The sequence below is a fragment of the Cryobacterium sp. BB736 genome, assembly GCF_014980265.1.
In the GTDB taxonomy this organism is placed as follows: domain Bacteria; phylum Actinomycetota; class Actinomycetes; order Actinomycetales; family Microbacteriaceae; genus Terrimesophilobacter.
Genome location: NZ_JABXWQ010000004.1, coordinates 1 through 57,671 on the forward strand (window position 1 = coordinate 1; position 57,671 = coordinate 57,671).

General features: G+C 67.7%; 52 protein-coding genes and 1 tRNA gene (1 of these 53 running past the window's edge). 13 read left to right on the forward strand and 40 right to left on the reverse strand.

What is annotated here, in order from left to right:
* Nucleotides 1-210, forward strand: a 210-nt coding sequence (locus tag IRG63_RS09525) for a hypothetical protein (RefSeq protein WP_227412038.1), incomplete at its 5' end; no start/stop codon positions are given.
* Between the two features lie 76 nt (nt 211-286).
* On the opposite strand, the gene IRG63_RS09530 is transcribed toward IRG63_RS09525, so the two are convergent.
* Both IRG63_RS09530 and IRG63_RS09535 read right to left on the reverse strand, forming a co-directional pair.
* Nucleotides 287-832: a hypothetical protein gene (locus IRG63_RS09530; RefSeq protein WP_370566225.1), complete on the reverse strand. Its 546-nt coding sequence runs from the start codon at nt 830-832 to the stop codon at nt 287-289.
* 45 nt (nt 833-877) lie between these two features.
* Nucleotides 878-2,476: an ABC-F family ATP-binding cassette domain-containing protein gene (locus IRG63_RS09535; protein ID WP_168627737.1), complete on the reverse strand. Its 1,599-nt coding sequence runs from the start codon at nt 2,474-2,476 to the stop codon at nt 878-880.
* Nucleotides 2,477-2,584: 108 nt separating this feature from the next.
* Between IRG63_RS09535 and IRG63_RS09540 the strand changes: the two genes are divergently transcribed.
* Complete coding sequence (locus IRG63_RS09540) at nt 2,585-3,202, forward strand: biotin transporter BioY (protein ID WP_193509979.1); 618 nt, start codon at nt 2,585-2,587, stop codon at nt 3,200-3,202.
* Here the strand turns inward: IRG63_RS09540 and IRG63_RS09545 are convergent, their stop codons facing one another.
* Genes IRG63_RS09545 through sufB form a run of 5 tightly spaced genes read right to left on the reverse strand, consistent with a single transcriptional unit; the run spans nt 3,203 to nt 7,255 of the window.
* The gene (locus tag IRG63_RS09545; RefSeq protein WP_168627257.1) at nt 3,203-3,532 is read right to left on the reverse strand and encodes a metal-sulfur cluster assembly factor; all 330 of its coding nucleotides are present in this window, start codon (nt 3,530-3,532) and stop codon (nt 3,203-3,205) included.
* 4 nt (nt 3,533-3,536) lie between these two features.
* Nucleotides 3,537-4,301: a Fe-S cluster assembly ATPase SufC gene (gene sufC, locus IRG63_RS09550; RefSeq protein ID WP_193509980.1), complete on the reverse strand. Its 765-nt coding sequence runs from the start codon at nt 4,299-4,301 to the stop codon at nt 3,537-3,539.
* 4 nt (nt 4,302-4,305) lie between these two features.
* Nucleotides 4,306-4,644 (reverse strand): non-heme iron oxygenase ferredoxin subunit, encoded by a 339-nt coding sequence (locus tag IRG63_RS09555; RefSeq protein ID WP_168627259.1) that lies wholly within the window; start codon nt 4,642-4,644, stop codon nt 4,306-4,308.
* On the reverse strand, nt 4,641-5,834 hold the full coding sequence (gene sufD, locus IRG63_RS09560; RefSeq protein WP_193509981.1) for a Fe-S cluster assembly protein SufD: 1,194 nt from the start codon (nt 5,832-5,834) through the stop codon (nt 4,641-4,643). Before sufD ends, IRG63_RS09555 begins: the two co-directional genes overlap by 4 nt.
* Nucleotides 5,835-5,836: 2 nt before the next feature.
* On the reverse strand, nt 5,837-7,255 hold the full coding sequence (gene sufB, locus IRG63_RS09565; RefSeq protein ID WP_168627261.1) for a Fe-S cluster assembly protein SufB: 1,419 nt from the start codon (nt 7,253-7,255) through the stop codon (nt 5,837-5,839).
* Between the two features lie 330 nt (nt 7,256-7,585).
* Here sufB and IRG63_RS09570 point away from each other — a divergent pair, with 330 nt between their 5' ends.
* Nucleotides 7,586-8,509, forward strand: coding sequence for a heme A synthase (locus tag IRG63_RS09570; protein WP_193510259.1), 924 nt, complete (start codon nt 7,586-7,588; stop codon nt 8,507-8,509).
* Here IRG63_RS09570 and IRG63_RS09575 read toward each other — a convergent pair.
* Nucleotides 8,455-9,372, reverse strand: a complete 918-nt coding sequence (locus IRG63_RS09575; protein WP_168627262.1) for a heme o synthase — start codon at nt 9,370-9,372, stop codon at nt 8,455-8,457. The two genes, IRG63_RS09570 and IRG63_RS09575, sit on opposite strands and share 55 nt — an antisense overlap.
* 227 nt (nt 9,373-9,599) lie before the next feature.
* Here IRG63_RS09575 and tkt point away from each other — a divergent pair, with 227 nt between their 5' ends.
* The 6 genes from tkt to pgl are packed head-to-tail and all read left to right on the forward strand — an operon-like array spanning nt 9,600 to nt 17,751.
* Nucleotides 9,600-11,690, forward strand: a complete 2,091-nt coding sequence (gene tkt, locus IRG63_RS09580; RefSeq protein ID WP_193509982.1) for a transketolase — start codon at nt 9,600-9,602, stop codon at nt 11,688-11,690.
* Between the two features lie 24 nt (nt 11,691-11,714).
* Entirely contained in the window at nt 11,715-12,839 is a 1,125-nt protein-coding gene (gene tal / locus IRG63_RS09585) for a transaldolase (protein ID WP_193509983.1), read from the forward strand.
* Nucleotides 12,836-14,434 carry a glucose-6-phosphate isomerase gene (locus IRG63_RS09590; RefSeq protein ID WP_193509984.1) on the forward strand — a complete coding sequence of 533 codons (1,599 nt, stop codon included), beginning with the start codon at nt 12,836-12,838 and terminating at the stop codon, nt 14,432-14,434. The genes tal and IRG63_RS09590 overlap by 4 nt, the downstream gene beginning before the upstream one ends.
* A 25-nt stretch (nt 14,435-14,459) precedes the next feature.
* Complete coding sequence (gene zwf, locus IRG63_RS09595; protein WP_168627266.1) at nt 14,460-16,001, forward strand: glucose-6-phosphate dehydrogenase; 1,542 nt, start codon at nt 14,460-14,462, stop codon at nt 15,999-16,001.
* Nucleotides 15,998-16,963, forward strand: a complete 966-nt coding sequence (locus tag IRG63_RS09600; RefSeq protein WP_193509985.1) for a glucose-6-phosphate dehydrogenase assembly protein OpcA — start codon at nt 15,998-16,000, stop codon at nt 16,961-16,963. Before zwf ends, IRG63_RS09600 begins: the two co-directional genes overlap by 4 nt.
* 23 nt (nt 16,964-16,986) lie before the next feature.
* Nucleotides 16,987-17,751: a 6-phosphogluconolactonase gene (gene pgl / locus IRG63_RS09605; protein ID WP_193509986.1), complete on the forward strand. Its 765-nt coding sequence runs from the start codon at nt 16,987-16,989 to the stop codon at nt 17,749-17,751.
* A 13-nt stretch (nt 17,752-17,764) separates the two neighbouring features.
* Here the strand turns inward: pgl and IRG63_RS09610 are convergent, their stop codons facing one another.
* From IRG63_RS09610 to IRG63_RS09680, 15 genes are all read right to left on the reverse strand, one after another.
* On the reverse strand, nt 17,765-18,115 hold the full coding sequence (locus IRG63_RS09610) for an RNA polymerase-binding protein RbpA (protein WP_168627269.1): 351 nt from the start codon (nt 18,113-18,115) through the stop codon (nt 17,765-17,767).
* A gap of 13 nt (nt 18,116-18,128) precedes the next feature.
* Complete coding sequence (gene secG / locus IRG63_RS09615) at nt 18,129-18,380, reverse strand: preprotein translocase subunit SecG (RefSeq protein WP_168627270.1); 252 nt, start codon at nt 18,378-18,380, stop codon at nt 18,129-18,131.
* An 84-nt stretch (nt 18,381-18,464) separates the two neighbouring features.
* Nucleotides 18,465-19,265, reverse strand: coding sequence for a triose-phosphate isomerase (gene tpiA, locus IRG63_RS09620; RefSeq protein WP_193509987.1), 801 nt, complete (start codon nt 19,263-19,265; stop codon nt 18,465-18,467).
* Nucleotides 19,256-20,467 carry a phosphoglycerate kinase gene (gene pgk, locus IRG63_RS09625; RefSeq protein WP_193509988.1) on the reverse strand — a complete coding sequence of 404 codons (1,212 nt, stop codon included), beginning with the start codon at nt 20,465-20,467 and terminating at the stop codon, nt 19,256-19,258. Before pgk ends, tpiA begins: the two co-directional genes overlap by 10 nt.
* Nucleotides 20,468-20,483: 16 nt before the next feature.
* On the reverse strand, nt 20,484-21,488 hold the full coding sequence (gene gap, locus IRG63_RS09630; RefSeq protein WP_168627273.1) for a type I glyceraldehyde-3-phosphate dehydrogenase: 1,005 nt from the start codon (nt 21,486-21,488) through the stop codon (nt 20,484-20,486).
* Complete coding sequence (locus IRG63_RS09635) at nt 21,485-22,102, reverse strand: superoxide dismutase (RefSeq protein WP_168627274.1); 618 nt, start codon at nt 22,100-22,102, stop codon at nt 21,485-21,487. The genes gap and IRG63_RS09635 overlap by 4 nt, the downstream gene beginning before the upstream one ends.
* 118 nt (nt 22,103-22,220) lie before the next feature.
* Nucleotides 22,221-23,201, reverse strand: a complete 981-nt coding sequence (gene whiA / locus IRG63_RS09640) for a DNA-binding protein WhiA (protein WP_168627275.1) — start codon at nt 23,199-23,201, stop codon at nt 22,221-22,223.
* A 31-nt stretch (nt 23,202-23,232) separates the two neighbouring features.
* Nucleotides 23,233-24,111, reverse strand: a complete 879-nt coding sequence (gene rapZ, locus IRG63_RS09645) for an RNase adapter RapZ (RefSeq protein ID WP_193509989.1) — start codon at nt 24,109-24,111, stop codon at nt 23,233-23,235.
* 53 nt (nt 24,112-24,164) lie between these two features.
* Complete coding sequence (uvrC, locus tag IRG63_RS09650) at nt 24,165-26,069, reverse strand: excinuclease ABC subunit UvrC (protein ID WP_193509990.1); 1,905 nt, start codon at nt 26,067-26,069, stop codon at nt 24,165-24,167.
* A 4-nt stretch (nt 26,070-26,073) separates the two neighbouring features.
* Nucleotides 26,074-28,935 (reverse strand): excinuclease ABC subunit UvrA, encoded by a 2,862-nt coding sequence (uvrA, locus tag IRG63_RS09655; RefSeq protein ID WP_193509991.1) that lies wholly within the window; start codon nt 28,933-28,935, stop codon nt 26,074-26,076.
* 116 nt (nt 28,936-29,051) lie between these two features.
* Nucleotides 29,052-29,744, reverse strand: a complete 693-nt coding sequence (locus IRG63_RS09660) for a hemerythrin domain-containing protein (protein ID WP_193509992.1) — start codon at nt 29,742-29,744, stop codon at nt 29,052-29,054.
* Between the two features lie 70 nt (nt 29,745-29,814).
* Nucleotides 29,815-31,878: an excinuclease ABC subunit UvrB gene (gene uvrB / locus IRG63_RS09665; RefSeq protein ID WP_193509993.1), complete on the reverse strand. Its 2,064-nt coding sequence runs from the start codon at nt 31,876-31,878 to the stop codon at nt 29,815-29,817.
* Nucleotides 31,878-35,156: a thiol reductant ABC exporter subunit CydC gene (gene cydC / locus IRG63_RS09670; RefSeq protein ID WP_370566226.1), complete on the reverse strand. Its 3,279-nt coding sequence runs from the start codon at nt 35,154-35,156 to the stop codon at nt 31,878-31,880. The genes uvrB and cydC overlap by 1 nt, the downstream gene beginning before the upstream one ends.
* On the reverse strand, nt 35,153-36,184 hold the full coding sequence (gene cydB / locus IRG63_RS09675; RefSeq protein ID WP_193509994.1) for a cytochrome d ubiquinol oxidase subunit II: 1,032 nt from the start codon (nt 36,182-36,184) through the stop codon (nt 35,153-35,155). The genes cydC and cydB overlap by 4 nt, the downstream gene beginning before the upstream one ends.
* A 29-nt stretch (nt 36,185-36,213) precedes the next feature.
* Nucleotides 36,214-37,794: a cytochrome ubiquinol oxidase subunit I gene (locus IRG63_RS09680; protein ID WP_370566227.1), complete on the reverse strand. Its 1,581-nt coding sequence runs from the start codon at nt 37,792-37,794 to the stop codon at nt 36,214-36,216.
* A 118-nt stretch (nt 37,795-37,912) separates the two neighbouring features.
* Between IRG63_RS09680 and IRG63_RS09685 the strand changes: the two genes are divergently transcribed.
* Both IRG63_RS09685 and IRG63_RS09690 read left to right on the forward strand, forming a co-directional pair.
* Nucleotides 37,913-38,272 (forward strand): BlaI/MecI/CopY family transcriptional regulator, encoded by a 360-nt coding sequence (locus IRG63_RS09685; RefSeq protein ID WP_168627282.1) that lies wholly within the window; start codon nt 37,913-37,915, stop codon nt 38,270-38,272.
* Nucleotides 38,273-38,279: 7 nt separating this feature from the next.
* Complete coding sequence (locus tag IRG63_RS09690) at nt 38,280-39,215, forward strand: M56 family metallopeptidase (protein ID WP_193509995.1); 936 nt, start codon at nt 38,280-38,282, stop codon at nt 39,213-39,215.
* A 19-nt stretch (nt 39,216-39,234) separates the two neighbouring features.
* Here the strand turns inward: IRG63_RS09690 and coaE are convergent, their stop codons facing one another.
* The 5 genes from coaE to polA form a co-directional block, all read right to left on the reverse strand.
* Nucleotides 39,235-39,852, reverse strand: coding sequence for a dephospho-CoA kinase (coaE, locus tag IRG63_RS09695; protein WP_168627284.1), 618 nt, complete (start codon nt 39,850-39,852; stop codon nt 39,235-39,237).
* A gap of 225 nt (nt 39,853-40,077) precedes the next feature.
* Entirely contained in the window at nt 40,078-41,520 is a 1,443-nt protein-coding gene (gene rpsA, locus IRG63_RS09700; RefSeq protein WP_168627285.1) for a 30S ribosomal protein S1, read from the reverse strand.
* A 107-nt stretch (nt 41,521-41,627) separates the two neighbouring features.
* Complete coding sequence (locus IRG63_RS09705) at nt 41,628-42,623, reverse strand: DUF1731 domain-containing protein (protein ID WP_193509996.1); 996 nt, start codon at nt 42,621-42,623, stop codon at nt 41,628-41,630.
* Between the two features lie 17 nt (nt 42,624-42,640).
* A complete protein-coding gene (locus tag IRG63_RS09710) occupies nt 42,641-44,329 on the reverse strand; it encodes a DUF885 domain-containing protein (protein ID WP_193509997.1) in 1,689 nt (562 codons plus the stop codon).
* 10 nt (nt 44,330-44,339) lie between these two features.
* Nucleotides 44,340-47,009 (reverse strand): DNA polymerase I, encoded by a 2,670-nt coding sequence (gene polA / locus IRG63_RS09715; protein WP_349236188.1) that lies wholly within the window; start codon nt 47,007-47,009, stop codon nt 44,340-44,342.
* 55 nt (nt 47,010-47,064) lie between these two features.
* On the opposite strand from polA, the gene IRG63_RS09720 reads away from it, so the two are divergent.
* The gene (locus tag IRG63_RS09720; protein WP_168627288.1) at nt 47,065-47,478 is read left to right on the forward strand and encodes a PaaI family thioesterase; all 414 of its coding nucleotides are present in this window, start codon (nt 47,065-47,067) and stop codon (nt 47,476-47,478) included.
* A gap of 3 nt (nt 47,479-47,481) precedes the next feature.
* Here the strand turns inward: IRG63_RS09720 and IRG63_RS09725 are convergent, their stop codons facing one another.
* Nucleotides 47,482-48,096: a response regulator gene (locus IRG63_RS09725; protein WP_168627289.1), complete on the reverse strand. Its 615-nt coding sequence runs from the start codon at nt 48,094-48,096 to the stop codon at nt 47,482-47,484.
* A 52-nt stretch (nt 48,097-48,148) separates the two neighbouring features.
* On the opposite strand from IRG63_RS09725, the gene IRG63_RS09730 reads away from it, so the two are divergent.
* Nucleotides 48,149-48,231: transfer RNA gene (locus IRG63_RS09730), tRNA-Leu, on the forward strand.
* 124 nt (nt 48,232-48,355) lie between these two features.
* Here the strand turns inward: IRG63_RS09730 and pyk are convergent.
* The 11 genes in view from pyk to hisG are tightly spaced (at most 49 nt apart) and all read right to left on the reverse strand, a layout consistent with a single transcriptional unit that may run on beyond the window.
* Nucleotides 48,356-49,831 carry a pyruvate kinase gene (pyk, locus tag IRG63_RS09735; RefSeq protein WP_168627290.1) on the reverse strand — a complete coding sequence of 492 codons (1,476 nt, stop codon included), beginning with the start codon at nt 49,829-49,831 and terminating at the stop codon, nt 48,356-48,358.
* Nucleotides 49,832-49,838: 7 nt separating this feature from the next.
* Nucleotides 49,839-50,873, reverse strand: a complete 1,035-nt coding sequence (gene lgt / locus IRG63_RS09740; RefSeq protein WP_349236189.1) for a prolipoprotein diacylglyceryl transferase — start codon at nt 50,871-50,873, stop codon at nt 49,839-49,841.
* 49 nt (nt 50,874-50,922) lie between these two features.
* Nucleotides 50,923-51,711 carry a tryptophan synthase subunit alpha gene (trpA, locus tag IRG63_RS09745; RefSeq protein WP_168627292.1) on the reverse strand — a complete coding sequence of 263 codons (789 nt, stop codon included), beginning with the start codon at nt 51,709-51,711 and terminating at the stop codon, nt 50,923-50,925.
* A 2-nt stretch (nt 51,712-51,713) separates the two neighbouring features.
* On the reverse strand, nt 51,714-52,916 hold the full coding sequence (gene trpB / locus IRG63_RS09750) for a tryptophan synthase subunit beta (RefSeq protein ID WP_193509998.1): 1,203 nt from the start codon (nt 52,914-52,916) through the stop codon (nt 51,714-51,716).
* Nucleotides 52,913-53,686, reverse strand: a complete 774-nt coding sequence (trpC, locus tag IRG63_RS09755) for an indole-3-glycerol phosphate synthase TrpC (protein WP_168627294.1) — start codon at nt 53,684-53,686, stop codon at nt 52,913-52,915. The genes trpB and trpC overlap by 4 nt, the downstream gene beginning before the upstream one ends.
* A gap of 5 nt (nt 53,687-53,691) precedes the next feature.
* The gene (locus IRG63_RS09760; RefSeq protein WP_227412039.1) at nt 53,692-53,928 is read right to left on the reverse strand and encodes a DUF6704 family protein; all 237 of its coding nucleotides are present in this window, start codon (nt 53,926-53,928) and stop codon (nt 53,692-53,694) included.
* Between the two features lie 39 nt (nt 53,929-53,967).
* Complete coding sequence (locus IRG63_RS09765) at nt 53,968-54,567, reverse strand: Trp biosynthesis-associated membrane protein (RefSeq protein ID WP_193509999.1); 600 nt, start codon at nt 54,565-54,567, stop codon at nt 53,968-53,970.
* A complete protein-coding gene (locus IRG63_RS09770) occupies nt 54,564-56,078 on the reverse strand; it encodes an anthranilate synthase component I (RefSeq protein WP_370566228.1) in 1,515 nt (504 codons plus the stop codon). The genes IRG63_RS09765 and IRG63_RS09770 overlap by 4 nt, the downstream gene beginning before the upstream one ends.
* Nucleotides 56,075-56,437, reverse strand: coding sequence for a phosphoribosyl-AMP cyclohydrolase (hisI, locus tag IRG63_RS09775; protein WP_168627298.1), 363 nt, complete (start codon nt 56,435-56,437; stop codon nt 56,075-56,077). The genes IRG63_RS09770 and hisI overlap by 4 nt, the downstream gene beginning before the upstream one ends.
* 1 nt (nt 56,438) lies before the next feature.
* Nucleotides 56,439-57,197 (reverse strand): imidazole glycerol phosphate synthase subunit HisF, encoded by a 759-nt coding sequence (gene hisF, locus IRG63_RS09780; RefSeq protein WP_193510001.1) that lies wholly within the window; start codon nt 57,195-57,197, stop codon nt 56,439-56,441.
* A 1-nt stretch (nt 57,198) separates the two neighbouring features.
* Nucleotides 57,199-57,671: the 3' portion of an ATP phosphoribosyltransferase gene (gene hisG / locus IRG63_RS09785; protein ID WP_168627300.1), read on the reverse strand. Its footprint extends 370 nt past the window's final position; 473 of the gene's 843 nt are visible here — the last part of the coding sequence; the start codon falls outside the window, past its right edge — the gene reads right to left on this strand; the stop codon is at nt 57,199-57,201.

Below are 57,671 nucleotides of genomic sequence, written 5' to 3' on the forward strand. Positions count from 1 at the left end.
GACAATGGCATCCTGCTCTGCCGCCACCACCACCTGCTCCTGCACGACGAGGGCTGGGAGATCGAAACCCGCGACCACGACCCGCTAGCCCGGTTCTGGCTCATCCCACCCCGCGACATCGACCCCACCCAGACACCCAGGCCGATGCCATCCAAATCCCCGGCACTCAACGACGCCCTCCGAACCGCGGAGCGACATCGGGCCACCTGAAGGCACTCGGGGAGAACTCTGCCCAGCAACGGGGTCTCGACAGGCTCGACCACCGGAGGCTCACCACCGAAGCCGGTCAGAGCGCGTCGGCCGGCCGTTTCTTGGGCGAGAAGGTGTAGCTGATCGCCCAGATCAAGTCCACCGCGAACCAGAGGCCCAGCAGCGGATAGATGGCTGTCAGAGCATCAGCCCGGCTCCGGTCGTCAACCAGCACGGTGAGAAGCCAGAGGATGCCCGCACCGATTCCCACGGCGATGGCGGTGCGGACGACATCAGACCAGCAGTCCTTCGCGTAGTCCCAGCCCCAGAGCTTCAGTGGCTTGGGTCCGCCGGCGAATCGATAGGCGAAGCGAACGTCAGCCCACTTGACCATCTTGTGACCGTAGGCAATGGAGACTCCGAGGTAGATCGCTGCCAGTCCATGGATGAAACTGGCGGTTCCTCCACTCTGCAGATTGATGATCACAGCGGCCAGCAGTACCAGATCCACCACTGGCGTCATGGCCAGCAGGATCGCGCCGGTGCGACGCCAGCGCAGGAGGTAACGGGCAAGCAGACCCAGGACAACGAAGACCCAGAAGCCGATCTCGCACGCGACGATGATCCCCAGAATCAAGTCCATCTACCCCCCCATTTCCTGCTCTCGGCGCTCGCTCGCCGAAGCGCATCACGCCAGCGAGATCAGCTCCGCGTAGTCCGGGTTCCAGTGATCCTCGACACCATCCGGGAGGATGAGCACCCGCTCCGGGTTGAGCGCCTGCACCGCACCCTCGTCGTGACTCACCAGCACCACCGCACCGGAGTAGTTCGCCAGCGCATCCAAAATCTCCGCGCGACTAGCCGGATCCAGGTTGTTAGTCGGCTCATCGAGCAGCAACACGTTCGCCCCCGACACGACGATCATCGCCAACGCCAGCCTGGTCTTCTCGCCACCGGAGAGCACCCCGGCCAGCTTGTGCGAGTCATCGCCCGTGAACAGGAACGACCCCAGCACCCGCCGGGCCTCAGTCTCGGTCAGGTTCGGCGACGCCGACACCATGTTCTGCAGCACCGACCGCTTGACGTCGATCGTCTCGTGCTCCTGCGCGTAGTAGCCGATCTTCAACCCATGCCCTGGTTCGATCTGCCCTGTGTCCGGCTTGTCCACCCCAGCCAGCATCCGGAGCAGCGTCGTCTTGCCGGCACCATTCAGCCCCAGCACGACTACCTTTGAGCCCCGATCGATCGCGAGGTCGACAGCGGTGAAGATTTCCAGCGATCCGTAGCTCTTGCTGAGGTTGCTCGCCTGCAGCGGCGTACGCCCACACGGAGCCGGCTCCGGGAAGCGCAGTTTCGCCACCCGATCGGCACTCCGCTCATCCTCGAGCCCAGCAAGCAGCTTCTCCGCTCGGCGCACCATCTGCTGAGCGGCCGCCGCCTTCGTCGCCTTCGCCCCGAACCGGGCAGCCTGCAGCTGCAGCGCTGTCGCCTTCTTCTCGGCGTTGGCGCGTTCCTTCTTGCGCCGTTCCTCGTCCGCTTCGCGCTGGCGCAGGTAGTGCTTCCAGCCCATGTTGTAGATGTCGATGACCTGACGGTTCGCGTCGAGGTAGAACACCCGATTCACCGTCTCGCCAACGAGCTCGATGTCGTGGCTGATGACGATCAAGCCGCCCTGGTACGCCTTCAGGTACTCACGCAACCAGACCACAGAGTCGGCGTCGAGGTGGTTGGTCGGCTCATCCAGCAGCATCGTCTCTGCGCCGGAGAACAGGATGCGCGCCAGCTCGATGCGCCGACGCTGACCACCGGACAGCGTCTTCAACGGCTGATCGAGGATGCGATCGGGCAGGTTCAGGTTGCTCGCGATGGATGCTGCCTCCGCCTCCGCCGCATACCCGCCGAGTGCGAGAAAGCGGTCCTCAAGCTTGCTGTAGCGCTTCATCGCCGCCGCGCTGACCGTCGAATCGCCATCGCCCATCTCAACCGTGGCCGTGCGCATGCCGATGACCAGGGTTCCCAGGCCGCGCGCGTCGAGGATGCGGGTGCGCGCCAGGTCGTCCGGGTTCCCGGACCGCGGATCCTGCGGCAGGTAGCCGACTTCACCGTGACGTTCGATCTTCCCGTCGGTGGGCGAACCCTCCCCCGCAAGAATCTTGGTCAGCGTCGTCTTTCCTGCGCCGTTGCGCCCGACCAGTCCCACCTTGTCGCCCCGGTCGACCCGGAAGTTCACCTCCGCCATGAGAGTGCGTGCGCCCACGCGAACCTCGAGGTCGTGCACGGCGAGCACAGGCATACTCCAATTCGTTGGTCGTCATCCGACAACCGAAGGTGAGGGGGAAGCCTCTAGTCTATTTGCTAGTGCGCGCACGAGGGTGCGCGCGAGAAGGAGCAGCAGATGACCACGGTGAGCCTCGCATTCGGACGCCCGACCCTCGCAGACCGGCTCTACAGCCGCGGCCTCGTCATGGACTTGGTACTGATCAGCGCCGGCGCCGCACTCACCTCGATCTTCGCCCAGCTGTCGGTGCCGCTGTGGCCCGTCCCGATCACCGGGCAGACACTCGCGGTACTGCTCGTCGGCAGCGCCCTCGGCGCGGTGCGCGGCGCACTCTCGATGGTGCTCTACATGGCACTCGGCATCGCGGGCCTTCCCGTGTTCTCGGACTCGACATCCGGATTCGCCGCGGTCGCCGGCCCGACCGGAGGCTATATCGTCGGCTTCATCTTCGCCGCCGCCCTGACCGGATGGATCGCACAGCGCTCCTGGGATCGCAAGGTGCTGCGCGCCCTGCTCTCGTTCCTCGCGGGCACGGTCGTCACGTTCGTCTTCGGACTCCCCTGGCTGGCATTCGCCCTCGGTCTCGACCTGCAGACGACCCTTGAGGCCGGCCTCTACCCGTTCATCCTGAGCGGTGTCATCAAGGCAGCCATCGCCGCTGGCGTGATCACGCTCGGCTGGCGGTTCATCGAGCGCAAGGACCGGCGCCGCGCGGAGAGCGAACTCAGCGCCTGATCAGATCGCGAAGCCGAGGGCCCGCATCTGGTCGCGACCGTCGTCGGTGATCTTCTCAGGACCCCACGGCGGCATCCAGACCCAGTTGATCCGGAACCGCTCCACGATGCCATCGAGTGACTGAGCGGTCTCGTCTTCGATCACGTCGGTGAGCGGGCATCCGGCGGAGGTCAACGTCATGCTGATGATGAGCGCGTCGTTCTCTTCGTCCCAGCTGAGGTCGTAGATCAGGCCGAGGTCGACGATGTTGACGCCCAGTTCGGGGTCGACGACGTCCTTCAGCGCTTCCTCGACCTGGTCGAAGAGCTTCGGCTCCAGTGCGACAGCCATGATGTCAGCTTACTTTCGCGGCCGTGACAAAGCGATCGTAACCTTCATCCTCGAGCCGGTCGGCGAGCTCAGGGCCGCCCTCCTCGGCGATGCGGCCGTCGACGAAGACGTGCACGAAGTCGGGACGGATGTAGCGCAGGATGCGCGTGTAGTGGGTGATGAGCATTACACCAAGGCCGGTGTTCTCCTTGACCCGGTTCACACCATCGGCCACAACGCGCAGCGCATCGACGTCCAGACCGGAGTCGGTCTCGTCGAGGATCGCGAACTGCGGCTTCAGCAGTTCGAGCTGCAGGATCTCGTGACGCTTCTTCTCTCCACCGGAGAAGCCCTCGTTCACGTTGCGCTGCGCGAACGAGGAGTCCATCCGCAGCTTCTCCATCGACTCGCGGACTTCCTTGGTCCAGCCGCGGATGGCTGGCGCCTCACCGTCGATGGCGGTCTTGGCGGTGCGCAGGAAGTTCGTGACGGTGACGCCGGGGATCTCCACCGGGTACTGCATCGCCAGGAAGAGCCCCGCGCGAGCGCGCTCGTCGGTGGTCATCGCGAGCACGTCCTGGCCGTCCAGGGTGATCGAGCCGGATTCGACGTGGTACTTCGGATGCCCGGCGATCGTGTACGCGAGGGTCGACTTGCCGGAGCCGTTGGGGCCCATGATCGCGTGGGTCTCACCCGATGCGACTCGGAGGTCGACGCCGCGCAGGATCGGCAGTGCCCCCTGGTCGGTCTGGACGGATACGTGCAGGTCCTTGATCTCGAGAACTGCCATGTCTTTACGCTTCTTCCTTCTGGTAGTCAAAGTGCGGGGTGGGGTCGATGTAGACCTCCCCGTCAACGATCTCGACGGTGAACACCGGAACCGGCTCGTACGCCGGCAGGGTCAACGCCTTGCCCGTCACAATCGAGAATTTGGAGCCGTGCGCCCAGCACTCCAGGGTGTCGTCCTCGACGAAACCCTCGGAGAGCGAGATGTCGCCGTGCGTGCAGGTGTCACCGATGGCGTAGATGTCCCCGGCGGAGTCCTTGACCAGCGCGATCGGGGTGTCGTCGATGACGACACGCACCGCGCTGTTCACCTCGACGTCGTCCACCGAGCAGACCTTCACGTTCACTTCGATGCTCCCTCACCGCGCAGCTCGAGCTCGATGGCGTCCTCGAGGCGCTGCTCCAGCTCGGGCGAGCCGATCTTCTGGATGATGTCGGACAGGAAGCCGCGCACGACGAGCCGACGCGCTTCCTCCTCGGGGATGCCCCTGGACTCCAGGTAGAACAGCTGCTCGTCGTCGAACCGGCCGCTGGCGCTCGCGTGCCCAGCACCGGCGATGTCGCCGGTCTCGATCTCGAGGTTGGGCACGGAATCGGATCGGGTGCCGTCGGTCAGCAGCAGGTTGCGGTTCTCCTCGTAGCTGTCGGTGCCGGTCGCGGTCTGCTGGATGAGCACGTCGCCGATCCATACGGAGCGCGCATCCGTTCCCTGCAGCGCACCCTTGTAGGTGACGCGGGAACGCGTGTGCGGTGCGTCGTGGTTGATGAAGACCTGATGCTCAAGGTGCTGCCCGGCGTCGGCGAAGTAGACACCGAACGCTTCGATCTCGCTGCCTTCGCTCGCGAGGTGCACGGACGGGTTGACCCGCACGAGCGACCCGCCGAGCGAAACCGCGACGTGCTTGAGGCTCGCGCCATGCCCGAGCCGGGCGAAGTGGCTGGCAACGTGCAGCGCGTCATCGTCCCACTCGTGAACGGTGACGACCGTGAGCTGAGCGCCGGGGTCGAGGATGATCTCGACGTTCTCGTTCAGCTGCGCCGGGCCGCTGTTCTCGAGCAGCACGATTCCCCGGCTGTTCTCCTCAGCGTGGATCACGGTGTGCGCGGCACGCGGGGTGTCCCCGAGCTGGTTGCGGTCCAGGTGCAGGCGCACTGCCTCACCGGTGACGGTCACCAGCAGCGCCTCCTGGAAGCTGGCCCACGCGTTCGCGGACGCCGGCTCCTCCGGGATGCCGGCGCGACCGATCCGGCTGTCGTCGCGGTCGATCCATTCGATCACCGCGGCGCCGTCGATCTGCTGCTCGAACGGGTAGCGCGAGCCGTCCAGCTCACCGGTGAAGAAGTGACGGATGCGGTCGACGGGGGTGAACTTCCACTCAACCTCGCGTCCGGTCACCGCCGGGAACGCTTCAGGATCGTACGACTTGAACCGCTCGGAGCGGGTTTGCACGGGGACCGTGCCGTGGTCGTGTTTCAGGGTGGGGGTTGCTGACGTGTCGATGACTGCCGGAGCGGTCTGGGATGAGGCTGCTGACATTACTAACCGACAGATCCTTCCATGCCCATCTCGATGAGCTTGTTCAACTCCATTGCGTACTCCATGGGGAGTTCGCGGGCGATCGGCTCGATGAAGCCGCGCACGATCATCGCCATCGCCTCGTCCTCCGGCATCCCGCGGGACTGCAGGTAGAACAGCTGCTCGGCGCTCACTCGGGAGACGGTCGCCTCGTGACCCAGCTCGACGTCATCCTCACGTATGTCGACGGTCGGGTAGGTGTCCGACCGGGAGATGGTGTCGACCAGCAGCGCGTCACAGCGCACCGTGTTCTTCGAGTGGTGCGCGCCCTCCCCGATGCGGACCTCGCCCCGGTAGCCGGAGCGACCGCCGCCGCGCGCGATCGACTTGGACACGATCGACGACTGGGTGTGCGGCGCGAGGTGCACCATCTTGGCGCCCGCGTCTTGGTGCTGGCCGGGGCCGGCGAACGCCACCGACAGGGTCTCGCCCTTGGCGTGCTCCCCGACGAGGTAGATCGACGGGTACTTCATGGTCACCTTGGAGCCGATGTTGCCGTCGACCCACTCCATGGTCGCGCCCTCGTGCGCGACCGCGCGCTTGGTGACCAGGTTGTAGACGTTGTTCGACCAGTTCTGGATGGTCGTGTAGCGCACGCGCGCGTTCTTCTTCACGACGATCTCGACGACCGCGGAGTGCAGCGAGTCCGACTTGTAGATCGGCGCCGTGCAGCCCTCGATGTAGTGCACGTAGCTGCCCTCGTCGGCGATGATCAGCGTGCGCTCGAACTGGCCCATGTTCTCGGTGTTGATCCGGAAGTAGGCCTGCAGCGGGATCTCTACGTGCACGCCGGGCGGCACGTAGACGAAGGAACCACCCGACCAGACCGCGGTGTTCAGGGCCGCGAACTTGTTGTCACCGGACGGGATGACGGTTCCGAAGTACTCGGTGAAGAACTCGGGGTGCTCCTTGAGTGCGGTGTCGGTGTCCATGAAGATGACACCCTGCGCTTCCAGCTCCTCGTTGATCTTGTGGTAGACCACCTCGGACTCGTACTGCGCGGCGACACCGGCGACGAGGCGCTGCTTCTCCGCCTCGGGGATGCCGAGCCGGTCGTAGGTGTTCTTGATGTCGTCCGGCAGGTCCTCCCACGAGGTGGCCTGCTTCTCGGTCGAGCGCACGAAGTACTTGATGTTGTCGAAGTCGATATCGGAGAGGTCGGCACCCCACGTCGGCATCGGCTTCTTCTCGAACAGCGAGAGAGCCTTCAGGCGCGTCTTGAGCATCCACTCGGATTCGTCCTTGAGCTTCGAGATGTTCTCGACCACTTGGGGTGACAGTCCACGCTGCGCGGTGGCACCGGCGTCATCCGAGTCCGCCCAGCCGAATTCGTAGACACCGAGGCTCTCGAGTTCTGGGCGGTCGATCAGGACATCTGACATGCTCATACCTCTTTCACTGCGCCGCGGGTTCTCGCTTTAAAGACAACACGCGGCACTGTCATCTCATTCCCAATCATGCGGAGGCACGGAGGCACCGCTCGCGCGGCGTGCTGCGTGCTTAGACTGGGCGAAGGTCCAGGCATCTGTGCCAGGCCACGCGCGCTGGATACGTCCAGCCGGCTGTTGCCCCTTCGATTCGCTCAATTCTACAGGGGTGGGCCGCGAAAACCAGCGATCCGCAGGGCGCGCACAGTTCGCAGTAGGAGAACACCCGTGACAGGAACGACCGACCGCCAGGCCCCAACCGAGCGGAGCGTGTCAGCGCTGCTCATGCCGGGCAGCATCCAGCGCAGCACCATCGTGCTGGCCTGGCTCAATTTCATCGCCGAGACGCTCATCATCGCGACCGGCGGCGCGGTGCGGCTGACCGGCTCTGGTCTCGGCTGCCCGACCTGGCCGACCTGCACACCCGATTCCCTCATTCCGACGCCCGAGATGGGCATCCACGGCTTCATCGAGTTCGGCAACCGCACGATGACCGGCCTCGTCGGCATCATCGCCGTGCTGGTCCTGCTGCAGGTGTTCAGGATGCGTCGTGAGCGTCGCGACCTGTTCACGCTCGCGCTGATCGTTGTGCTGGGTGTCGTCGCGCAGGCGTTCGTCGGCGGGGTGACCGTGTGGACCGGGCTGAACCCGTTCATTGTCGGCTTCCACTATGTGGCGTCGCTGGCCCTGGTCTGCGTCACGGCAGCGTTCCTGGTGCGGCTGTACTCCCCCGTCGGCCCGCGCGAGCGGGTGGTGCCGCGCTGGTACGCGATCCTCGCGCATGTCACGTCACTGGCTCTCGCGGTGACCATCGCCTTCGGGATCGCGACCACCGCATCCGGACCACACTCAGGTGACGTGACTGCCGGGCGCACCGGCTTCGACGCCGAACTGCTGCAGCACGTGCACGCGTGGCCCAGCTACCTGATGTTCGCCCTGACCGTGGTGCTCGTCATCGGCGCGGTCGCACGCCGGTTGGCAGTCGCGCCGTGGATGCTGGCACTGCTCGCGCTCGAACTGGTGCAGATCGCCGTTGGCCTCTACCAAGCGCGCAACGGCCTGCCGCCGGTGTTCGTCGGCCTGCACATGGTGCTCGCGGCGCTGATGGCCGCGACCATGACGGTGGCGCTGCTGAAGCTGAAGGCGGTGCCCGCTCAGAACGGCAGCAGCGGGTCGATCCCCACCGCGACGAAGACCAGCGTCAAGTAGGTGATCGACGCGTGGAAGACACGCATCGGGCTGCCCTCCTGGCCGCGAATGGCCTTGGAGTACAGCGCGTGCGACTCGTAGATGAACCACGCGCCAGACAGCAGCGCGACACCGGTGTAGAAGAAGCCCATTCCGGCGACCGGGACCAGCAGCAGCGAGCAGGCGACCGTCGCCCAGGCGTACAGGACGACCTGCAGTCCGACCGTGGTGCGGCCGGCGATCGCGCCGAGCATCGGCACGTCGGCCGCGTTGTAGTCGTCGCTGTAGCGCATCGACAGCGGCCAGTAGTGCGGCGGGGTCCAGAGGAAGACGATGCCGAACAGGATGATGGGCGGCCAGTCCAGCGAACCGGTGACGGCCGCCCAGCCGACCAGCACAGGCATGCAGCCGGCGATGCCGCCCCAGATGATGTTCTGCGAGGTGCGCCGCTTGAGCCAGAGCGTGTAGACGAGCACATAGAACGCGTTGCCGGCTGCCGCCAGCGCGGCGGCGACCCAGTTGACCGCGAACCCGAGCAGCAGCGTCGAGATGACCGCGAGCACCGAGGCGAAGACAAGCGCCTGACGGTCGGTCAGCTCGCCGGTCACCAGCGGACGATGGCTGGTGCGCTTCATCACCCGGTCGATGTCGCGATCGAAGTAACAATTGAACGCGCCGGCGGATCCGGCGCTGAGCGCCCCGCCGACGAGCGTCCACAGCACGAGCCACAGATCCGGAAGCCCCTGTGCGGCGAGGAACATCACCGGAATGGTGGTCACCAACAGCAGCTCGATGATGCGCGGTTTGGTGAGCGAGACGTACGCCTTCACCTTTCGGCCGAAGGCGGAACCGCCCTGCTTGCGCGTCAGTACAGCCGTGTCCATTGCCCCTCGGGTTGCCTAGAAAATGACCTGATTACGAGTCTAGGCGACGGGCACCGCATGCTTGCGTCACGCTGAGAGCCGCAAGAGTGAGGTTGCCTATACTGGGCAAAGCTTGCCATGCCGCGCGCCTGCGAGGATCGTGCGGCCCCTGTCGATGACGACGGGCGAGCGGTTCCCCGCACGATAACCCTCGTGCACCGTCAACGTACAGAAGGAAATCGACGAGAATGGCAGCACTCCAGTGGGATTCCATCGACGATCGCGCGGTTGACACGGCTCGCGTGCTCGCCGCCGACGCCGTGGAGAAGGTCGGCAACGGGCATCCGGGAACCGCGATGAGCCTCGCCCCTGCCGCCTACCTGCTGTACCAGAAGGTCATGCACACCGACCCGTCGGACCCGCACTGGGTCGGCCGTGACCGCTTTATCCTCTCCGCCGGCCACACCAGCCTCACCCAGTACGTGCAGCTCTACCTCGGCGGGCACGGCCTCGAACTGGACGACCTGAAGGCGCTGCGCACGTGGGGCTCGAAGACCCCCGGCCACCCCGAGTTCGGCCACACCGCCGGCGTCGAGATCACCACCGGCCCGCTCGGGCAGGGTATCTCCTCCGCGGTGGGCTTCGCCTACGCCGCCCGCTACGAGCGGGGGCTGTTCGACCCGGATGCGCCGACCGGCGAGAGCCCATTCGACCACTTCATCTACGTGATCGCCAGCGATGGTGACCTGCAGGAGGGCGTCAGCTCCGAGGCCAGCTCCCTGGCCGGCCACCAAAAGCTCGGAAACCTGGTGGTCATCTACGACAGCAACGAGATCTCGATCGAGGACGACACGAATGTCGCGTTCACCGAGGACGTTGCCGCCCGCTATGAGGCGTACCACTGGCACGTGCAGACCGTCGACTGGCGGAAGACCGGCGACTACACCGAAGACGTGCAGGCACTCTACGACGCGATCGAGGCGGCCAAGGCGGAGACCGACCGCCCGTCGATGATCGTGCTGCGCACCATCATCGGCTGGCCGGCACCGAACAAGCAGAACACCGGCAAGATCCACGGCTCGGCGCTCGGCGCCGACGAGCTCGCGGCCGTGAAGAAGGTGCTCGACTTCGACCCAGAGCAGTCCTTCGTTGTCGAGGACGCGGTCCTCGAGCGCACACGCGGCGCGATCGAGCGTGGCCGCGACGCGCACGAGGCCTGGCAGGAGCGGTTCGACGCTTGGGCTGCGGCAAACCCCGAAGGGAAGGCACTGTTCGACCGGTTGGAAGCCGGAGAGCTGCCCGAGGGAATCGTCGATGCGCTCCCGGTGTTCGAGCCGGGCAAGGACGTCTCCACCCGCGCGGCATCCGGCAAGGTGCTGAACGCGCTGGCCGGCCTGCTGCCGGAGCTCTGGGGCGGGTCGGCCGACCTGGCCGAGTCGAACAACACCACCATCGAGGATGCGCAGTCGTTCATCCCCGCTGAGCACTCGACACTCGAATGGAAGGGCGACCGCTACGGGCGCGTGCTGCACTTCGGCATCCGCGAGCACGCGATGGGCGCGATCGTCAACGGCATCGTGCTGCACGGCAAGACGCGCGCCTACGGCGGCACCTTCCTGATCTTCAGCGACTACATGCGCCCAGCGGTGCGCATCGCCGCGCTCATGCGGATCCCCTCGCTGTACGTCTGGACGCACGACTCGGTCGCGCTCGGCGGCGACGGCCCGACGCACCAGCCGATAGAGCACCTGTGGGCGCTGCGCGCCATTCCCGGTCTCGACGTGGTGCGGCCCGCGGATGCCAACGAGGTCGCCTGGGCGTGGAAGCACATGCTCGAGCGGCGCGGCGGCCCGGCCGGGATCGCGCTCAGCAGGCAGAACCTGCCGGTCTTCGAACGCGGTGACGGCGAAGCATCCGGTGACACCCTCGCCTCTGCGGCCGGTGTCGAGAAGGGCGCCTACGTGCTCGCCGACGCACCCGACGGCAACCCCGACGTGATCATCATCGCGACCGGCTCCGAGGTGCAGTTCGCCCTCGCCGCCCGCGAGACGCTGAAGGCTGACGGGGTGAACGCCCGGGTGGTGTCCGCGCCCTGCCTCGAATGGTTCGCCGAGCAGAGCGCCGAGTACCGCGACGCGGTGCTTCCGCCGTCCGTCACCGCGCGCGTGTCGGTCGAGGCCGGTCTGGCCCTCGGCTGGCGCAGCTACATCGGTGATCGCGGCCGCAGCGTCTCGATCGAGCACTTCGGCGCCTCAGCCGACTACGAGACCCTCTACCGCGAGTTCGGCATCAGCGCCGATCATGTCGTGACGGCAGCCAAGGAATCGCTGGGCGCGTAGGCGTCCGGCAGGAAGAAGAGAGAAATGACTGATTCCACCAGCCCCCTCGCCGCGCTCTCCGCGGCCGGGGTGAGCATCTGGCTTGATGACCTGTCGCGCGAGCGCATCGTCTCGGGCGGCCTGCAGAACCTCATCGATGAGCGTCACGTCGTCGGGGTCACCACCAACCCGACGATCTTCGCCAACGCCCTCGCCAAGGGCAGCGACTACGATGACCAGATCGCCCAGCTCGCGAAGCAGGGAGCGGATGCGAGCGCCGCGGTCGTCGACATCACCACCCACGACGTGCAGCGCGCATGCGACCTGATGCGTCCGGCGTTCGACGCGAGCGAGGGGCTGGACGGCCGGGTCTCCATCGAGGTGGAGCCGGCGCTTGCGCACGACACCGCGGGCACCATCGAACAGGGCGCCCAACTGTGGGAGCTCGTCGACCGGCCCAACGTCATGATCAAGGTCCCAGCCACCGTGGACGGCCTGGAGGCGATCACCGAGCTCACCGCGCGCGGCATCAGCGTCAATGTGACCCTGATCTTCAGCCTGCAGCGCCACCGCGAGGTCATCAACGCCTACCTGACCGGGCTGGAGAAGGCGAAGGCCGCAGGGATCGATCTCGGCAGCATCCGCTCGGTCGCGTCCTTCTTCGTGTCGCGCGTCGACACCGAGGTGGACAAGCGCCTCGACGCGATCGGCACCCCGGAGGCGACCGCGCTGAAGGGCAAGGCCGGCATCGCCAACGCGCGCCTGGCCTACCAGGTGTTCACGCAGGCGTTCTCGAGCGAGCGAGCCAAGGGTCTGCTGACTGCCGGCGCCCACGTTCAGCGTCCGCTCTGGGCCTCGACGGGCGTCAAGGACCCGGCGCTCAAGGACACCCTCTATGTCGAGGAGCTGGTCGCCCCGAACACGGTCAACACCATGCCGGAGAAGACGATGGAGGCCGCCTACGACCACGGCGAGATCCGCGCCGACACCGTCACCGGTTCCTACGCCGAGGCCAACGAGGTGCTCGACGCGATCGCCGACCAAGGCATCTCCTACGACGAGGTCACCGACCTGCTCGAGCGTGAGGGCGTCGAGAAGTTCACGGTGTCCTGGAACGAACTGCTCGACACTGTCACTGCGGCGCTTGGTGCCGCGGGAGGGCAGCGATGAGCTTTGACGTGACCGCCAGCGGTGCAGCCGCGGAAGCGGTCGACCGGGTGGTCCCCCAGCTGGTCAGCGACCTGGTCGCGTCACGGCTGACCGCACAGGATCCGACGCTGTGGGGCGCAGACGCGGAGGACGAGGCCTCCAAGCGGCTTGGCTGGACCGAGGCCGTCGTCGCCTCGGAACCGCTCGTACCGGACATCCTGGAACTGCGTGACCGGCTGCGTGAGGACGGCGTCGACCACATCGTGCTCGCCGGCATGGGCGGCTCATCGCTAGCGCCCGAGGTCATCACGAAGACCGCCGGCGTGCCGCTCACCGTGCTCGACACCACCGACCCTGGCCAGATACGCGCCGCGATCAGCGACCGACTGCAGCGCACCGCGGTGGTGGTGTCCTCCAAGTCCGGTTCGACGGTGGAGACCGACAGCCAGAAGCGCGTCTACGAGCAGGCGTTCCGCGACGCCGGGATAGACCCCATCGAGCGGATCATCGTCGTCACCGACCCTGACTCCCCCCTCGACCGCTCCGCGCGTGCTGACGGCTACCGGGTGTTCAACGCCGACCCGAACGTGGGCGGACGCTACTCGGCGCTCACCGCCTTCGGTCTCGTGCCATCCGGGCTCGCCGGCGTCGACCTCGAACCGCTGCTCGACGAGGCCAGCGCTGTGGCAGCGCAAGTAGCCATCGACGACCCCAGCAACCCGGCGCTGATCCTTGCCGCAGCGATCGCAGGCACCCGCCCGCTCAAGGACAAGCTCGGGATCGTCGCCGATGGCACGTACATCGTGGGCTTCGCCGACTGGGCGGAGCAGCTCATCGCCGAGTCCACCGGGAAGCAGGGAAAGGGCATCCTCCCCATCGTCCTCGACGTCGACTCGCCAGAGCTCGAGTCGCGCCCGGATGACCTGCAGGTGGTGCGCCTTGTGGAAAGCGCGCGCGCCACCCAGGAGGTGCTGGAGGGCGAGATCGAGATCAGCGGCACGCTCGGCGCGCAGCTGCTGGTGTGGGAATACGCGGTCGCCATCGCCGGCCGGATCCTCGGAATCAATCCGTTCGACCAGCCCGACGTCGAGTCGGCGAAGACCGCCGCGCGTGGCCTGCTCGACGACCGGCCGGAGCCCGCGCCCGCCGCATTCACCGACGGTGACATCGAAGTGCGGGGTTCCGCGACAGTGGTCGCGGGTGCCGTCACCGTCCGGGAGGCGATCGATGCGCTGCTCGCCCAGGTCGGCGACGACGGCTACGTCAGCGTGCACGCCTACCTCAACCGGGTCGCGCTGCCCCAGGCGATGCAGCTGCGTGACCTGCTCGCGGCTGAATCGTCCCGTCCGACGACGTTCGGCTGGGGCCCTCGCTTCCTGCACTCCACCGGCCAGTACCACAAGGGCGGTCCGGCCGTCGGCGTGTTCCTGCAGCTCACCGCCGCGCCGACTGACGACCTGGAGATCCCCGGTCGGCCATTCACCTTCGGGCAGCTCATCGAGGCCCAGGCAGCCGGCGATGCCGCGGTGCTCGAGGGTCACGGCCGGCCGGTGCTCACCCTGCGGCTGGAGGACCCCCGCGCCGGTCTCGATGCGATCATGAACGCGCTTCGCTGAAGCGCACGCGACCAAGGAACCACCAATGATCCCCACCCCGGTCACCGAGCAGTTCAACCCGCTTCGATCCGTTTCCGACCGGCGGCTCAACCGCATCGCCGGACCAAGCAGCCTGATCATCTTCGGGGTGACCGGCGACCTGTCGCGTAAGAAGCTCATGCCCGCGGTTTACGACCTCGCCAACCGTGGATTGCTGCCCCCAGGCTTCGCCCTGGTCGGATTCGCACGCCGCGACTGGGACGACCAGGACTTCGAGCGGGTTGTGCACGACGCGGTCAAGCAGTATTCGCGCACCCGCTTCGACGAGGACGTGTGGAGGCAGCTGGCACGCGGCATCCGGTTCGTGCAGGGCGAGTTCGACGACGACGACGCTTTCCTGCGGCTGAAGCAGACCGTCGCCGAACTCGACCGCACCCAGGGCACCATGGGCAACCACGCCTTCTACCTGTCCATCCCGCCGAAGGCGTTCCCGCTCGTCACCGAGCAGCTGCGCCGCTCCGGGCTGGCCGAGCAGAAGGACGGCCAGTGGCGGCGTGTCGTGATCGAGAAGCCGTTCGGCAGCGACCTCAGCACCGCGCGCGAGCTCAATGACGTCGTCGAATCGGTGTTCCCGCCGGACTCGGTGTTCCGCATCGACCATTACCTCGGCAAGGAGACGGTGCAGAACATCCTGGCGCTGCGCTTCGCCAACCAGCTGTTCGAGCCGATCTGGAACGAACGGTACGTCGACCACGTGCAGATCACCATGGCCGAGGACATCGGCGTCGGCGGCCGCGCCGGCTACTACGACGGCATCGGCGCCGCACGCGACGTCATCCAGAACCACCTGTTGCAGCTGCTCGCGCTCACCGCGATGGAGGAGCCGGTGTCGTTCGACGCACGCGACCTGCGCAACGAGAAGGAGAAGGTGCTGTCCGCCGTGCGCCTGCCCCGCGACCTGGGCACCGCGACCGCGCGCGGCCAGTACAGCGGCGGCTGGCAGGGCGGTGAGCGGGTCGTCGGCTTCCTCGAGGAGGAGGGCATGAACCCGAACTCCCACACCGAGACTTACGCGGCCATGCGGCTGGACATCGGCACGCGCCGCTGGGCCGGCGTGCCGTTCTACCTGCGGGCAGGCAAGCGGCTCGGTCGCCGGGTCACCGAGATCGCCGTCGTGTTTAAACGCGCTCCGCAGTACCTGTTCGCCGAGAGCCAGACCTCGGCGCTCGGCCAGAATGCGCTCGTCATCCGGGTGCAGCCGGATGAGGGGGTCACCATCCGGTTCGGGTCGAAGGTGCCCGGCGCGAGCATGCAGGTGCGCGACGTGACGATGGATTTCGGGTACGGGCACGCGTTCACCGAGGCCAGCCCTGAGGCGTACGAACGCCTCATACTCGACGTGCTGCTCGGCGACCCGCCATTGTTCCCGCGGCACCAGGAGGTCGAGTTGAGCTGGATGATCCTGGACCCGATCGAGCGGTTCTGGCTGACCCAGGGCCGTCCAGAGCAGTACGCGCCGGGAACCTGGGGTCCCGACTCCGCGGATGCGCTGCTTGCCCGCGACGGACGAACCTGGAGGCGACCGTGATCGTCGAACTGCCGAACACCACCACCAGCGCGGTGTCGCGCGCGCTCGTGCGCATCCGGGAAGAGGGCGGCGCGGTCGCCCTGGGCCGGGTGCTCACCCTGATCATCTGCACCGAGCTGGGAGCCGAAGAGGACGCCATCGAGGCGGCCAACCACGCATCCCGAGAGCACCCGATGCGCGTCATCGTGCTGTCGAAGTCCGCGGATCCCACGCATCCGGTTGAGGCGAGCCTGGACGCGGAGATCCGGGTCGGCGGCGACGCCGGAGCGAGCGAGGTCATCGTCCTGCGCGCGTACGGCGAAGCGGCGAAAAGCGAGGAGTCGCTGGTCAACGGACTGCTGCTGGCCGACGCACCGGTGGTCGCCTGGTGGCCGGGCGACGCGCCGGTCGTGGTGGCGGAGTCGCCGATCGGAAGGATGGCGCAGAGGCGGATCACCGACGCGGCAGCCCAGTCGGACCCGCGCGGCTACCTGCAGCACCTGGCGCGGAGCTACACGCCCGGCGACACCGACTTCGCCTGGACCCGCCTGACGCTGTGGCGCGCACAGCTCGCGGCCGTGCTCGATCAGCCTCCGTTCGAACCGGTCACCCGGGTGCACATCGAGGGCGCCTGGGACTCCCCGTCGACGACGTTGCTCGCCGCCTGGCTGCAGCTGCAGCTGGGGGCGAAGGCGGACACGATCCTCGACGACCCGGTCGGCAGCAAGCCGGGCATCCACCGGGTCAGGCTCCAGCGGGCATCCGGCGACATCGTCCTCGAACGGGTTCCGGGCAACATCGTCACGCTGGTGCAGCCCGGTCAGCCGAATCACGACATCTCGCTCCCCCGCCGTGACCTGCCGGAGTGTCTCGCGGAAGAGCTCCGGCGCCTCGACCCTGACGACCTGTTCGGAGAGGTTCTTCAAGTCGGCCTCGGTAAGCTCAGCGAACCCGACACCTCGTCGATTACGCTCCCGACATAAAGCCACCGAAGGGAACATTCGCTGTGACACAACGACGCGTGCTCGTCCACACCGACCGCGCGAGTCTGGCAGGAGCGGTCGCCGACCGGTTCATCACCACCATGACCGCAGTGCTCGGCGCAAAGGATGAGGCGCACGTGGTGCTCACCGGCGGCACGCTCGGCATCGACATCCTCGCCCGAGTGTCCGCTTCACCGCGGGTGGGCTCCGTCGACTGGCGTCGCGTGCACTTCTGGTGGGGCGACGAACGCTGGCTGCCCGCAGGCGACCCTGAACGGAACGACAAGCAGGCCAGGGATGCGCTGTTGTCCTCGCTCGATGTCGACGACTCGCACGTGCACCCGTTCGCGGCATCCGACGCCGGTCTCAGCCTCGACGAGGCCGCGGACCGCTACGCCGAGGAGCTGTCCGCCGCGGCGGACGGCGCGCAGCTGCCGGCGTTCGACGTGGTGTTCCTCGGTGTCGGCCCCGACGGGCACATCGCGTCGCTGTTCCCCGACCGGGAGGGCATCCGGGTCAGCGATCGGATGGTCGTGCCGGTGCGCAACTCACCCAAGCCGCCACCGGAGCGGCTGAGCCTGACCCTGCCAGCGATCAACAGCGGCGAACTGGTCTGGCTCGCGCTGGCCGGGGCAGACAAGGCCAGCCCGCTCGGTCTCGCGCTCGCGCGGGCGAATACCTTCGAGGTCCCGGCTGCCGGCGCGGATGGGAAGCGCAGAACCGTCTACTTCATCGACTCCGAGGCCGCGGCAGAGGTGCCGCAGGACCTCATCGCGAGCGAGTACTAGCCCGCGAGCGCGGTCAGGAGCCGCGGCGGGAGCGCAGCTGCTGCAGCGCGTCGTCGAGGAGGCTCGCCGCCTCTTCCTCGCTGCGGCGCTCCTTCACATACGCGAGGTGCGTCTTGTACGGCTCGAGCTTGGTGACGGCCGGCGGGTTCTCGCGGTCACGCCCGGACGGCAGGCCGCAGTTCGGGCAGTCCAGCTGCTCCGGGATCTCCTCCGGCTCGATCGTGGCCAGGAAGTACGGGTTGATCTGGTGGCCGTTGGCACACCAGTAGCTGACTTGGATCCGCTCGGCGTGGAAACCACGGTCGAGTTCGCCCATCGGACCCGATCCGACTCGTGATCCCCGAATCGCACTGCCACCTACCATTTGCGCTGCCTTCCTAGATTCCGGTCTCGAACTTGGTGATCAACCCGAGCACCACGATGCTGGTGATCCAGACCACCGCAAGGATGACCGTGAAGCGGTTGAGGTTGCGTTCGGCAACACCCGATGCACCGAGGTTGGAGGTCACGCCGCCGCCGAACATGTCGGAGAGGCCACCGCCGCGTCCCTTGTGCAGGAGGATGAGCAGGGTCAGCAGGAGGCTCGTGATGCCGAGCACCACCTGAAGGATTACCTGGAGGAATTCCACGAAGACATGCCTTTCTTGGGGGCAAGGGAGCGCCCGATCAGTATAACGCGGCACTGTCGGGCCGCTGCACAGCACCCCGCCCGGTCAGACGCCGACGTGCTTGGGGAACTGCGCGATGCTCGAGAATTCGGCGACATCGAGGCTTGCGCCGCCAACCAGCGCGCCGTCGATGTCCTTCTGCCGCATGAATCCGGCGATGTTGGCGGCCTTCACCGATCCCCCGTAGAGGATGCGGGTGGCCGCGGCCGTGTCGGCGTCGAGCTTCTCCTCGAGCACCGAACGCAACTGCGCGGCGACGGTTTGGGCCTGCTCTGCCGTCGCCGCCTGGCCGGAGCCGATGGCCCAGACCGGTTCGTAGGCGACGACGATGTCGTCGCCCGCCTTCAGCGCTTCGGCGATCGTGCCCAACTGTGCGACAGGGATGGCGCTCGGCCCGTGCTGTTCCAGGTCCTCTGCCGTCTCCCCCACGCAGATGACCGGGACCAGTCCGGCCTTGATGGCGGCCTTGGCCTTGCGCGCGATGAGCTCGTCGGTCTCACCGTGCAGCGCCCGCCGCTCGGAGTGGCCGATGATCACATATGAGCAGTTCAGCGCGGCCAGGAACTGGGCCGACACCTCTCCCGTGTATGCCCCGGATTCGTGTTCGGAGACATCCTGAGCGCCGTACTTGATCGGCAGCTTGTCCGCCGATACGAGCGTCTGCACCGAGCGAAGGTCGGTGAACGGCGGAAATACGGCGACCTCCACCGTGTCGAAGTCGTGACGAGCGTCCTTGAGGCTCCACGCGAGCTTCTGCACGAAGGCGATCGCCTGCAGGTGGTCGAGATTGAGCTTCCAGTTTCCCGCGATCAGCGGGGTACGACCCGCCCTGCCTGCTACTGCCATCCGAGAACCTCCAGTCCGGGCAGCCGCTTACCCTCGAGGAACTCGAGGCTCGCGCCACCGCCAGTTGAAATGTGACCGAATTGGTCATCGTCGAAACCGAGGACGCGCACCGCGGCAGCCGAGTCCCCGCCACCGACCACGGTGAGGCCCTTCGATTCGGTGAGCGCCTGCGCGATCGAGTGGGTGCCCCGAGCGAACGGGGCCAGTTCGAACACGCCCATCGGGCCGTTCCAGAACACGGTGTGCGACTCCCGGATGATGCGGGCGAAGGTCGCGGCGGTCTCCGGGCCGATGTCGAGGCCGAGGCCCTTGTTGCCCCATGGTGTGTCTTCGATCGCGGATGCCGCACGGACGGTGTGCTCTGCGTCGGCGGCGAACCGGGACGCGACCACCGCGTCGGTCGGGACGATGAGCTGCACTCCCAGGCGGCGGGCCTCGTCCAGGTACCCGCGGACGCGGTCGATCTGGTCGAGTTCGAGCAGGCTGGCGCCGACCGTGTGACCCTGCGCGGCGAGGAAGGTGTACATCATGCCGCCGCCGATCAGGAGCGAGTCCACGCGCGGCAGCAGGTGGGCGATGACGCCGAGCTTGTCGGAGACCTTGGAACCGCCGAGGACGACCGTGTACGGCTTCTCTGGCCGCTCTGTCAGCCGCTCGAGCACGTCGAGCTCGTTCGCGATGAGGAGGCCCGCTGCGCTCGGCAACAGCTCCGCGAGGTCGAACACGCTGGCCTGCTTGCGGTGCACGACGCCGAAACCATCTGACACGTAGGCGTCGCCGAACCGGGCGATGCTGGCAGCGAACTCGCGCCGCTCGGCGTCATCCTTCGCGGTCTCCCCCGCGTTGAAGCGCAGGTTCTCGAGCAGCGCGATCTCGCCGTCGGCGAGACCGGTCACCGTCCGCTCGGCGGACGGCCCAACGGTGTAGGTCGCGAACGCGACGTCCTTTCCCAGCAGCTCGCCCAGGCGCTTCGCCACCGGCGCGAGGCTGTACTTCGCATCGGGAGTGCCGTCGGGCCGGCCGAGGTGAGAGATCGCGACGACCCGGGCACCGGCGTCGAGCAGCCGCTTCAGGGTCGGCAGCGAGGCGCGGATGCGGCCGTCGTCGGTGATCTTCTCGCCATCGAGCGGGACGTTGAAGTCACAGCGGACGACAACCCTCCTGCTCCCCAGCGGCTCTAGCGTCTCTAGGGTGCGAAGCATCGCGCGGCTCCCGGGGTCAGAGCCTTGCGGCGACGTACTCGGTGAGGTCGACCAGTCGGCGGGAGTAGCCCCACTCGTTGTCGTACCAGGCGGCTACCTTGACCTGCGTGCCGATGACCTTGGTCAGTCCGGCGTCGAAAATCGCGGAGTGCGGGTCCGCCTGAATGTCAGACGAGACAATCGGGTCCTCGGTGTACCGCATGATGCCCTTGAGGGGACCCTCGGCCGCCGCACGGTAGGCGGCGTTCACCTCGTCGACGGTGAGGCCGGGGCGGGTCTCCACCGTCAGGTCGGTGAGCGAACCGGTGGGCACGGGGACACGCAGCGCGTAGCCGTCCATCTTGCCGACCAGTTCGGGGATGACGAGGCCGATCGCCTTCGCCGCGCCGGTGCTGGTCGGGATGATGTTCTCGGCGGCCGCGCGAGCGCGCCGCAGGTCACGGTGCGGGCCATCCTGCAGGTTCTGGTCCGCGGTGTACGCGTGCACGGTGGTCATCAGGCCGCGTTCGATTCCGAATTCATCGAGGAACACCTTGGCCAGCGGCGCCAGGCAGTTCGTCGTGCAGGACGCGTTGGAGATGACGTCGTGCTTCTCCGGGTCGTACTCGCCCTCGTTGACGCCCAGCACGAAGGTGGGGGTGTCGCCCTTCGCCGGAGCGGAGATCAGCACCTTCTTCGCCCCAGCCGCGATGTGCATGCGGGCATCCTCGGGGTCGGTGAACCGCCCGGTCGACTCGATCACGATGTCGACGCCGAGGTCTCCCCACGGCAGCTGCGACGGGTCCTTCTGCTCGAACACGGTGAGGCGCTTGCCGTCGATGACGATGGCGTCACCGTCGACCGAAACCTCGTTCGCGAGCGGACCGAGCACCGAGTCGTACTTCAGCAGGTGAGCGAGGGTGTCGTTGTCGGTGAGGTCGTTGACGGCGACGATCTCCAGGTCGCTGCCCTTCGCGAGGGCGGCCCTGAAGTAGTTGCGGCCGATACGGCCGAAACCGTTGATTCCGACCTTGACACTCACAAGAGTCCTCCGGACAGCTTGCGCGCGTTCTGGAAGCGCTGCTGCACACCCTCCCAGTTCACGATGTTCCAGAACGCCTTGACGTAGTCGGCGCGCACGTTCTGGTAGTCCAGGTAGTAGGCGTGCTCCCAGACGTCCAGCAGCAGCACCGGGATCATCCCCACCGGGAAGTTGGCCTGCTGGTCGAAGAACTGGGTGATGATCAGGCGCTCACCCAGCGCGTCCCAGACCAGAGCGGCCCAGCCGGAGCCCTGCACACCGAGTGCAACGGCGGTGAAGTGCGCCATGAACCCGTCGAACGAGCCGAAGTGGTCGTCGATGGCGGAGGCGAGCTCACCGGTCGGCTTGTCGCCGCCATCCGGGGACATGTTGGTCCAGAAGACCGAGTGGTTGACGTGGCCGCCCAGGTTGAATGCCAGGTCCTTCTCGAGCTTGTTGATGTTGGCGAAGTCGCCGGACTGGCGCGCTTCGGCGAGTTTCGCGATGGCCGTGTTGGCACCGTCGACATACGCCTTGTGGTGCTTGCCGTGGTGCAACTCCATGATCCGACCGCTGATGCTCGGCTCGAGCGCTGCGTAGTCGTAAGGAAGTTCGGGAAGGGTGTAGTCGGCCATTGGTTACCTGCTCCTAGCGATGTAAAGCGGCACGTGTCGTGCCAGCCCGATGGACGTGATCAGTCTAATGACGCCAACTCGGCTCGCTTTCAGAAGCTTCCCAGAAGGCACGGAAAATTCATGCGTCTTCGTATTCGGCCGGCAGGTTGGCGTCGGTGCCAGGAATGCCGAGGTCCTCCGCCTGCTTGTCGGCCATCGCGAGGAGTCTCCGGATGCGTCCGGCCACCGCATCCTTGGTCATCGGCGGGTCGGCGTGCTGGCCGAGCTCGTCGAGGCTCGCGTCGCGGAAGCGCAAGCGCAGCTCCCCCGCATAGCGCAGGTGGTCTGGCACTTGGGAGTCGAGGATCTCCAGCGCGCGTTCGACGCGCGCGCAGGCCGCGACGGCTGCCTGGGCGGAGCGGCGCAGGTTGGCGTCGTCGAAGTTCACCAGGCGGTTCGCGGTGGCCCGCACCTCACGCCGCTGCCGAAGCTCTTCCCATTTCGTCACTGCGTTCGTCGCGCCCATGATCCGCAGCATCGAGCTGATCGCCTCACCGTCGCGGATGACCACTCGGTGCACGCCCCGCACCTCACGGGCCTTGGCGGAGATGCCGAGTCGTCCCGCGGCGCCGACCAGCGCCATCGCCGACTCGTTGCCGGGGCAGGTCACCTCGAGGGCTGCGGAGCGTCCGGGGTCGGTCAGTGAGCCGCGCGCGAGCACCGCTCCGCGCCAGAGGGCCGCCAGCTCCTCCTGGGAGCCGGTGGTCAGGCGGTTGGGAAGCCCGCGCACCGGGCGGCGGCGGGCGTCGAGCAGGCCGGTCTGCCGCGCGAGCGTCTCGCCGCCCTCGAGCACCCGGACGAGGAAGTGGCTGGTGCGGCGGATGCCGGACGCCGAGATCTCGGCCAGCTCGCTGCGGACGCCGTACAACTCGGCGAGATCGCGGCGGACGCGGCGCGCGATGACCGGTGAATCCAGTTCTGACTCGACCGCGATGCGGCCGGAGATCAGGTGCAGCCCGCCGGAGAAGCGGAGGATGGTCGCCAGTTCTGCCGCCCGCACCGTCGTCTTGCTGACCTCGATCCTGGCCAGCTCGTCCTTGACATCGGCGGTGAGCGCCATCGGGTCCTCCTTGAAACGGGTGATTGTGCCGCTATTCGCGGCCAAGATCGCGGTGTTTGGTGCTGACGGCGACCCCCGGCAGATTCCTGATCCGCTCTGCGAGCTTTTCGGCCATCGCCACGGAGCGGTGCTTTCCCCCCGTACAGCCAAAGGCGATCGTAGCGTGTCTCTTGTTCTCGCGCTGATAGCCGGCGAGCACCGGCTCGAGCGCGCGCACGTAGTTGTCGAAGAACTCGGTGGCACCCTCCTGCGCCAGCACATAGTCGCTTACCCGCGCATCCTTGCCGGTCATCGGCCGTAGATCCGGCACCCAGAACGGGTTGGGCAGGAAGCGCATGTCGGCCACCAGGTCGGCGTCGGTCGGCACGCCGTACTTGAAGCCGAAGCTCATCACGGTCACCTGCAGTCCAGGGGCGCCGGCTTCAGCGAAGGTCTCCTGGATCTCGGTCGCCAGCTGGTGGATGTTGAGGTCCGAGGTGTCGATGATGACGTCGCTCGACTCGCGGATCTGCAGCATCCTGGCCCGCTCGGCGACGATCCCGTCGAGGATGGTGTCGCCGTCGCCCTGCAGCGGATGCGGCCTGCGCACCTGCTCGAACCGGCGCACCAGCGCGTCGTCGGTCGCCTCGAGGAACACCACCTGCACCGAGGCGGTCGTGCGAAGCTCCTCGATGACCGCGCCGAGCTCGGAGAACAGCCGCCCACCGCGCACGTCGATGACCGCGGCGATCTTCGGGATGGCATCTCCGGCGCGCGACGCGAGCTCCACCAGGGGCTTCAGCATCTGCGGCGGCAGGTTGTCCACCACGTACCAGCCGAGGTCCTCGAGCGCGTTGCCGACGGTCGAACGACCGGCCCCGGACATTCCCGTGACGACAAGCACCTCCTGGCGGGTGCCGTCATCCGTCATGTCGTCGATCCTCTCAGCGTGAGTGCCCCAAGCTTACCGAGCCGGCCGGCCGCTCAGGCGCGAAGTCGCTCATGGATCGTGCGCGCGGTTGCCTTGCCGATGCCCTTGACCTCGGCGATCTCGACCTGCGACGCCTGCCGCAGTCGGGTCACCGAGCCGAAGTGGCGGAGCAGCTCGCGCACGCGTGCCGGGCCGAGTCCAGGGATGTCGGCGAGCTGCGACCGGATGTCCTTCTTGCGCCGCTGCCGCTGGTAGCTGATCGCGAACCGGTGTGCCTCGTCGCGGATGCGCTGGAACAGGAACAGCGCCTCGCTGTTGCGCGGCAGGATCACCGGGTAGTCGGAGTCCGGCACCCAGATCTCCTCGAGCCGCTTCGCGATCCCGCACAGGGCGATGCCGTCGCCGTTGGCGTAGTCCACGCCGGCGTCCCGCAGCGCGCGGGCCGCGGCCTGTACCTGCGGTTGACCGCCGTCGACGATCAGGAGGTTCGGACGGTAGGCGAACCGCTTGGGCTTCTGGGCGACCTCGCCGTCCTCGCTGATCACCTCCAGGTCGTCGTCGGGCTCGTTGATGCGCGCGAGCCGGCGGCTGAGGGTCTGGTAGATCGACTCCGTGTCGTCCGTCGAGGAGGCGATGCTGAACCGACGGTACTGGTCCTTGCGGGGCAAACCGTCTTCGAAGACCACCATCGATGCGACGATGTTGGTCCCGCCGAGGTGCGACACGTCGAAGCATTCGATGCGCAGCGGCGCCTGCTCCATGCCGAGCGCGTCCTGGATGTCGGCAAGCGCTTGCGAGCGTGCGACGAAGTCGCCGCTGCGCCGCGTCTTGTAGCTGAGGAACGCGGACTGCGCGTTGTTGCGCACCGTGGTCGCGAGCGACGCGAGGTCGCCGCGTTGGGCGACCCGCATGGTGGACTTCGACCGCTCGCCGCCCGCGCGCCTGCGCTCGGTGAGCCACAGCTGCACCTCGTCGGCGTCCTCAGGCAGCGCGGGCACAACGACGACCTTCGCCGGCACGAGCCTGCTCTCATAGGCGTTCAGGATGATGTTCTCGACCAGCTCCGGCAGCTCGAGATCGAGTTCCTTGTCAACCACCCAGCTATGCACACCGCGGATGCGTCCACCGCGCACGACAAACAGCTGGACGGCCGCGGCGAGTTCGTCGTGGGCGACCCCGATGACGTCGGCGTCGACCGCCTCCGGCAGCACGACGGAGTTCTTGGTGAGCACGGCCTGCAGCGCCAACAGCTGGTCGCGGAGTCTCGCCGCCTGCTCGTAGTCCTGCGCGGCGGCGGCCTCGCGCATCCGCTTCTCCAGCTCGTCGAGGAACCGGGAGTCGTTGCCGGCCATGAAGCTCGCGAAGTCGAGCGCGATCGCCTTGTGGTCGGACTTGCTGATCCGGCCGACGCACGGCGCCGCGCACTTGCCGATGTCACCGAGCAGGCACGGCCGACCGGTCTGCTCGGCGCGCTTGTAGATGCCGTCGGAGCAGCTGCGCATCGGGAACGCCTTGAGCATCAGGTCGACGGTCTCCCTGATCGCCCACACCTTGGTGTACGGGCCGAAGTAGCGGGCGTCCTTGATCGACCGGTTGCGGGTGACCATCACACGCGGCACCGGCTCCCCGAGGGTGATCGCCAGGTACGGGTACGACTTGTCGTCCCGGAACTGCACGTTGAACGGCGGGTTGAACTCCTTGATCCAGCTGAACTCGAGCTGCAACGCCTCAAACTCGCTCGCGACCACCGTCCACTCGACCGATGACGCTGTGGTGACCATCGCTCGGGTGCGCTCGTGCAGGCTGTGCAGCGGCCCGAAGTAGTTGCTCAGCCGCGCCCGCAGGTTCTTGGCCTTGCCGACGTACAGCACGCGACCCTGCGCGTCACGGAACCGGTAGACGCCCGGCCGCTGCGGGATCTCGCCCGCCTTCGGGCGGTAGCTCACGGTCTTCGTCATGGCCTTACACGCCGAGGACCTCGGCGAGGAAGGTCCCTGTGTGGCTGTCCGGCGCCTTCGCGATCTTCTCCGGGGTGCCGGTCGCGACGACGGTGCCGCCGCCAGCGCCGCCCTCCGGCCCGAGATCGATGATCCAGTCCGCCGACTTGATCACGTCGAGGTTGTGCTCGATCACAATGACGGTGTTCCCCTTGTCCACCAGGCCATTCAGCACGAGCAGGAGTTTACGCACGTCCTCGAAGTGCAGCCCGGTTGTGGGCTCGTCGAGCACGTAGATGCTGCGGCCGACAGAGCGACGCTGCAGCTCGGTGGCGAGCTTGACGCGTTGCGCCTCACCGCCGGACAGTGTCGTCGCGCTCTGCCCGAGTCGCACGTAGCCGAGCCCGACCTCCTCCAGCGTCTTCAGGTAGCGGTGGATGGCGCTGATTGCCTCAAAGAACTCCGCCGCCTCACGGATCGGCATGTCGAGCACTTCGGCGATGTTCTTGCCCTTGTAGTGCACCGACAGGGTGTCGCGGTTGTAGCGCGCTCCCCCGCACACCTCGCAGGTCACGTAGACGTCGGGCAGGAAGTTCATCTCGATCTTGATCGTGCCGTCGCCTGAGCAGTTCTCGCAGCGGCCGCCCTTGACGTTGAAGCTGAACCGGCCGGGCAGGTAGCCGCGCGCCTTGGCTTCAGCCGTCTCGGAGAACAGGGTGCGGATGCGGTCGAAGACGCCGGTGTAGGTTGCGGGGTTCGACCGGGGGGTGCGGCCGATCGGCGCCTGGTCGACGTGCACGATCTTGTCCAGGTTGTCGAGTCCGCTGATGCGGGTGTGCTTGCCCGGGATCTGCCTGGCGCCGTTCAGCTCGTTGGCGAGGGCACGGTACAGGACGTCGTTGACGAGCGACGACTTGCCCGATCCGCTCACCCCGGTGACCGCGGTGAAGGTGCCGAGCGGGAAGCCGACCGTGACGTCCTTGAGGTTGTTCGCGCGCGCGCCCTCGACCGTAAGCATCCGCTTCTTGTCGACCTTGCGCCGCTTCTTCGGTGTTGCGATCTCGCGCCGCCCGGCCAGGTAGTCGCCGGTGATCGAATGGGTGTTCTCGAGCAGCCGCGCGTAGCTGCCGGAGTGGACGACCTTGCCGCCGTGCTCCCCCGCCCCCGGGCCGATGTCGACCAACCAGTCGGCTGTGCGGATGGTGTCCTCGTCGTGTTCGACGACGATGAGGGTGTTGCCGAGGGTCTTCAGCTTGACGAGCGTGTCGATGAGCCGCCGGTTGTCACGTTGGTGCAGGCCGATGCTCGGCTCGTCCAGCACGTACAGCACGCCGGTGAGCCCGGAGCCGATCTGCGTCGCCAGCCGGATGCGCTGCGCCTCCCCGCCGGACAGCGACCCCGCGGACCGGGACAGGTCCAGGTAGCTCAGGCCGACCTCGATGAGGAAGTCGAGACGCGCACGGATCTCTCGCAGCACCGCGGCGGCGATGTGCGCTTCCCGCTCGGTGAGCTCGAGCCCGTTCATGAACGCGTACGAGTCGACGAGGCTCAGGTCGCTGACGTCTGCGATGCTGCGGCCGTGAATGGTGACCGCAAGCACTTCCGGCTTGAGCCGCTTGCCGTCGCACACCGGGCACGGCACCTCGCGCAGGTAGCTGCCGTAGCGCTGCCTGGCCGAGTCCGATTCTGCCTCCAGGAACTTGCGTTCGATGTACGGCATGACGCCCTCGAAGCCGGTGCTGTAGCGCATCTCGCGCCCGTACCGGTTCTTCCAGCGCACCGTGACGTTGAAGTCGTTGCCGCGCAGGATCGCATCCTGCACCTCACCGTGCAGGTCCTCCCAGGGGGTGTCGAGAGAGAAGTCGAGGTCCTTGCCCAGGCCCTCGAGCAACCGCTGGAAGTAGTTGTAGAGGCCCTTGCCGCCCTGGGTCCACGGCAGGATGACGCCCTCGGCGAGGCTCAGCGACGGGTCGCCGAGCAGCAGCTCGGGATCGACCGACATCCGGGTGCCGATGCCGGAGCACTCGGGGCAGGCGCCGAACGGCGCGTTGAACGAGAACGTGCGCGGCTCGATCTCGGTGAGCTGCACCGGGTGGCCGTTCGGGCAGGAAAGCTTCTCGGAGAAGCTGCGCCACGCGCCGTCGCCCTCCCCGTCGACGAAGTTCACCGCGACGATGCCGTCGGCGAGCCGCAGCGCCGTCTCGAGCGAATCGGTCAGCCGGGTCAGGATGTCGTCGGCCGCCACCAAACGGTCCACGATGACCGAGATGTCGTGCTTGAGCTGCTTCTTCAGCGTCGGCGGGTTGGACAGCTGCACCGCCTCACCGTCGACGAGCGCGCGGGAGTAGCCGCTAGAGGCGAGCTCGCGGAACAGGTCGACGAACTCGCCCTTCTTCTGCCAGATCAGCGGGGCAACAACCTGATACCGGGTGCCCGGCTCCAAGGTCATCAGCTGGTCGGCGATCTGCTGCACCGACTGCTTGGAGATTGCCTCGCCGCACACTGCGCAGTGCGGAACGCCGATGCGCGCCCACAGCAGGCGCATGTAGTCGTAGATCTCGGTGATCGTGCCCACCGTCGACCTCGGGTTGCGGTTGGTCGACTTCTGGTCGATCGCGACCGCCGGGCTCAAGCCCTCGATGAAGTCGACATCCGGTCGGTCGACCTGGCCGAGGAACTGCCGCGCGTACGCCGACAGCGACTCGACGTACCGGCGTTGGCCCTCCGCGAAGATCGTGTCGAACGCGAGCGAGGACTTCCCCGATCCGGAGAGCCCGGTGAACACGACAAGGGAGTCGCGCGGGATCTCGAGGTCGATGTTGCGGAGGTTGTGCACGCGCGCGCCACGGACGCTCAGCCGCGGGCCGTCTACAGGGTCGATACTCACTGAAGTCAATTCTCTGCCATCTTCCGCTGGGCATTGACCGTGACCCAAGCGCCCCGTGTCACCTCGAACGGATGTTCTATGCTATCGCGCTCGCGCGGTGGATGCGTGCACGCGGGTCACGCGTCGCCGAGCACACGCCTGCGGTGAGCCGCGTATTGACGCTTGCCGATCAGGGAGTACAGCACGCGCGGCACTCGCGGCAGGGTCGCCAGCATCCACGCGTCCCGGTCCTCGGGCGGGATCGACTCGAGCAGGAAGCCGAGCCGGATGAGCAGCCTGTTCTTCGGGGTCGACTCGCGGCGGTGGGCGGCGAGTTCGTCCAACTCCTGCTGGGTCAGCGTCGCGGCGACGATCGGCACGATCTGCTGTTCCTCTTCGGCCAGGTGCTGCACGAGGACCGCGCCCAGATGGGCGAGCACCTCCGCGACCCCCCGCCCGTCATCGACGTGCGCGGTGGAACGCCAGGTGGTGAGGTGCAGGTCCAGGCGGTCAAGCAGGCGACTGATCTCGTCATGCTGCGCGCGCATACGACCGACCAGCGGCACGCACGCCGGGGAGCGCTGCTCGAGCCGGTCCCAGAGCACCCTGTCTTGACCTTCGTGATGGGTGTGCAGCATGGCGGCGATGTCATCGAGGTGCTCAGCGACCTGGCCGGTGTGCTTCTGGTCACCGTCCGCGACGGCGCGCACCAGCCCCGGCGCCTCGGCGAACAGGCGGCGAAGCGTGCTGTGGATGAGGATCAGGTCGGAGGTGTCGCAGGATACGCCGGAGGGCCGGGGCGGGTTGAAGCTGGGAAGCGCAGTGGCCATCTCGTACTCTCAAACTCGCGGTTAACCAGTGACAAAGTGTCGATGAATACTAGCGGTTTTCTAGAGAGACTCAGATGTGGCCGGCTGCCTCCATCTGGCGCAGTTCCTTCTTCAGGTCGGCCACCTCGTCACGCAGCCGCGCCGCGAGCTCGAACTTGAGTTCACCGGCCGCCGCGAGCATCTGGTCGTTGAGGTCGGCGATGATGCTCTCGAGCTCGTTGGCGCCCGCCGCCGCAAGGCCCTCGCGGCGCAGCGCCGGCGTCGCCGCGCGTTTGCGCGAGTCGCGACCGGACAGGAGCTCCTTGGTGTCCGCTCCCTCGCGGATGAGCACATCGGTGATGTCGGCGATGCGCTTGCGCAGCGGAGTGGGGTCGATCCCGTGCTCGGCGTTGTAGGCGAGCTGCCTGTCCCGTCGCCGGTTGGTCTCCTCGATCGCGATCTTCATCGAATCGGTGAGCACGTCGGCGTACATGTGCACAGAACCGGACACGTTGCGGGCGGCGCGGCCGATGGTCTGGATGAGCGACGTCGACGAGCGCAGGAAGCCCTCCTTGTCGGCGTCGAGGATCGCCACCAGCGACACCTCGGGCAAATCGAGGCCCTCACGGAGCAGGTTGATGCCCACGAGCACGTCGTATACGCCTTGGCGCAGTTCGGTGAGCAGCTCAACCCTGCGCAGCGTGTCGACATCCGAGTGCAGGTAGCGCACCCTGACGCCCGCTTCCGTCAGGAAGTCGGTGAGCTCCTCCGCCATCTTCTTGGTGAGCGTGGTGACGAGCACCCGCTCGTCGCGGTCGGTACGCCGGCGGATCTCCTCGAGCAGGTCGTCGATCTGCCCCTTGCTCGGCTTGACCACGATTTCGGGGTCGATTAAGCCGGTGGGGCGGATGATCTGCTCGACGATGCTGTCGGTGATGCCGAGTTCGTACCTACCGGGCGTCGCAGACAGGTAGACCTTCTGGCCGACCCGGTCGAGGAACTCGTCAAAGGTCAGCGGCCGGTTGTCGAGCGCGCTGGGCAGCCGGAACCCGTGCTCCACCAGGGTGCGCTTGCGGGAGGCGTCGCCCTCGTACATCGCCCCGATCTGCGGCACCGTGACGTGCGACTCGTCGATGACGACGAGGAAGTCCTCTGGGAAGTAGTCGAGCAGGCAGTTCGGCGGCTCCCCCGCTGAGCGCCCGTCGATGTGCCTGGAGTAGTTCTCGATGCCGCTGCAGAACCCGATCTGCTCCATCATCTCGAGGTCAAAGGTGGTGCGCATCCGCAGCCGCTGCGCCTCGAGCAGCTTGCCGGCTTTCTCCAACTCTGCCAGTCGCTCGGCGAGTTCCTCCCGGATGGTGCCGATCGCCCGGTGCATGGTGGTCGGGCTTGCCGCGTAGTGCGTCGCGGGAAACACTGAGACGGCGTCCATCTGCTGCAGCACCTCGCCGGTGAGCGGATGCAGCGAGTACAGCGCCTCGATCTCGTCACCGAACATCTCGATCCGGATCGCGTGCTCCTCGTAGACCGGGATGATCTCGAGGGTGTCGCCGCGCACGCGGAATTTGCCGCGGGAGAAGTCGATGTCGTTCCGCTGGTATTGCATGGCGACGAATCGACGGATCAGCTGGTCGCGGGAGATGCGCTGGCCCACCTGCAGCGCGACCATCGCCTCCAGGTACTCCTCGGCCGCGCCGAGGCCGTAAATGCAGGACACCGTGGACACCACGATCACGTCCCGGCGACTGAGCAGCGAGTTCGTGGTCGAGTGGCGCAGCCGTTCCACCTCGGCGTTGATCGAGCTGTCCTTCTCGATGAAGGTGTCGGTCTGCGGGACGTACGCCTCCGGCTGGTAGTAGTCGTAGTAGGAGACGAAGTATTCGACCGCGTTGTTGGGCATCAGTTCGCGGAACTCGTTGGCCAATTGTGCGGCGAGGGTCTTGTTGTGGGCGAGCACCAGCGTCGGGCGCTGGACCTGTTCGATCAGCCACGCGGTGGTCGCCGACTTGCCGGTTCCGGTGGCGCCGAGCAGCACGACATCCGTCTCTCCCGCGGTGACTCGGGCCGCCAGTTCGGCGATCGCGGTCGGCTGGTCGCCGCTCGGTTCGTACTCGCTGATGACCTCGAACGGCCTCACCGCACGCGTTGGCTGCATCAGTTAAGACTAAGCCGCTCCCCTGACACGCTCGCGTCGTGGGTGACCAGCACGACGATGCGGTCAGCCAGCGCGGTGCGCAGGTCCGCCATCAGCGCCTCGGCGGATGCCGTATCGAGGTGCGCTGTCGGCTCGTCGATGAGCACAACGTCCGCGGGCGCCAGCAGCGTGCGGGCGACAGCGACGCGTTGCCGCTCCCCGCCGGACAGCCTGCTGCCGGCCGCGCCGATGGGCGTGTCCAGGCCCAGCGGGAGACGCTCGAGCAGGTCACCGAGGCCGACCCGACGCAGCACCCCGGTCAGCTCGGTGTCATCCGGCGCGTCAGAGCGGTCGCGGGCGATGGTCAGGTTGCCGCGCAGCGTGGAATTGAACAGGTGCCCCTCCTGCGGGCACCAGGCGATGCGCTCACGCAGCAGCGCCGGGTCGATTTCTGCGGTGTCCCTGCCGTTGACCAGGTAGCGGCCGCCTTCGGGACGCAGTTGGCCGAGCAGGGTCAGCAGCAGGGTCGACTTGCCCGCGCCGGATGGCCCGGTGACGGTGAGCCAGTCGCCGCCGGTCAGCGTGGCCGAGACCCCGGTGAACGCCGGCGCCGGCGCGTCCGGCCAGCGCACGCTCAGGTCGTCGAGGGTGATCGAATCGATCGGCGGGGCATCTGCGGCGCGCTCCGGCATCGCATCCGTCGTCGTGGTGGACACCCGGCTGAGGGCATCGCGCAGCGCGGGCGCCTGCTGCACGGCGGCAACCAGTTCGAGCACCGGCTCGATGAGGCCGAGCGGCAGCAGGGCAAGCACGGCGACCAGTCCGGCATGGAGGGCACCGCTGGCGGCTGCCGGTGCGCTGATTGCGAGGGTGAGCGGCGCGAGCGCGCAGAACACCAGCACGACGATCGCGTTGCCGGCGCCGAGCGCCAGGGCGCCACGCCGAGCAGTGCCGCTCGCGCTCGCGTCGAGGCCCGCGAGCTCGGCGCGCATCCGGTCGTCCACCCCATTTCCGCTCAGGTCGTCGCTCGCCGCGACCAGGGCAGCGAACCGTTGCATGACCTGGGACCTCAGCAGCGACTGCGAGCGCGTGGCAGCGCGGTCGGTGAGCAGCGCGACGGCGGGCGCGACAACGAGGGCGATCAGCACCACGAGCAGGAAGGGCCCGACCGCGTCCGGATGAATGGCCGCCACAGCGATGAGCACCGCGGCGGAGGTCAGCACCCCGACCAGCACCGGCTGAACGACCCGGACCGCGAGGTCGCGCACCTGGTCGGCGTCGTGCACCAGACGCGACAGCGCCCGACCGCCCTGCCGCGCGGCACGGTTCACAACGCCGGAACCGGCGAGCCCGTTCCACAGCCGCATGCGCAAGCGGGTGACCGCCGCGAACACCGCATCGTGGGTCTGCAGCCGCTCCCAATAGCGCAGCACCGCGCGACCGAGCCCGAAGAAGCGCACGCCGACGATGGCGACCATGAGGTGCAGGATCGGCGGCTGCTCGCTCGCGCGCACGATCAGCCAGGCCGACACCGCGGTCAGCGACACCGCGAACAGTGCCGCGAGGGTTCCGAGCAGCGCCGCGAACGCGAACCTGCCGGCGACCGGGCGCAGGAAGGCAACCAGTTCGCGCACCGGATGCGCCCGGCGTCCCGCGACGGTCGACCTGAGCTGCGATTCGCCCGTCGACTCCTGGACGACCGCGGGCAGGTCCTCTGCTACCGCGTCCAGCGTCGCGCCGAGCACGACCCGGTCATCGGCCAGGACGCGGACCCGGTCGTCGTGCGAGGCTGCGATGATGGCGACGTCACCACTCGCGCGCAGCTCTTGGATGAGCCGCACGATCACCGCCGCGCTGTGCGCGTCGAGGTGGGCGGTCGGCTCGTCCAGCAGCACGAGCTCGGCGCCGGCATCCACTCGCGCGAGCACCCGGGCGAAGGCGAGGCGCCGGAGCTCCCCCGGGCTCAGCTGAGCCGGATGCGCGCCAGCCCGATGGGCGAGGCCGACCCGGCGCAGCAGCGCCGCGGCATCCGTCCCGCCGAAGTTCTCGAGTTCCAGCTCGACGGTGTCGCCCGTCACCACCGGCCGCTGTGGAAGCCAGGCGGTGCCGCCAGAGGGCAGCCCGGTCAGGTCGCCCTCGACCTCGACGCCGTGCGCGCCGTCTGCGGTGCGACCGTTCAGCACGGCGAACACCGTCGACTTGCCCGCGCCGCTCTGGCCGTCAAGCAGGGTGACCCTGCCCCGCTCGGCGTTGAACGAGACGTCGCTCACCGCGGCGGCGGAACGCTCCAGATACCGCACGGTCAGGTTGCGCACCCGCAGCGGCAGTGTCCCGCTGACTGCCGCGCGCGTGGGTCGTGGCGCGTCGACGATCGCGGTGGCGCGCCGCAGTGCCTCGCGACCGTCGTCGGAGGCGTGGTAGGCGGCGCCGACGTCGCGGAACGGCGCGAAGCACTCGGGGGCGAGCAGGAGAGCGAACAGTCCGACGGTCAGGTCGAGTTCGCCGTAGACCAGGCGCACACCGATGAACACCGCGACCACGGCCACCGAGATGGTGGAGATCAGCTCGAGCGCGAGGCTGGACAGGAACGCGGTCTTCAGCGTCTGCAGCGTGGTGTTGTGCTGCCGCTGCGCGATCCGGTGCAGCGCGTCGGCCTGCTCGCGCGAGCGGCCGAGGCCGACCAGCACCGGCAGCCCGCGGGCCAGTTCGACCAGGTGGTCGGAGAACCGCGCGAGCGCATCCGCCGCCGCGCTCACCCGCTCCTGCGTGTGCACGCCGATGAGCGCCATGAACAGCGGCACCAGCGGGACTGTGAGCACGATGATGAGCGCACTCACCCAGTCGGCAGACAGGATCGCGACGCCGGCGAGGAGTGGGATCGTCGCAGCCGACACGGTCGCGGGCAGGAACACCGTGAAGTAGTCGTCGAGCGCGTCGAGACCGTGGGTCGCAAGGGTGGTGAGCGAACCCTCGGAGACGTACGGGTCGCGCACCGCCGCTTCGGCCAGTCGCGCGCGCAGCCGCTCCTTGGCGCCCAACGCGGCTCGTGCCGAAAGCGCGTTGTGCGCCCACGCGACGACGGCGCGGAGCACCGCACAGCCCAGACCGACCACGACAGCCACCTGCCAGCCGGCCGTGCCGTCGATGACGGCGACGATGCCGTGCGCGAGCGCCCAGGCCAGCCCGACCAGGCCCACCCCTTTGAGCGCGCTCAGCAGGCCGAGCAGGTACAGCACCGGGCGGTCGGCCGCCGACAGCAGCGCGATCGGCGACCCTGCCCTGGCCCTGCTCCTGGTCACGGCCGCTTCACCGCCGGCACAACCGGCTGCGCGTCCGGGATCGCCGCAGCTGTCAGTCGCTTGCGGAACACCCAGTAGGACCACCCCTGGTAGACCAGCAGCACCGGGATGCCGATGGCGGCGACGATGGTCATGACGCCGAGCGTGTAGTCGGACGACGACGCGTTCTGGATGGTGAGGTCGTATGCGGCATCGATCGACGACGGGAGGACGACCGGGTAGGCAGCGAGGAATATCGCCGAGGCGCCCGCGGTGAGCAGGACCGAGAAGCCGGTGAAGGCCCACCCTTCCCGCCCTGCCCGGTTGGCGATCCAGCCGATCACCGCGCCGCTCGCCGCGACGCCGACAAGACCGTACGCGGTCAGTGAGCTGCCGTCGGCGACGACGATGAGCACCCAGACGACGATCGGCAGCAACGCGACCGGGGCGCTAAGCCGGATGATCCGGCGCATCCGGTAGCGGATGTCGCCGTCGGTCTTCAGCGCCAGGAAGGTTGCGCCATGCACGAAGCAGAATCCGACGACGGCCAGCCCGCCGATCACCGACTCGAGACTGAACCACGCGAACGCGCCGCCGACGCGGATGGCGTTCTCATCGATCGGCAGTCCGGTCGTCGTGATCGCGAGCATCGCGCCGATGCCGAATGCCGCGCCGAACGAACCGGCGCCCAGCAGCACGTGCCACACCCGACGTCCGCGCTCTGTGGCCGCCTTCCCGCGGTACTCGATCGACACCGCGCGAACGATGAGGGCGAGCAGCACGATCACCAGCGGCAGGTAGAGCCCGGAGAAGAGGGTCGCGTACCAGACGGGGAACGCGGCGAAGGTCGCAGCACCCGCGGTGATCAACCACACCTCGTTGCCGTCCCAGACCGGGCCGATCGTGTTGAGCAGCAGCCTGCGCTCCTTCTCGCTGCGCGTGGAGACCAGCATGTGCATGCCCACCCCGAGGTCGAACCCGTCGAGCAGCAGGTAGCCGATCCAGAGGAAGGCAATGAGCACAAACCACAGCGTTGGCAGGAAATCCATCAGTCCAGTTCCTTTTCGTGACTCGGTACTCAGTAGGCGAAGGCGAGGACGTCGGTCTCGTCCTTGTCCTTGTCCTGTGGGTCGCCGTCATCCGGTGTGCCGAGTTCCGGCATCGCGCTTGCCACCCCGCCGCGCACATAGCGCACGAGCAGCGTCAGCTCGACGACCAGGAGCGCCGCGTAGACGAGGGTGAGCGTGATCACCGAAAACAGCAGTTCCCCGGCGCTGACGCCCGGCGAAACCGCCGCCGCGGTGAACATGTAGACACCGTCGATGCCGGTCGGGTTGGGGGCGACCACGAACGGCTGCCGGCCCATCTCGGTGAAGATCCACCCGGCCGAGTTTGCGGCGAATGGGGCGGCGATGCTGGCGATAGCGGTGAGCATGATCAGCTTGCTGCGCGGCACGGTGCCCTTCCGGGTCATCCACAGTGCGAGCACGGCGACGACGGCCGCTGCCATGCCGAACGCGATCATCAGACGGAAGCCCCAGTAGGTGACCTCGAGCATCGGGACGTACTCGATGGCCTCGCCCGCGTGGGCTCCGTACAGCGGGTTGTCCGGGATGTGGGTGCCGTAGAGCTCCTGGTAGATCGGGACCAGGGTGTTGATGCCCTTGATCTCGGTCTCGAAGTCGCCGTGGGCGAGGAACGACAGCACACCGGGGATCTCGATGACGTTCGTCACGTCGTCGCAGTCGCGCGATCCCAGCTCGCCGAGGGCGAGCACGGAGAAGCTGGTGCCGTTGTAGCATGCGCCCTCCGCCGCGGCCATCTTGAGCGGCTGCTGCTCGAACATGAGCTTGGCCTGCAGGTCGCCGGTGAGAGCGACACCGGCGAAGGCGACCACCGCGACGACGCCGCCGACCCGCAACGACTTGATCCACACGCTGTGGTCCTCGCGGTCGCGGCCCGGCACCTCCGGGGCCTCCCCGACGACGACGCGACCGTTCTCATCCACCGTGTCGATGCCGTCCCGCCGGCGCTGCCACAGTTGGTACCAGGCGATGCCGAGCAGGAAGCCACCGGAGACCGCGAAGGCGCCCATGATGGCGTGGGCGAACGCGACGATCGCTGTGTTGTTGGTCATCACGGCGATCACGTCGTTCATGACCGGCCGGCCGTCGATCATTTCGACACCGACCGGATGCTGCATCCACGAGTTCGCGACGATGATGAAGTACGCGGAGATGATCGAGGCGATCACTGCGGCCCAGATCGTCGCGGCGTGCAGCTTCTTCGGCAGGTGGTTCCAGCCGAAGATCCACAGGCCCAGGAAGGTCGACTCGATGAAGAAGGCCAGCAGCGCCTCCATAGCCAATGGCGCACCGAACACGTCACCGACGAAGCGGCTGTACTCGCTCCACGCCATCCCGAACTGGAATTCCTGCACGATGCCGGTGGCGACACCCATGATGAAGTTGATGAGGTAGAGCTTTCCCCAGAACTTCGTCAGGCGCAGGTAGCGCTGGATGCCGGTGCGCACCCACATGGTGTGCATGACCGCGACGACCGGCCCGAGGCCGAGTGTCAGCGGGACCATGATGAAGTGGTAGACGGTGGTGATGCCGAACTGCCACCGTGCGATGAGCACCGGGTCGAGCCAGTCCACTTGCTTCTCCGTTCGAACGAGCTTCGTCTTCTACGAGTCGTAGAGTTCTACGCCAAGTAGAATAACCCCGTTCTACGGGAAGTAGAAATCGGGTGCTGGCGCGGGTAGGATCGATCGCATGCTCCCCCTCGGCGATCTTGAGAAGAAGGTCATGGAGGCGCTCTGGGACTCACCGGATGCGCTGACCGCCATCGACCTGCGCGACCGCCTGAGTGGCCAGAAGGGCAGCCGCGAGCTGGCGCAGACCACCGTGCTGACCGTCCTCTCCCGGCTCGAGGACAAGGGTTACGTCACGCGGGCGCGTGACAGCCGCCCCCACCGCTACCGCCCGGTCACGACGCGCGCGAACTTCATGGCGGAGCTCATGCACGACGTGCTCGGGGCGGCCCGCGACCGCGAGGCGGTGCTGGCACGCTTCGTCGGCGGCGTCTCAGAAGACGACGCCGCGGCGCTGCGCCGGATCCTCGCCGGCCGCTGATAGCGAAGTGATCGGAGCCGCCGCCCTGCTCGGTCTGCTGGCCGTGGCGTTGGCGTGGCCGGTCCCGGTGTTCCTCGCATCCGCGAGCTGGCCGTCGCGCTCGCCCGCGACCGCGCTCGTGCTATGGCAGGCGATCGCCCTGGCCGGCGCCCTGTCGATGATCGGGGCGTTGCTGATGTTCGGCCTCGCCCCGTTCGGCGACAACCTGGTGCATGGCCTGCAGGCCTTCCTGGGCTCCCTCGGCGATGGCACGCTGCCGCCCGGCGCGCACTTCATCCAGCTGTTCGCGCTGAGCGCCGCGCTATTGCTCGGCCTCCACCTCGCCTTGAACCTGGCTGCCACCGTGTACACGGCGGAGAGGTCGCGGCGGCGGCACCGTGAGCTTGTCGCCCTGCTCAGCTCGCCGTATCCGGAGCAGCCGCGCACCCGGCTGCTGGACTATGACGCGCCGGTCGCCTACTGCCTCCCCGGCACCGTCCGCTCGATGACGGTGCTCTCCGCGGGGCTGATCCAGCTGCTGACTCCGGAACAGCTGCGCGCCGTCATCGAGCATGAGCGAGCGCATGCGACGCAACGGCACGATCTGGTTCTTATCGCCTTCCGCGCTTGGCGGGCTGCGCTGCCGTGGTTCCCTGTCGCGAACCTGGCGGGCGAAGCGGTCGCGACGCTCGTCGAACTGCTCGCCGACGACAGGGCTCGGCGCGTGGTCAGCGATCGCGATCTGGCAGATGCGATCCGGCTGGTGCGGGACGGCCTCAGCGCCGGTGACGCGACGATCGGCGCATCCGAGTTCGAGGCGGAGGGTCCGGCCTCCGCGGTGCGCATCGCACGACTGGACGGCCGAGTGCTCCCGCTTGAGCCGTGGGTCAGCGCCCTGGTCGTGGCGTTCGCTGCGGCGCTGCTGGCCGTGCCGACCACGTTGCTCCTGCTGCCGGCGCTGTAGCCCTGCTGGTATTCGCGCGTCAGCGCATCCGGGTGCGTTCGGCCAGGCTGGTCCAGAGCGCATCAACCTGCGCGACGGTCTCCTGAATCGTGCCGTTGTTGTCGATGATGACGTCGGCGATGGCGAGACGCTCGGTGTCGCTGGCTTGAGAGTTCAGCCGGTGTTCCGCCTCGGCGCGCGACAGCCCGCGGTGCTCCATGAGCCGCAGCGTGCGGGTCTCGGTGTCGGCGTTCACAACCACGATCAGGTCGAACGGGATGCGGCGCTCTCCCCCGGTCTCGACGAGCAGCGGGATGTCGTAGACGACCCTGGCCTCCGGATTCGCGGCCTCGGCGGCGGCAATCCGCTCGCTGGCAAGCGCGGCGACGGCCGGATGCGTGATGCCATTGAGCAGCGCGCGCTTCTCCGGGTCGCGGAAGATGAGGTCGCCGAGGGCGGCACGGTCGAGCGTGCCGTCGGCGCGGATGACCTGGTCGCCGAATTTCTCGCGGATGCGCTCGAGGGCCTTCTGTCCCGGCTCGACCACCTCGCGCGCGAGCTGGTCGGCGTCGATGACCACCGCGCCGAGCTCGGCCAGATGCGACGACACCAGTGACTTGCCCGACGCGATGCCTCCGGTGAGTCCGATCAGCAGCATGATCACACCCTACTGGCGGCAGGATGCGCGGCTACGCGTGCGTGGGTTCCCTGTTGTGCAGGAGATCCCTTGTTGTGCACGACATACTGCCTCGCCACGGGGTTTTGTCGGGCATCCGGGGCCACACCCGACCGGAATTCCTGCATAACAGGGGTGGCCCTGGCGGCAGGTACGCGAAAACGGCCGGCCCCGAGGGGACCGGCCGTTTCGTGGAGCGGTTCGCGCTTAGTTGTTGCTCGAAAGCTTCTCGCGCAGCGCCGCGAGGGACTCGTCGTCGGCGAGGGTTCCGCCGCCCGCCGACTCGCTCGTGAAGGAACCGGTGCTCGTCTCGCTCGCTTCCGCGGCGAGAGATGCGGCGACCTGCTTCTTGTGGGCCTCCCAGCGAGCCTGGGCTGCAGCGTAGTCCTGCTCCCACTTCTCGCGCTGGGCCTCGAAGCCTTCCTTCCACTCGTTGGTCTCCGGGTCGAAGCCCTCCGGGTACTTGTAGTTGCCCTGCTCGTCGTACTCGGTGAGCATGCCGTACAGTGCCGGGTCGAACTCGGCGCCCTCGGGGTCGACACCCTCGTTGGCCTGCTTGAGGCTCAGCGAGATGCGGCGACGCTCGAGGTCGATGTCGATGACCTTGACGAACACCTCGTCACCGACCGACACGACCTGCTCCGCGAGCTCGACGTGCTTGCCGGAGAGCTCCGAGATGTGCACGAGGCCCTCGATGCCGTCCGCGACGCGCACGAACGCGCCGAACGGGACGAGCTTGGTGACCTTGCCCGGTGCGACCTGGCCGATCGCGTGGGTGCGGGCGAACAGCTGCCACGGGTCTTCCTGGGTCGCCTTGAGCGACAGCGAGACGCGCTCGCGGTCCAGGTCGACCTCGAGGATTTCGACGGTGACCTCCTGGCCGACCTCGACGACCTCGCTGGCGTGCTCGATGTGCTTCCAGCTGAGTTCGGAGACGTGCACCAGGCCGTCGACGCCGCCGAGGTCCACGAACGCACCGAAGTTGACGATCGAGGAGACGACGCCCTTGCGCACCTGACCCTTGGCGAGGTTGCCGAGGAACGAGCTGCGGCTCTCGCTCTGCGTCTGCTCGAGCAGCGCGCGGCGGGACAGCACGACGTTGTTGCGGTTCTTGTCCAGCTCGAGGATCTTCGCCTCGATCTCCTGCCCGAGGTACGGGGTCAGGTCGCGGACGCGGCGAAGCTCGATGAGCGACGCCGGGAGGAAGCCGCGGAGGCCGATGTCGACGATCAGGCCGCCCTTGACCACCTCGATGACGGTACCGGTGACGACACCGTCCTCATCCTTGATCTTCTCCACGTCGCCCCACGCACGCTCGTACTGCGCGCGCTTCTTCGACAGGATGAGGCGCCCTTCCTTGTCCTCCTTCTGGAGAACGAGCGCCTCGACGGTGTCACCGACCTCGACGACCTCGCTGGGGTCGACGTCGTGCTTGATGGAAAGTTCGCGTGAGGGGATCACTCCCTCGGTCTTGTAACCGACATCGAGGAGAACCTCGTCCCGGTCGACCTTGACGACGGTGCCTTCGATCAGGTCACCGTCATTGAAAAACTTCAGCGTCTTCTCGACCGCGGCCATGAAGTCTTCAGCAGATCCGATGTCGTTGACTGCGACCTGCTTCGGCGCCTTGTCGGTCGTTGCGATTGTCATGTAGTTGTTGCTCCAGAATGGACATAGTTCGGGCCACGAACGAGGTGATGCATTGTTGTGTTTCGCCGTGGCGGGCGGATGGGACGTCACAGAAGTGACATGTCAGCCTATCGTGCCGAAGTGCTGTTTGCCACCACCGTGCTCGTGGGCTCCGGCGTGAGGATGTCGCGCAGCGCGCCGTCGAGGTCCGGGTGCCGGAACCGGTAGCCCGCCGCGGTGAGTCGCTCTGGCAGCACCCACCTGCTCTTCAGCACCAGTTCGGTCTCGGTGCGGATGAGAATCGACCCGAGTTCGAGCATCCACCGGAAAGCGGGCAGGCCGAGCGGCATCCGGAGCACCGTGCGCAGGGTTGCCATGAGTTCGCGGTTGTCGACCGGGTTCGGCGCGGTGACGTTGACGACACCGTCGAGGTCGTCGCGGTTCTGGAGGAAACGGATGATCCCGTAGACGTCGTCGAGATGCACCCAGCTGAAGCGCTGCCTTCCGCGGGTGCGTCGGTTCTGGTGGAAGGTGCCGGCGGCCCGACGCGCCCTCGTGCCGAACCAGGTGCCGTCAAGCTGCGGACCACCGAGCCCGAGGCGCACGAGCCACCGGTAGGGCACCATCACGCTTCCGTCACCGAGCACGATCGAGGTGCGCAGGGCGACCCGGCGGGTTGCGGGCAGCGCGCCGTCGAAGAACGCGCTCTCCCACGCTCGGGCGATGTCGACGGAGAAGCCCTCCCCCAGTTCGCCCGTGGCCTCGGTCATCGGCCGGTCCTCGGCGTGACGGTAGATGGTCGCCGTCGACGCGTTCACCCAGAGTTTCGGAGGTGCGGTGGTCGCCCGGATGCCGGCGGCGAGCTCCAGGGTCGTGTCCAGTCGCGAGCGGAGGAGTTCGGCGCGGTTGGCGCGCGTGTAGCGGCAGTTGACGCTCTTGCCGGAAAGGCCGACCACCAGGTCGGCACCCTCCAGGGCGGTGCGGATGCCGTCCGGGTCTCCCCAGACGGCATCCGCGCCAGATCGTCCGATGGTTGTGACGGTGAAGCCGTCACGGCGGAACGAGTCGACCAGGTGGCGTCCGATGAACCCGGACGCCCCGGCAACGACTACCGTCCCGCTCACTGGGCTGTCGCCAGCGCTCAGCCGAGCAGCGCCGACTTGAGCGTGTCGAGGCCGACACCGCCGAGGTCGAGCGCCTTGCGGTGGAACTCCTTCATGTTGAAGTTCTCACCCTCGCGCTTCTTGTACTCGTCGCGGATCTGCTCCCAGATGCGCTGACCGACCTTGTACGACGGAGCCTGTCCGGGCCAGCCGAAGTAGCGGTTGACCTCGAAGCGCACGAACGGCTCGTTCATGTTGACGTTCTTCTTCATGAAGTCGAACGCGTAGTCGAAGTCCCACACGCCGTCGCCGTCGAGCTTGTTCTTGCCCAGGTGCACGCCGATGTCCAGCACAACGCGCGCCGCGCGCATCCGCTGTCCGTCGAGCATGCCGAGGCGGTCGCCCGGGTCGTCAAGGTAGCCGAGGTCCTGCATCAGGCGCTCCGCGTAGAGCGCCCAGCCCTCGGCGTGTCCGCTGGTGCCGGCCAGCTGGCGGCGCCAGGTGTTCAGCTTGGCGCGGTTGTAGACCGCCTGGCCGAGCTGCAGGTGGTGGCCGGGGACACCCTCGTGGTACACCGTGGTGGTTTCACGCCAGGTGTTGAACTCGGTGACGCCCTCAGGCACTGACCACCACATCCGGCCGGCGCGAGAGAAGTCGTCGCTCGGGCTCGTGTAGTAGATGCCGCCGTCCTGGGTCGGGGCGATCATGCACTCGAGCTTCTTCACCGGGTCGGGAATGTCGAAGTGAGAGCGGGACAGCTCCTCGACCGCGGCGTCGCTCAGCTTCTGCATCCACTTCTGCAGCGCCTCGGTGCCGTGCAGCTTGCGCTCCGGGTCGGCGTCCAGCAGCGCCACGGCCTCCTCGACGGATGCGCCTGGCTTGATCTCGTTCGCGATCGCCGTCTGCTCGTCGACCATCCGGCGGAGCTCCTCAATGCCCCACTCGTAGGTCTCGTCTAGGTCGATCTTCGCACCGAGGAAGCGCCGCGACTGCAGCGCGTAGAGCTCACGGCCGACAGCGTCGCGATCGCTCGCGGCGGGCGCGAGTTCGTTCTCGAAGAAGTCGGCGAGCTTCCGATACGCGTCGGCCGAGACCTCGGCGCCCTTCTGCAGGTCGTTCTTGAGCGACTCTGGCAGCTCGCCGTTCTCGACGCTCGCCCCGTTCGCGAAAGTGAAGAAGAAGCCGTCCTTGGACGAGTTGCGCTGCAGCTGCTCGAGCACCTCCATGACCTGGCGGCGGGCGGGGACGCTGCCGTCGCTCATGCCGAGCCGCAGCGTCTCAATGTAGCCGTCGACGGCTCCGGGCAGGTTGCCGAGACGGCCGGAGATCTTCTCCCAGTCCTCGACGGTGTCGTGCGCCATCAGGTCGAAGGTGTCCCGGATGCCCTGCGCAGGGGAGGCCAGCACGTTGACGTCGCGCTTCCACCAGCCGGCGTCGGAGAGCTCGAGCTCCAGCTCGATCTCCGCGGTCATGTCCGTCTTGGTGACCTCGTCGACCTCGTCGACCGGCTGCACGTCGCGCAGCTTGGCGAGGGTGGCCCTCGCCGCAGCCTCGAGCTTCTCGTGGCCGGCAGGCGACAGGTCGGCGAACTCCTCATATCGGCCGGGGATGCCGATCCAGATCGCGACATCGGGGTCGAGATCGGCGAGGGTCGTGACCCACTCTTCGGCGATCTGGTCGATCGCGGACTGGGGGCGTACTTCGTTGTTGTGTTCAGAAGCAGTCATGCCCACGAGCCTAATGTGCCGCCGCGTCCCAGTTGGGGCCCAGTCCGACCTGCACGTCGAGTGGCACCCGAAGCTGCGCCGCGTTGGACATCCGGTCGGTGACGATCGCGGTCATGGTGTCCAGCTCGTCCGGTGCGATCTCGAAGACCAGTTCGTCGTGCACCTGGAGGAGCATCCGGGAGCGCAAGTCCCGGTCCCGGATGTCGGCGGCGATGCCGAGCATCGCGATCTTCATGATGTCGGCCGCGGAGCCCTGGATCGGCGCGTTGAGCGCCGCCCGCTCGGCGTTCTCGCGCAGCACCCGGTTGTTGGAGTTGAGGTCCGCGAACGGCCGGCGGCGGCCGAAGATCGTCTCGGTGTAGCCGTCGATCTTGGCCTGGGCGACCACGTTGCGCAGGTAGGTGCGCACTGCGCCGAACCGGGCGAAGTACTCGCTCATCAGCTGCTTCGCCTCGGACGTCTCGATGCGCAGCTGGCGGGACAGGCCGAACGCGCTGAGCCCGTAGGCGAGACCGTAGGACATCGCCTTCACCTTGGTGCGCATGAGCGGCGTCACGTCCTCCGGCTGCACGCCGAACACGCGCGCACCGACGAACCGGTGCAGGTCCTCCCCCTCGTTGAACGCCTCGATCAGGCCGGCGTCTTCCGACAGGTGCGCCATGATGCGCATCTCGATCTGCGAGTAGTCGGCGGTCAGCAGGGTTTCGAAGCCGTCGCCGTACTGGAAGGTCGAGCGGATCTCCCGGCCGTCCTCGGTCTTGATCGGCACGTTCTGCAGGTTCGGGTCGGTCGAGGCGATGCGCCCGGTGCTGCTGCCCGCCTGCTCGTAGGTGGTGTGGATGCGTCCATCCGGCGCGATGCTCTTCTCCAGGCTCTCCACCATCTGGCGCAGCTTGGTGACATCCCGGTGCTGAAGCAGCAGGTCGAGGAACGGATGCGGCTCGTCGAGCTGGTCGCGCAGGTCGACGAGGGACGCGGCATCTGTGGAGTAGCCGGTCTTGGTGGCGCGGGTCTTGGGCATGCCCAGCTCATCGAATAGCAGCGTCTGCAACTGCTTCGGCGAGCCGAGGTTGACCTCACGGCCGACGCTCTCGAACGCTTTGGCTTCGATCTCGGCTGCGCGCGCGCCGAGGTTCGCGTTCATCTCGGACAGCGCCTGCGCGTCCACCTCGATGCCGGTGGTCTCCATGCCGGCGAGCACCGGCACCAGCGGGATCTCGATCTCCTCAAGAACACGCAGCGAGCCGGGGTCGAGCCGGCCGCGCAGCTCGTCCGAGAGCCTCAGCAGGAACCAGGCGAGGGTCGCCGGGCTGGGCGCCTCGGTGTCAGGCACCAGCTGGTTGGGGTCCGGCTCGGCGATGGTCTCACCCAGGTAGTAGTAGACCTGACCGACGAGGGTGTCGTTCCTGCCGCCCGGCCGCAGCAGCCACGCGGCGAGGGTGGTGTCGAAGGCGATGCCGCCGAGGGTGATTCCGGATGCGGCGAGCCGCTTCAGCGTGCGTTTCGAGTCGTGCAGGATCTTCGGGGCGTCGCTCGCGAGCCAGTCCTCGAGGGCGGCGTAGTCGGGGCGGTGGGCGCCCCACGGCACGAACGCGGAGTCGGTGAGGGTTGCCAGACCGAATCCGGCCAGCTGGTCTCCTGCCCAGTCGGCGACGAGCCCGAGCGGAGCGCCGTCGGCGGTGGCGGTGCGCAGCCAGTTCGCGAGCTCCTCGTCGACCAGCCGGCGCACTGCGGGCACGGCGACCGCGGGCTTCGCCGCGACGGTCTCCTCGACCACTCCCCCGTTCTCGTCGGCGACGATCTTGAGCATCCGGTCGAGCAGGGTGCGGAACTGCAGCCGGTCGAAGATGTCCCGCACGGCTTGCGTGTCCATAGGGCGGCGTTCGAGGTCGGCTGGCCCGAGCGGCAGCTCGACGTCGTCGACCAGGCGGTTGAGCTTGCGGTTCCGGATCGCGCGGTCCTTCTGCTCGCGCAGCTTCTCGCCGACGACGCCCTTGATCTCGTCGGCGTGTTCGAGGATCTGCTCGAGGCTGCCGTACTGCTGCACCCACTTCACGGCGGTCTTCTCGCCGACCTTGTCGATGCCGCTCAGGTTGTCGCTGGTCTCGCCGACGAGCGCGGCGATGTCGGGATACTGCTCGGGTTCGATGCCATACCGTTCGAGCACCGCATCCCGGTCGTAGCGCTTGAGCTCTGACACGCCGCGGGCGTTCGGGTAGAGCAGCGTTACGTTGCCGTTGACGAGCTGGATGGTGTCGCGGTCACCGGAGACCACGGAGACGTCGAAGCCCTGCTCAGACCCCTGCCTGGCGAGGGTCGCGAGGATGTCGTCGGCCTCGAAGTCCTCCTTGCTGATGGTGGGGATGTTCATCGCCGCGAGGGCTTCTTCGAGCAGCGGGATCTGTCCGATGAACTCCGGCGGGGTCTCGCCGCGGGTGCCCTTGTACTCCTCGTACTCGCGCGTGCGGAAGGAGTAGCGGGAGATGTCGAAGGCGACAGCGAGGTGGGTGGGCTTCTCTCGCTGCAGCAGGTTGATCAGCATCGCGATGAAGCCGTGGATGGCGTTCGTGTGCTGGCCTTCCCGGTTCACGAAACTGTCCACCGGGAGGGCGTAGAAGGCCCGGAATGCGAGGGAGTGGCCGTCGATGACCATGAGGGTAGGCTTTGCGGTGTCCGTCACGCAGCCAGCCTAATGGCCGCTGCCGACACCCCCGATCCACCTCTGGAGGGCACACATGGTCGTCCCGATCGACGCGATGAGAGGCACCCTCGTCGAGAGACTCGGCATCGAATTGCTCGAGGTTTCACCCGAGCGCACCGTGGCCAGGATGCCCGTGGAGGGGAACACCCAGCCCTACGGCCTGCTGCACGGCGGCGCATCCGTCGCGCTCGGTGAAACGCTCGGCTCGCTGTCAGCGGCCGCGCACGCGGGCGAGGGACGCATCGCGGTCGGCATCGAGATCAACGCGAGTCACTCGCGCACCGCGACCTCCGGCTGGGTCACCGGGGTGTGCACCGCGATCAGCCTCGGCCGCACCCTCGCGGTGCACGAGATCGTGGTCTCGGATGATGGCGGGAACCGACTCTCGACCGTGCGGATGACCAACCTGCTGCGTGACGCCCCACCCGGTGTGACGTCGGTGCCGTAGCCGCTACTTCTTCTCTTTCGCGCCGCCGAGTTCCTCGATCAGCGCCTTCGCGACGTCGTGCATGGTCAGGCGGCGATCCATCGACGCCTTCTGGATCCAGCGGAACGCCTCCGGTTCGGTGAACCCGAGCTTCTCGTTGAGCAGGCCCTTGGCGCGGTCGACGAGCTTGCGGGTCTCGAACCGCTCGACCAGGTCGCTGACCTCGGCCTCGAGCGCGACGATCTGCGCGTAGCGGGCGAGGGCGATCTCGATCGCGGGCAGCAGGTCGTTCGGGGTGAACGGCTTCACCACGTAGGCGAGCGCGCCGGCCTCTGTGGCCCGCTCGACGAGCTCCTTCTGGCTGAACGCGGTGAGCAGCACGACCGGGGCGATGTGGTCCTTGCTGAGGCGCTCGGCCGCAGAGATGCCGTCCAGCTGCGGCATCTTGACGTCCATGATCACCAGGTCGGGGCGCAGCTCCGTCGCGAGCGCGACAGCCGTCTCGCCGTCTCCAGCTTCACCGACCACCTCAAAACCGTTGTCCCTGAGGGTTTCGACGATGTCCAGCCGGATGAGGGACTCATCCTCGGCTACAACGACTCGGCGGGGTGCGGCTTGCGGGCTGTCCTGGTCGGTCACGTCGTTAAGCCTACGGTATTCTTTGAGCGGCTACGGGGGCATGCCCCCGCAGGCCGGTGTGGCGGAATGGTAGACGCGGAGCACTCAAAATGCTTTGTCCGAGAGGGCGTGTGGGTTCGAGTCCCACCACCGGCACTGAATGGACGCGGCGCGTTCCGCGCGGGCAGCGGACAACCGCGCCCGGTGTGCCGGGCGCTACCGTCCGGAACGGGCGCGCTAGCGGCGGATAGGCGCGGTTCGGTGAAAGGAAGCCGGCCGGCTAGGCGTTTTTGTCGTTGTTGTTGTTGTAGTCGTTATCCGCCCACACCGGTGCGACCGCGTTGATCGCGTCGCCGATGCGGTGGATGCGCATGTCGTTGGTCGAGCCTGGCAAGCCAGGAGGCGAACCGGAGATCACGACCACCTTGTCGCCTGGCTCCGCCATGCCATTGGCGAGCAGCACCTCGTCGACCTGCTTGAACATCGCATCCGTGTGCGAAACCCGATCCACCAGGAATCCGCGGATGCCCCAAGTGAGCGCCATGCGGCGGCGCACGCCCGGCTCGGGGGTGAACGCGAGCATCGGGATCTGCGACCGCAGCCGGGACATCCGGCGGGCCGAGTCGCCCGACTCGGTGAACACGCACAGGAACTTGGCTTCGACGAAGTCGGCGACCTCGGAAGCCGCAAGCGTCACCGCCCCGCCCTGAGTGCGCGGTTTGGTGCCGAGCGGCGGAATGCGCTCCAGCCCGTGCTCCTCGGTGGAGGCGATGATGCGCGCCATGGTCTGCACGGTGATCACCGGGAACTGGCCGACGCTTGTCTCACCGCTCAGCATGACCGCGTCGGTGCCGTCGAGCACCGCATTGGCGCAGTCGGATGCCTCGGCGCGAGTCGGCCGCGGGTTGCTGATCATCGACTCAAGCACCTGGGTGGCGACGATGACCGGCTTGGCCATCCGGCGGCACAGTTCGACCGCGTGCTTCTGCACGATCGGAACCTGCTCGAGCGGCAGCTCGACGCCTAGGTCGCCGCGCGCGACCATGATGCCGTCGAACGCGTCGATGATCGCCTCGAGGTTCTCGACCGCCTGCGGCTTCTCGATCTTGGCGATCACCGGGATCTTGCGCCCTTCTTCGGCCATGATCTCGTGCACGCGCTTGATGTCGTCGGCGCTGCGCACGAACGACAGCGCGATGTAGTCGGCGCCGAGCGAGAGCCCCCAGCGGAGGTCCTCCTCGTCCTTCTCCGACATGGCGGGCACGTTGACCGCCACCCCGGGGAGGTTGATGCCCTTGTTGTTTGAGATCGGACCCGGCACCTCGCACGTCGTGGTCACGACCGTGCCGTCGGTCTCCACGACGCGCAGCGTCACGCGCCCGTCGTCGATGAGCAGCGGGTCCCCCGGCTTGACGTCGTCCGGCAGCCCCTTGTACGTGGTCGACGCCATGTCGCCGTCACCCACGATGTCGTCGGTGGTGATCCGGAAGGTGTCGCCGATCCCCAGTTCGTACGGGCCGCCCTCGAACTTGCCGAGCCGGATCTTCGGGCCCTGCAGGTCGACGAGCACCGCGATGGCGCGACCGGATTCCTCTTCGGCCCGCCGTACGTTGGCGTAGACCTCTTCGTGCACCGCGTGGCTGCCGTGGCTGAGGTTCATCCTGGCAACGTCGACTCCGGCGTCGATGATCGACCGGATGTTCTCGTAACTGGAGGTCGCTGGCCCGAGGGTTGCGACGATTTTGGCGCGTCTCATCTCACGTTCAGTCCTTGCGGGCGACTTCGGAGCTGTGAGCGAAGTCTGAGTCGGAATAGACGTCGTCGGTGTGCACGACCGCATTGGGCGCGAGGTGCTCCTTGCCGGGGACGTACGGGCTGGGCTCGAGGCCGGGGTGCCTGCGGCTCTGCACGATGATGACCACCAGGCCGACAACGATCGCCAGCCACGCCATCCACACGTTGGTGCGCACGCCGAGGAAGATCTCGCTCGGGTCGATCCGGATCATCTCGAAGAAGCTGCGGCCGAGGCCGTACCAGATGAGGTAGAGGCCGATGAGCTTGCCCCACTGCAGGCGCCAGGTGCCCGGGATGGGGGCTGGGATCTCGAAGCCGGCGATGTGCAGCCTGCCGAAGCGCCACTTGCGCTCGAGGTAGAGCAGCACGACCACACCAGCGAGGTTCCACAGGATCTCGTACAGGAACGTCGGGTGGAACAGCGTGCCCGCGGGCAGCCCGGCCGGGAAGGCGGGATTGGTGGACTCGATCTCGAGACCCCACGGCAGGTCGGTGGGCAGACCGTACAGTTCGTGGTTGAACCAGTTGCCGAGTCGACCGAAGGCTTGCGCGAGCAGCAGGCTCGGGGCGAGTGCGTCGGCGAACGCGGTGAAGCGCAGGCCGGTGATGCGGCAGCCGATCCACACGCCGACCGCGCCGAGCATCAGCGCGCCGAAGATCGCGAGGCCGCCCTCCCAGATATAGAGGGTCTTGGCGAGGTCCTTTCCGGGCCCGAAGTAGTCATCCGGATGCGTGATGACGTGGAAGATGCGCCCGCCGATGATGCCGAACACGACGGCCCACAGCGCGACGTCGATGACGAGTCCGGCTTCGGCGCCGCGCTGGTGCAGGCGGTAGCCGGTGAGGATCGCAGCGACGATGATCCCCGTGAGGATGCACAGCGCGTACATGTGGATATCGAGGTTCCAGACGAACCAGGTCAGCCCGATGGAGCGCAGCCAGTCCCCGACCTCGAGAACCTGCCAGGCGTAGTCGGGACTCGGGATGCTTAGCGGAGCGAACACGTATCCAGCGGACCTTTCACGTTTGCTTGAATCTTCAGCGAAGTTCAGCCTAGTGCTGAACGCTGGCCCCGGATGCGAGGTCACGGGCGGTGCTCGCGAGAGCGTCGAGGCCGCCGTCGCTGAGCGCACGCACGAGCGCCGAGCCGACGATCGCGCCGTCGGCATAGGAGAGCACCTCGGCGACCTGGTCGGCCGTTGAGATGCCGAGCCCGACACACGCGTTGGTGGCGCCGGCCTCCCTCAGTCGCGCGACGAGGGTGCGAGCGGCACTGTCGACCTCGGCCCGGGCTCCGGTGATGCCCATCGTCGAAACCGTGTAGACGAACCCGCGGCTGAGCTCTGTGATGGTCCTCAGCCGCTCGTCGCTCGAGCTCGGCGCGGCGAGGAACACCCGGTCGAGGCCGGTGGCCTCTGATGCTGCCAGCCAGTTGGACGCCTCATCCGGGATCAGGTCGGGCGTGATCAGCCCGGCTCCCTGCGCCTCGGCCAACTCGGCCGCGAACCGCTCGACGCCGTACTGCAGCACCGGGTTCCAGTAGGTCATCAGCAGCACTGGCGCGTCGACACGGCTGGTGATCTCGCGCACCGCGGTGAACGCGTCACGAAGCCGGAAGCCTGCGGCCAGTGCGGTCTGCGTCGCCTCCTGGATGACCGGTCCGTCCATGACCGGGTCGGAGTACGGCAGCCCGAGTTCGATGACGTCAAACCCGTTCTCGGCGATCGTGACGGCCGCCTCGATGCTCGTGGCGAGGTCCGGGAAGCCGACCGGGAGGTAGCCGATGAGCGCGCCGGAGCCGGCGTCGCGGCGCGCGGCGATGGTTGTCTCGACCTTGCTCATGCTCACTCCCGCTCGTCCAGGAGCCGGAAGTACTCTGCGGCGGTCTCCATGTCCTTATCGCCGCGCCCGCTCAGGCTGACCAGAATGACGGCATCCGGGCCGAGCTGCTTGCCCAGCCTGATCGCGCCGGCGAGGGCGTGCGCCGACTCGATCGCCGGGATGATGCCCTCGGTGCGGGACAGCAGCCGCAGCGCGTCCATGGCCTCCGCGTCGGTGACCGGCAGGTAGCTGGCGCGGCCGATGGACGCGAGCCAGGAGTGCTCTGGGCCGACGCCCGGATAGTCGAGGCCGGCCGAGATCGAGTGCGACTCGACGGTCTGCCCGTCGTCGTCCTGCAACAGGAAGCTGCGCGCGCCGTGCAGCACTCCGGGGCGGCCCTTGGTGATGGTCGCGGCGTGCCGGGGCGTTTCGACGCCATCGCCTGCAGCCTCGAAGCCGTAAAGCGCGACATCTGGGTCGTCGAGGAACGCGTCGAAGATGCCGATCGCGTTGCTGCCGCCGCCGACGCACGCTGCGACGGCATCCGGCAGCGCGCCGGTCAGCTCGAGGACCTGCGCGCGGGCCTCATCGCCGATGATCTTCTGAAAGTCACGCACCATGGCGGGGAACGGATGCGGCCCGGCCACCGTCCCGAAGATGTAGTTGGTGGTCGCGACGTTGGTGACCCAGTCGCGCATGGCCTCGTTGATGGCGTCCTTGAGGGTGCGTGAGCCGGTGGTCACCGGCACGACCTCTGCGCCGAGCAGACGCATCCGGGCGACGTTGAGCGCCTGGCGCTCTGTGTCGACCTCGCCCATGTAGATAACGCAGTCCATGCCCAGCAGCGCGGCGGCGGTGGCGGTGGCGACACCGTGCTGGCCGGCGCCGGTCTCGGCGATCACGCGGGTCTTGCCGACGCGCTTGGTGAGCAGCGCCTGCCCGAGCACGTTGTTGATCTTGTGCGAGCCGGTGTGGTTGAGGTCCTCGCGCTTCAGGATGATGCGCGCACGGCCGGCGTGCTCGGCGAACCGCGGCACCTCGGTGATGATCGACGGCCGGCCGGTGTAGGTGCGGTTCAAGTGGTCGAGCTCTGCGCTGAACGCTGGGTCGGCCTTCGCCTCCTCGTACGCCTCGGTCAGCTCGTCCAGGGTGGCGATGAGCGACTCGGGGACGAACCGGCCGCCGAACTCGCCGAAGTAGGGTCCGGATGCTTCGCGCAGGCTCATCCGACGGCCAGGAATTCTGCGAGGGTCTCCAGCGGGTCGCCGGTGACGAGGGCCTCGCCGACCAGCACCACGTCGGCGCCGGCCGCGCGATAGGCCGCGACATCCGCGGCGGACTGCACCGCCGACTCCGCGACCTTGATCGCATCCGCGGGGAACCGCTCGACGAGGGAGCCGAACAGGTCCCGGTCGAGCTCGAAGGTGGACAGGTTTCGCGCGTTGACACCGATGAGCCGGGCACCGACATCCGTTGCCCGCGACAGCTCGTCGGCGGAGTGGGTCTCGACGAGCGGCGTCATGCCGAGGTCGGTGATGAGTGTGTGCAGGCGTTCGAGGGTGCGCTGCTCGAGTGCGGCGACGATGAGCAGCACGATGTCGGCGCCGGCCGCCCTGGCCTCGAAGACCTGGTACTCCTCGCCGATGAAGTCCTTGCGCAGCACCGGGAGGGTCACCGCGTCGCGCACTGCCTCGAGGTCACGCAGCGAACCGCCGAAGCGGCGTTCCTCGGTGAGCACGCTGATCGCGCTCGCACCGCCCTCCTCATATAGGGCGGCATGCATCGCGGGGTCTGGGATGCTCGCCAGCGCACCGCGCGATGGACTCGCGCGTTTCACCTCGGCGATGATCTTCACGCGTTCTGCCGGGCTGAGCGCAGCGAGGGCGTCGATGGCGGCGGCACGGTCGAGTGCGGCCCGCTCGACGGCGGCGAGGCTGCGATCTTGCCTGCGCCGAGCCGCGTCCTCGAGCGATCCGTTCAGTAGTTCTAGAAGCACTTCGGTCAGTGGGTCTTCTTAGGCTGGTAACGCTCGCCGCCGGCGCCGTAGCCGGCGCGCTTCAGCACCCAGCCGACGATGAGACCCACGACAACCAGGCCGGCGGAGGCCCAGACGAGCCACTCCATCTCGAACCAGAACGCGCCAGTGCCGATCGCGAACGCGGCGAGCATGATGATCACCGCGGTCCAGGCGGCCGGTGAGTGGCCGTGGCCGGGGTCGCCGATGTTCGAGTTGCTCAATTTCACTCCAGTTCTCATGGGGCTTTGACCGTAGTCAGTCTAGCGGGAGGCGGAACCCTGCTCGCCCTGCTCGGTCGGGTCGTTGCCCTCGCTCAATGCATCCCAGTCGCTTGCGGCTCCCCGCACGGTGGCTGGCGCTGAGCGCTCATATTTGCGGGACGCGCCCGGCCAGCGGCGTGTCGTCACGAGGTTCAGGATGCCGAGGGCGGCCAGCAGGGCGGCGCTGACCATGGCCAGCCACGGCCATGGTGTCGGGCTGATCGCGGTGACAAGCTCGCGCAGCGACGACTCCCCTGACACTCCGGTCAGGTCGGTCACCAGCCGGGAGACCGCGCCAACCGGGTTCGCGATCGCTGCGGAGGCGACGATGACACCGCCGAAACCGATCGCCGTCTGCACCGCCGCGAGCACGACGCGGAAGAGCGTGCCCGCGATGGCCATCGCCGCGACGAGGGCGAGCCCGGCCAGTGCAAGCGCCGGCAGCGCCGGCCCGGCGACGTCTCCGCCCGCGGGGACCGGCTCCGCCGTGACCGCGCCGAGTTCAACCATGAACCAGGGCTGGGTCCACGCGAGCAGCATGAGCGCCGGCAACAGGACCCCGGCGAGGAGGCTCACGGTCTTCAACCGGCGAGGGGTCATCCGCGCACTCTCCGCATGGCGTTGGCGACGGCGACAGCGCGCAGCGGCGCCGCCGCCTTGTTGCGGGTCTCCTCGTACTCGCTGTCAGGGTTCGAGCCGGCGACGATGCCTGCACCGGCCTGCACCCTCGCCACCCCGCCCGCGATCGTGGTGGTGCGGATCGCGATCGCCAGGTCGAGGTCGCCGGCGAAGTCGAAGTAGCCGACGACCCCGCCGTACAGGCCGCGCTGCGCCGGTTCGAGCTCGTCGATGATTTCCAGCGCGCGCGGCTTCGGCGCGCCGGATAACGTGCCGGCCGGGAAGGTCGAGGTGAAGACATCGATCGGGCTGACGTCGGCCCTGGCGTCGCCCTCGACCGAGGACACCAGGTGCATGATGTGGCTGAACCGCTCCACCTGCATGAACTCGGTCACCTCGACCGAGCCGGCAGTGCACACCCGCAGCAGGTCATTCCGGGCGAGGTCGACGAGCATCAGGTGCTCCGAGCGCTCCTTGTCGTCGGCGAGGAGCTCCTCGGCGAGCTCGAGGTCGTGCTCGGGGTTGTCGCCTCGCGGCCGGGAACCGGCGATCGGATGCGAGTAGACGCGGCCGCCGCTGACCTTCACGAGCGCCTCAGGGGACGAACCGACCACCCAGTACTGCGCTCCGGCTGGGTCCTGAAGCGACAGGTAGTACATGTACGGGCTCGGGTTCAGGGTGCGCAGCACCCGGTACACGTCGAGCGGGTCCGCTGTCACCTCGTGGTCGAAGCGGTGCGAGAGCACAACCTGGAAGACGTCACCGTCCCGGATGTACTGCTTGCCACGCTCGACCGACTCGACGAACGCGGCACGCTCGATGCGCGACGACGGCGTCGGTGCGGTCGTCAGGTCGACCTCGGCGAGAAACGCCTCGGCCGGCTGCGCGAGCCGCCGCTGCAGCGAGTCGAGGCGGGCCTGCGCATCCGCCCAGGCGTCATCCGGGTCCGCGCCGTCGGCCAGCACGTTGGCGATCAGCAGCACCGAACCGTCCCTGTGGTCGACGACCACGAGTTCGGAGACGAAGCTCATGGCCAGACCGGGGATCTCGTAGTCGGCCGCGGGCGCCTCGGGGAGGTGCTCCAGTTGCCGTATGGCCTCCCAGCCGATCAGCCCGACGAGACCGCCGGTCAGCGGCGGGTGGCCATCGACCTTGGGGGTGCGCCACCGCTCGTGCAATCGCGCGAGCGCGGCGAGCGGCTCGGTCGGCGCGTCGTCGCCCAGCGCCCGGTCCGCGCTGAGGCCGAAGTCCTGCCAGAGGGCGGCATCCGAGCCCTGGGTGAGAACACCGAAGCTCGCGACGCCGATGAACGAGTAGCGGGACCAGATGCCGCCCTGCTCGGCGGATTCGAGCAGGAAGGTGCCCGGCGCGTCACCGGCCAGCTTCCGGTAGATCCCGACGGGCGTCTCCCCATCCGCGAACAGGGTGCGGATGACCGGGACCACCTTGTGGCCTGAGATGAGCGCGCCGAACTGCGCGCGGGACGTGGTCACTGGGCCGCCCCGATGACCGGGGTGAGCGGGCCGACGTCGAAGCACGCGTGCGCGCCGGTGTGGCACGCGGCGCCGACCTGCTCGACCTGCACCAGCAGGGTGTCGTTGTCGCAGTCGAAGGCGGCGCCCTTGACGTACTGCGCGTGCCCGGAGGTGTCGCCCTTGCGCCAGTACTCCTGCCGTGACCTGGACCAGAAGGTCACCCGGCCCTCGGTGAGGGTGCGCTTCAGCGCCTCGCGGTTCATCCAGCCGAGCATGAGCACCTGCTTCGTGCTCTGCTCCTGGATCACGGCCGGCAGCAGCCCGCGATCGTCGAATACCGCGGCCTCGAGCACCGCATCCAGTTCCGCGTCGTCCATGTCACGCTCCCCTGACGCTGATGCCGTCGGCGGCCAGCGCGCCCTTGACGTCGCCGACGGTGAGTTCCCCATTGTGGAAGACGGATGCCGCAAGCACCGCGTCCGCGCCCGCGTGCACCGCTGGCGCGAAGTGCTCGAGTGCGCCGGCGCCGCCGGAGGCGATCACGGGCACCGAGCTGAGCTCGTGCATCGCGGCGGTCAACTCGAGGTCGTAGCCTGCCTTGGTGCCGTCGGCGTCGATCGAGTTGACCAGCAGTTCGCCCGCACCGCGTTCGATGGCCTCTTTCGCCCAGTCGAGGGCCAGCAGGTCAGTCTCCCGGCGGCCACCGTGGGTGGTGACGATGAACCCACGGTCGGTGCGCTTGACGTCGAGGGACAGCACGAGCACCTGCGCGCCGAATCGGTCGGCGATCTCTTCGATGAGCGCTGGCCGGGCGATGGCCGCGCTGTTGACCCCCACCTTGTCGGCGCCGGCCGCCAGCAGCCGGCCGACGTCATCCGTGCTGCGCACTCCCCCGCCGACGGTGAGCGGGATGAACACCTGCTCTGCGGTGCGCGCGACCATGTCGTAGGTAGTCGACCGGTTGTCGACTGTCGCGGTGACGTCGAGGAAGGTGAGCTCGTCGGCGCCCTGCGCCGCATACTTGGCGGCGAGCTCGACCGGGTCGCCTGCGTCCCGCAGGTTCAGGAAGTTGACGCCCTTGACCACTCGGCCGTCTGCGACGTCCAGGCAGGGGATGACCCTGATGGCGACGGCCATGTCAGATCCGTGCCGCGTGGATCGGGCTGACCAGGATGGCGCGTGCGCCCAGCTCGTACAGCTCGTCCATGAGCTGGTTGGTGCCGGCGCTGGGCACCATGACGCGCACCGCAACCCAGCCGGTGTCGCGCAGCGGGGACACCGTCGGCGACTCCAGCCCTGGCGTGATAGCCGATGCGGCTTCAACCAGGTCGGCGGGCAGGTCGTAGTCCATGAGCACGTATTGGCGGGCGACCAGCACTCCCTGCAGGCGGCGGTGGAAGGTGGACAGACCGGGCAGGTCCTTGCCGGAGCTGATCAGCACCGCGGTCGACTCCAGGATGATCGGCCCGAACACCTCGAGCCCCTGCTGGCGCAGGGTGGTGCCGGTGGAGACGACGTCGGCGACCGCATCCGCGACCCCAAGGCGAACCGCCGACTCGACCGCGCCGTCCAGCGCAACGAGTTCGACGTCGACGCCCTGCTTCCTCAGGA

Coding starts and splice junctions, on each gene's coding strand:
- IRG63_RS09530 (WP_370566225.1), bottom strand. CDS start 832: ATGGACTTGATTCTGGGGATCATCGTCGCGTGCGAGATCGGCTTCTGG.
- coaE (WP_168627284.1), bottom strand. CDS start 39,852: ATGCTGCTGATCGGACTCACCGGAGGCATCGCGTCGGGCAAGTCACTG.
- hisF (WP_193510001.1), bottom strand. CDS start 57,197: ATGGCCGTCGCCATCAGGGTCATCCCCTGCCTGGACGTCGCAGACGGC.
- uvrB (WP_193509993.1), bottom strand. CDS start 31,878: ATGCAGCCAACGCGTGCGGTGAGGCCGTTCGAGGTCATCAGCGAGTAC.
- IRG63_RS09575 (WP_168627262.1), bottom strand. CDS start 9,372: ATGGACACGGCTGTACTGACGCGCAAGCAGGGCGGTTCCGCCTTCGGC.
- rpsA (WP_168627285.1), bottom strand. CDS start 41,520: ATGACAATCGCAACGACCGACAAGGCGCCGAAGCAGGTCGCAGTCAAC.
- IRG63_RS09720 (WP_168627288.1), top strand. CDS start 47,065: ATGGTCGTCCCGATCGACGCGATGAGAGGCACCCTCGTCGAGAGACTC.
- tal (WP_193509983.1), top strand. CDS start 11,715: ATGACTGATTCCACCAGCCCCCTCGCCGCGCTCTCCGCGGCCGGGGTG.
- pgk (WP_193509988.1), bottom strand. CDS start 20,467: ATGCTTCGCACCCTAGAGACGCTAGAGCCGCTGGGGAGCAGGAGGGTT.
- hisI (WP_168627298.1), bottom strand. CDS start 56,437: ATGGACGACGCGGAACTGGATGCGGTGCTCGAGGCCGCGGTATTCGAC.
- IRG63_RS09590 (WP_193509984.1), top strand. CDS start 12,836: ATGAGCTTTGACGTGACCGCCAGCGGTGCAGCCGCGGAAGCGGTCGAC.
- IRG63_RS09545 (WP_168627257.1), bottom strand. CDS start 3,532: ATGGCTGTCGCACTGGAGCCGAAGCTCTTCGACCAGGTCGAGGAAGCG.
- trpA (WP_168627292.1), bottom strand. CDS start 51,711: ATGAGCAAGGTCGAGACAACCATCGCCGCGCGCCGCGACGCCGGCTCC.
- IRG63_RS09765 (WP_193509999.1), bottom strand. CDS start 54,567: ATGACCCCTCGCCGGTTGAAGACCGTGAGCCTCCTCGCCGGGGTCCTG.
- IRG63_RS09685 (WP_168627282.1), top strand. CDS start 37,913: ATGCTCCCCCTCGGCGATCTTGAGAAGAAGGTCATGGAGGCGCTCTGG.
- trpB (WP_193509998.1), bottom strand. CDS start 52,916: ATGAGCCTGCGCGAAGCATCCGGACCCTACTTCGGCGAGTTCGGCGGC.
- tkt (WP_193509982.1), top strand. CDS start 9,600: ATGGCAGCACTCCAGTGGGATTCCATCGACGATCGCGCGGTTGACACG.
- whiA (WP_168627275.1), bottom strand. CDS start 23,201: ATGGCGCTCACCGCCGATGTCAAGGACGAGCTGGCCAGGATCGAGGTC.
- IRG63_RS09635 (WP_168627274.1), bottom strand. CDS start 22,102: ATGGCCGACTACACCCTTCCCGAACTTCCTTACGACTACGCAGCGCTC.
- IRG63_RS09540 (WP_193509979.1), top strand. CDS start 2,585: ATGACCACGGTGAGCCTCGCATTCGGACGCCCGACCCTCGCAGACCGG.
- IRG63_RS09660 (WP_193509992.1), bottom strand. CDS start 29,744: ATGGCCACTGCGCTTCCCAGCTTCAACCCGCCCCGGCCCTCCGGCGTA.
- rapZ (WP_193509989.1), bottom strand. CDS start 24,111: ATGACGGATGACGGCACCCGCCAGGAGGTGCTTGTCGTCACGGGAATG.
- cydB (WP_193509994.1), bottom strand. CDS start 36,184: ATGGATTTCCTGCCAACGCTGTGGTTTGTGCTCATTGCCTTCCTCTGG.
- zwf (WP_168627266.1), top strand. CDS start 14,460: ATGATCCCCACCCCGGTCACCGAGCAGTTCAACCCGCTTCGATCCGTT.
- sufD (WP_193509981.1), bottom strand. CDS start 5,834: ATGTCAGCAGCCTCATCCCAGACCGCTCCGGCAGTCATCGACACGTCA.
- sufB (WP_168627261.1), bottom strand. CDS start 7,255: ATGTCAGATGTCCTGATCGACCGCCCAGAACTCGAGAGCCTCGGTGTC.
- tpiA (WP_193509987.1), bottom strand. CDS start 19,265: ATGGCAGTAGCAGGCAGGGCGGGTCGTACCCCGCTGATCGCGGGAAAC.
- IRG63_RS09570 (WP_193510259.1), top strand. CDS start 7,586: ATGCCGGGCAGCATCCAGCGCAGCACCATCGTGCTGGCCTGGCTCAAT.
- IRG63_RS09710 (WP_193509997.1), bottom strand. CDS start 44,329: ATGACTGCTTCTGAACACAACAACGAAGTACGCCCCCAGTCCGCGATC.
- uvrC (WP_193509990.1), bottom strand. CDS start 26,069: ATGACGAAGACCGTGAGCTACCGCCCGAAGGCGGGCGAGATCCCGCAG.
- IRG63_RS09610 (WP_168627269.1), bottom strand. CDS start 18,115: ATGGTAGGTGGCAGTGCGATTCGGGGATCACGAGTCGGATCGGGTCCG.
- pyk (WP_168627290.1), bottom strand. CDS start 49,831: ATGAGACGCGCCAAAATCGTCGCAACCCTCGGGCCAGCGACCTCCAGT.
- sufC (WP_193509980.1), bottom strand. CDS start 4,301: ATGGCAGTTCTCGAGATCAAGGACCTGCACGTATCCGTCCAGACCGAC.